The 57,671-nt window shown below is 60.6% G+C and carries 45 protein-coding genes and 1 pseudogene (1 of these 46 running past the window's edge); 31 read left to right on the top strand and 15 right to left on the bottom strand.

Annotated elements, in window-relative coordinates; genetic code table 11:
* Window positions 1-233: the 3' portion of a hypothetical protein gene (locus AB4O22_RS10555; protein ID WP_003202132.1), read on the top strand. 148 nt of this gene lie to the left of the window's left edge; only the last 233 of its 381 coding nucleotides appear in the window; its start codon lies off the left edge, out of view; it ends in the stop codon at window positions 231-233.
* A gap of 9 nt (window positions 234-242) precedes the next feature.
* Here AB4O22_RS10555 and AB4O22_RS10550 read toward each other — a convergent pair whose 3' ends face one another.
* Window positions 243-431: a hypothetical protein gene (locus AB4O22_RS10550; protein WP_223472223.1), complete on the bottom strand. Its 189-nt coding sequence runs from the start codon at window positions 429-431 to the stop codon at window positions 243-245.
* A gap of 330 nt (window positions 432-761) precedes the next feature.
* On the opposite strand from AB4O22_RS10550, the gene AB4O22_RS10545 reads away from it, so the two are divergent.
* From AB4O22_RS10545 to AB4O22_RS10445, 21 genes are all read left to right on the top strand, one after another.
* Window positions 762-1,997, top strand: coding sequence for an MFS transporter (locus tag AB4O22_RS10545; RefSeq protein WP_013693429.1), 1,236 nt, complete (start codon window positions 762-764; stop codon window positions 1,995-1,997).
* Window positions 1,998-2,022: 25 nt separating this feature from the next.
* Entirely contained in the window at window positions 2,023-3,150 is a 1,128-nt protein-coding gene (locus tag AB4O22_RS10540) for a LuxE/PaaK family acyltransferase (protein ID WP_043042917.1), read from the top strand.
* Between the two features lies 1 nt (window position 3,151).
* Window positions 3,152-5,566 carry an acyl-CoA reductase gene (locus AB4O22_RS10535; protein WP_460096274.1) on the top strand — a complete coding sequence of 805 codons (2,415 nt, stop codon included), beginning with the start codon at window positions 3,152-3,154 and terminating at the stop codon, window positions 5,564-5,566.
* A 48-nt stretch (window positions 5,567-5,614) separates the two neighbouring features.
* On the top strand, window positions 5,615-6,889 hold the full coding sequence (locus AB4O22_RS10530; protein ID WP_460096273.1) for a phenylacetate--CoA ligase family protein: 1,275 nt from the start codon (window positions 5,615-5,617) through the stop codon (window positions 6,887-6,889).
* The gene (locus AB4O22_RS10525) at window positions 6,886-7,830 is read left to right on the top strand and encodes a GNAT family N-acetyltransferase (RefSeq protein ID WP_460096272.1); all 945 of its coding nucleotides are present in this window, start codon (window positions 6,886-6,888) and stop codon (window positions 7,828-7,830) included. Before AB4O22_RS10530 ends, AB4O22_RS10525 begins: the two co-directional genes overlap by 4 nt.
* 109 nt (window positions 7,831-7,939) lie before the next feature.
* A complete protein-coding gene (locus AB4O22_RS10520; RefSeq protein ID WP_460096271.1) occupies window positions 7,940-9,934 on the top strand; it encodes a methyl-accepting chemotaxis protein in 1,995 nt (664 codons plus the stop codon).
* A 312-nt stretch (window positions 9,935-10,246) separates the two neighbouring features.
* The gene (locus AB4O22_RS10515; protein ID WP_013693435.1) at window positions 10,247-10,693 is read left to right on the top strand and encodes a DUF411 domain-containing protein; all 447 of its coding nucleotides are present in this window, start codon (window positions 10,247-10,249) and stop codon (window positions 10,691-10,693) included.
* Window positions 10,693-11,127: a YqaA family protein gene (locus AB4O22_RS10510; RefSeq protein WP_057450667.1), complete on the top strand. Its 435-nt coding sequence runs from the start codon at window positions 10,693-10,695 to the stop codon at window positions 11,125-11,127. Before AB4O22_RS10515 ends, AB4O22_RS10510 begins: the two co-directional genes overlap by 1 nt.
* An 85-nt stretch (window positions 11,128-11,212) precedes the next feature.
* A complete protein-coding gene (locus tag AB4O22_RS10505; protein WP_027911539.1) occupies window positions 11,213-12,244 on the top strand; it encodes an alpha/beta fold hydrolase in 1,032 nt (343 codons plus the stop codon).
* An 11-nt stretch (window positions 12,245-12,255) separates the two neighbouring features.
* Window positions 12,256-13,218, top strand: a complete 963-nt coding sequence (locus AB4O22_RS10500) for a D-2-hydroxyacid dehydrogenase family protein (protein WP_013693437.1) — start codon at window positions 12,256-12,258, stop codon at window positions 13,216-13,218.
* Between the two features lie 633 nt (window positions 13,219-13,851).
* Entirely contained in the window at window positions 13,852-15,423 is a 1,572-nt protein-coding gene (gene glgA / locus AB4O22_RS10495; RefSeq protein WP_003202154.1) for a glycogen synthase GlgA, read from the top strand.
* Between the two features lie 7 nt (window positions 15,424-15,430).
* The gene (gene treZ / locus AB4O22_RS10490; protein ID WP_460096270.1) at window positions 15,431-17,233 is read left to right on the top strand and encodes a malto-oligosyltrehalose trehalohydrolase; all 1,803 of its coding nucleotides are present in this window, start codon (window positions 15,431-15,433) and stop codon (window positions 17,231-17,233) included.
* The gene (gene malQ / locus AB4O22_RS10485) at window positions 17,230-19,308 is read left to right on the top strand and encodes a 4-alpha-glucanotransferase (RefSeq protein WP_460096269.1); all 2,079 of its coding nucleotides are present in this window, start codon (window positions 17,230-17,232) and stop codon (window positions 19,306-19,308) included. Before treZ ends, malQ begins: the two co-directional genes overlap by 4 nt.
* The gene (locus AB4O22_RS10480; protein ID WP_460096268.1) at window positions 19,305-22,091 is read left to right on the top strand and encodes a malto-oligosyltrehalose synthase; all 2,787 of its coding nucleotides are present in this window, start codon (window positions 19,305-19,307) and stop codon (window positions 22,089-22,091) included. The genes malQ and AB4O22_RS10480 overlap by 4 nt, the downstream gene beginning before the upstream one ends.
* Before the next feature lie 20 nt (window positions 22,092-22,111).
* Window positions 22,112-22,435, top strand: coding sequence for a DUF2934 domain-containing protein (locus AB4O22_RS10475; protein ID WP_013693441.1), 324 nt, complete (start codon window positions 22,112-22,114; stop codon window positions 22,433-22,435).
* Between the two features lie 243 nt (window positions 22,436-22,678).
* Window positions 22,679-24,838, top strand: coding sequence for a glycogen debranching protein GlgX (gene glgX / locus AB4O22_RS10470; protein ID WP_003202162.1), 2,160 nt, complete (start codon window positions 22,679-22,681; stop codon window positions 24,836-24,838).
* 252 nt (window positions 24,839-25,090) lie between these two features.
* A complete protein-coding gene (locus AB4O22_RS10465) occupies window positions 25,091-25,855 on the top strand; it encodes a PIG-L deacetylase family protein (RefSeq protein ID WP_003202164.1) in 765 nt (254 codons plus the stop codon).
* A gap of 237 nt (window positions 25,856-26,092) precedes the next feature.
* The gene (locus tag AB4O22_RS10460; RefSeq protein WP_263292988.1) at window positions 26,093-26,857 is read left to right on the top strand and encodes an endonuclease/exonuclease/phosphatase family protein; all 765 of its coding nucleotides are present in this window, start codon (window positions 26,093-26,095) and stop codon (window positions 26,855-26,857) included.
* A gap of 179 nt (window positions 26,858-27,036) precedes the next feature.
* Window positions 27,037-29,460, top strand: a complete 2,424-nt coding sequence (locus tag AB4O22_RS10455) for an autotransporter family protein (protein ID WP_460096267.1) — start codon at window positions 27,037-27,039, stop codon at window positions 29,458-29,460.
* Between the two features lie 294 nt (window positions 29,461-29,754).
* Window positions 29,755-30,669 carry an autotransporter domain-containing protein gene (locus AB4O22_RS10450; protein ID WP_460096266.1) on the top strand — a complete coding sequence of 305 codons (915 nt, stop codon included), beginning with the start codon at window positions 29,755-29,757 and terminating at the stop codon, window positions 30,667-30,669.
* Between the two features lie 268 nt (window positions 30,670-30,937).
* Window positions 30,938-32,563, top strand: a complete 1,626-nt coding sequence (locus tag AB4O22_RS10445; protein ID WP_460105628.1) for an NADP-dependent glyceraldehyde-3-phosphate dehydrogenase — start codon at window positions 30,938-30,940, stop codon at window positions 32,561-32,563.
* Window positions 32,564-32,582: 19 nt separating this feature from the next.
* On the opposite strand, the gene AB4O22_RS10440 is transcribed toward AB4O22_RS10445, so the two are convergent.
* Window positions 32,583-33,476 carry a DMT family transporter gene (locus AB4O22_RS10440; RefSeq protein WP_460096265.1) on the bottom strand — a complete coding sequence of 298 codons (894 nt, stop codon included), beginning with the start codon at window positions 33,474-33,476 and terminating at the stop codon, window positions 32,583-32,585.
* 133 nt (window positions 33,477-33,609) lie between these two features.
* Between AB4O22_RS10440 and AB4O22_RS10435 the strand changes: the two genes are divergently transcribed.
* Complete coding sequence (locus tag AB4O22_RS10435; protein ID WP_003202176.1) at window positions 33,610-34,047, top strand: Lrp/AsnC family transcriptional regulator; 438 nt, start codon at window positions 33,610-33,612, stop codon at window positions 34,045-34,047.
* 136 nt (window positions 34,048-34,183) lie between these two features.
* On the opposite strand, the gene AB4O22_RS10430 is transcribed toward AB4O22_RS10435, so the two are convergent.
* Complete coding sequence (locus AB4O22_RS10430; RefSeq protein ID WP_460096264.1) at window positions 34,184-36,655, bottom strand: UvrD-helicase domain-containing protein; 2,472 nt, start codon at window positions 36,653-36,655, stop codon at window positions 34,184-34,186.
* Window positions 36,656-36,893: 238 nt separating this feature from the next.
* Here AB4O22_RS10430 and AB4O22_RS10425 point away from each other — a divergent pair, with 238 nt between their 5' ends.
* The gene (locus AB4O22_RS10425; protein ID WP_460096263.1) at window positions 36,894-37,589 is read left to right on the top strand and encodes a pirin family protein; all 696 of its coding nucleotides are present in this window, start codon (window positions 36,894-36,896) and stop codon (window positions 37,587-37,589) included.
* Window positions 37,590-37,723: 134 nt separating this feature from the next.
* Here AB4O22_RS10425 and pgm read toward each other — a convergent pair whose 3' ends face one another.
* The 4 genes from pgm to AB4O22_RS10405 all read right to left on the bottom strand — a co-directional run bounded on the left by pgm (window position 37,724) and on the right by AB4O22_RS10405 (window position 44,152).
* Window positions 37,724-39,370, bottom strand: a complete 1,647-nt coding sequence (gene pgm, locus AB4O22_RS10420) for a phosphoglucomutase (alpha-D-glucose-1,6-bisphosphate-dependent) (protein WP_460096261.1) — start codon at window positions 39,368-39,370, stop codon at window positions 37,724-37,726.
* A 91-nt stretch (window positions 39,371-39,461) separates the two neighbouring features.
* Window positions 39,462-40,859 carry an aminotransferase-like domain-containing protein gene (locus AB4O22_RS10415; protein ID WP_460096260.1) on the bottom strand — a complete coding sequence of 466 codons (1,398 nt, stop codon included), beginning with the start codon at window positions 40,857-40,859 and terminating at the stop codon, window positions 39,462-39,464.
* 96 nt (window positions 40,860-40,955) lie between these two features.
* Window positions 40,956-42,446 (bottom strand): hypothetical protein, encoded by a 1,491-nt coding sequence (locus AB4O22_RS10410; RefSeq protein ID WP_460096259.1) that lies wholly within the window; start codon window positions 42,444-42,446, stop codon window positions 40,956-40,958.
* A 680-nt stretch (window positions 42,447-43,126) separates the two neighbouring features.
* Window positions 43,127-44,152, bottom strand: a complete 1,026-nt coding sequence (locus AB4O22_RS10405) for a zinc-dependent alcohol dehydrogenase family protein (RefSeq protein WP_003202189.1) — start codon at window positions 44,150-44,152, stop codon at window positions 43,127-43,129.
* Between the two features lie 257 nt (window positions 44,153-44,409).
* On the opposite strand from AB4O22_RS10405, the gene AB4O22_RS10400 reads away from it, so the two are divergent.
* On the top strand, window positions 44,410-45,324 hold the full coding sequence (locus tag AB4O22_RS10400) for a LysR family transcriptional regulator (protein WP_027911545.1): 915 nt from the start codon (window positions 44,410-44,412) through the stop codon (window positions 45,322-45,324).
* Window positions 45,325-45,405: 81 nt separating this feature from the next.
* On the opposite strand, the gene AB4O22_RS10395 is transcribed toward AB4O22_RS10400, so the two are convergent.
* The 3 genes from AB4O22_RS10395 to AB4O22_RS10385 all read right to left on the bottom strand — a co-directional run bounded on the left by AB4O22_RS10395 (window position 45,406) and on the right by AB4O22_RS10385 (window position 48,189).
* On the bottom strand, window positions 45,406-46,692 hold the full coding sequence (locus AB4O22_RS10395) for a type II toxin-antitoxin system HipA family toxin (RefSeq protein ID WP_223473305.1): 1,287 nt from the start codon (window positions 46,690-46,692) through the stop codon (window positions 45,406-45,408).
* Window positions 46,685-47,002, bottom strand: a complete 318-nt coding sequence (locus tag AB4O22_RS10390; RefSeq protein ID WP_223473282.1) for a helix-turn-helix transcriptional regulator — start codon at window positions 47,000-47,002, stop codon at window positions 46,685-46,687. The genes AB4O22_RS10395 and AB4O22_RS10390 overlap by 8 nt, the downstream gene beginning before the upstream one ends.
* Window positions 47,003-47,271: 269 nt before the next feature.
* On the bottom strand, window positions 47,272-48,189 hold the full coding sequence (locus AB4O22_RS10385; RefSeq protein WP_223473281.1) for a LysR substrate-binding domain-containing protein: 918 nt from the start codon (window positions 48,187-48,189) through the stop codon (window positions 47,272-47,274).
* Window positions 48,190-48,378: 189 nt separating this feature from the next.
* On the opposite strand from AB4O22_RS10385, the gene AB4O22_RS10380 reads away from it, so the two are divergent.
* The 4 genes from AB4O22_RS10380 to AB4O22_RS10365 all read left to right on the top strand — a co-directional run bounded on the left by AB4O22_RS10380 (window position 48,379) and on the right by AB4O22_RS10365 (window position 52,409).
* A complete protein-coding gene (locus AB4O22_RS10380; protein ID WP_223473280.1) occupies window positions 48,379-49,128 on the top strand; it encodes an SDR family NAD(P)-dependent oxidoreductase in 750 nt (249 codons plus the stop codon).
* Window positions 49,129-49,223: 95 nt separating this feature from the next.
* Window positions 49,224-50,525, top strand: a complete 1,302-nt coding sequence (locus tag AB4O22_RS10375; protein WP_223473279.1) for an MFS transporter — start codon at window positions 49,224-49,226, stop codon at window positions 50,523-50,525.
* Between the two features lie 16 nt (window positions 50,526-50,541).
* A complete protein-coding gene (locus AB4O22_RS10370) occupies window positions 50,542-51,390 on the top strand; it encodes a transketolase (protein WP_460096207.1) in 849 nt (282 codons plus the stop codon).
* Window positions 51,387-52,409, top strand: coding sequence for a transketolase family protein (locus tag AB4O22_RS10365; protein WP_460096206.1), 1,023 nt, complete (start codon window positions 51,387-51,389; stop codon window positions 52,407-52,409). The genes AB4O22_RS10370 and AB4O22_RS10365 overlap by 4 nt, the downstream gene beginning before the upstream one ends.
* On the opposite strand, the gene AB4O22_RS10360 is transcribed toward AB4O22_RS10365, so the two are convergent.
* Both AB4O22_RS10360 and AB4O22_RS10355 read right to left on the bottom strand, forming a co-directional pair.
* Window positions 52,393-52,617 (bottom strand): dihydrodipicolinate synthase family protein, encoded by a 225-nt coding sequence (locus AB4O22_RS10360; RefSeq protein WP_460158244.1) that lies wholly within the window; start codon window positions 52,615-52,617, stop codon window positions 52,393-52,395. The genes AB4O22_RS10365 and AB4O22_RS10360 overlap by 17 nt on opposite strands.
* Window positions 52,618-52,646: 29 nt before the next feature.
* Window positions 52,647-53,341, bottom strand: a pseudogene (locus AB4O22_RS10355) (B3/B4 domain-containing protein).
* Window positions 53,342-53,502: 161 nt separating this feature from the next.
* Between AB4O22_RS10355 and AB4O22_RS10350 the strand changes: the two are divergent.
* Window positions 53,503-54,105, top strand: a complete 603-nt coding sequence (locus AB4O22_RS10350) for a helix-turn-helix domain-containing protein (protein WP_223473275.1) — start codon at window positions 53,503-53,505, stop codon at window positions 54,103-54,105.
* A gap of 208 nt (window positions 54,106-54,313) precedes the next feature.
* Here AB4O22_RS10350 and AB4O22_RS10345 read toward each other — a convergent pair whose 3' ends face one another.
* Window positions 54,314-55,432: an NADH:flavin oxidoreductase gene (locus tag AB4O22_RS10345; RefSeq protein WP_223473274.1), complete on the bottom strand. Its 1,119-nt coding sequence runs from the start codon at window positions 55,430-55,432 to the stop codon at window positions 54,314-54,316.
* 102 nt (window positions 55,433-55,534) lie between these two features.
* Here AB4O22_RS10345 and AB4O22_RS10340 point away from each other — a divergent pair, with 102 nt between their 5' ends.
* On the top strand, window positions 55,535-55,909 hold the full coding sequence (locus AB4O22_RS10340) for a winged helix-turn-helix transcriptional regulator (RefSeq protein ID WP_223473273.1): 375 nt from the start codon (window positions 55,535-55,537) through the stop codon (window positions 55,907-55,909).
* A gap of 81 nt (window positions 55,910-55,990) precedes the next feature.
* Here the strand turns inward: AB4O22_RS10340 and AB4O22_RS10335 are convergent, their stop codons facing one another.
* Together AB4O22_RS10335 and AB4O22_RS10330 are read right to left on the bottom strand one after the other, a co-directional pair.
* A complete protein-coding gene (locus AB4O22_RS10335; protein WP_223473272.1) occupies window positions 55,991-56,815 on the bottom strand; it encodes an NmrA/HSCARG family protein in 825 nt (274 codons plus the stop codon).
* A 112-nt stretch (window positions 56,816-56,927) separates the two neighbouring features.
* On the bottom strand, window positions 56,928-57,671 hold the full coding sequence (locus tag AB4O22_RS10330; RefSeq protein WP_460096205.1) for an SDR family oxidoreductase: 744 nt from the start codon (window positions 57,669-57,671) through the stop codon (window positions 56,928-56,930).

Genomic DNA, 57,671 nt, shown 5'->3' with positions numbered 1-57,671 from the left:
GCCTGATTCGTCTCAAAGTCATCGACGCGCTGCTCAAGGCCGCCCACGAAAACCGCAGCCTGGGCGTGCGCGGGGTGCACAGCCAGTTGTTGGGGCTGGACATTCCATTGTCCTTTCTCAGCGTGCGCGAGGTGTTGAAGCGCCTGTGCAGCGAGGGCGTCGTCACCCTCAATCCGGATAAAAGCTACTGCCTGCACCCCAGTGCGATGGCCGTGCTCCAGGCCGAGGATTGAAGCCGTCGCTCAGGACTTGACCTTGCGCCGCATCATGCCGTTGATCACCACCACGATGACCGCCACGGCAATGGCGATGTATTGAAACAGCTGCTCGCTGATCATGCCCTTGCCCTGCATCCACGACAGTCCAAGCATGATTGCCAGGACGACGAGGACGATCAGAATCGAGTATTTCAAACGTTGCGAATGAGTCATTTGCCAGCTTCCTGAAGTGATTCCCCTCTGCATCGCATTTGCATCTCGGCACTGCTTCACCTTTTTCGTTGCGCGATGCAAGCAGGACCCTATGGTACAGCCCTCGCGCATTTTCGCGCGACTGTAGTCGTAGGCATTGATGACCTGCTTTCATCGGGCACCGGATTATTAAGCAGCCGCCGTAAATACCTTCTGAAGGATTCATCCTACAAAAAAAGTTCCGTTTTCCCTCGCTCATACAGGGGAAGTCGCCTTACGACCGTGGACGTCACCAACGTAATCTCGAAAAAGAAGTGATTTCTTCTTTCCGAAAGCCAGCGTTGGAAACCCATGCAAAATCAGCCGATCATTTTTTCGTCCACTCGCCTGGCAGGCTTCTGCCTGGCAATCGCCGTTTTTGAACTCCTTACCTATATGGCCAGCGACCTGGTCATGCCCGCCATGCTCATGGTGACCCGGGATCTGGATGCATCCGCCGATCAAATTCCCTACGCATTCAACTTGTACCTGTTGGGCGGCATCCTGTTGCCATGGCTGATCGGCCCGCTGTCGGATCGCCATGGACGGCGCCCATTCATGCTGGTCGGGTGCGCCGGATTCGTGCTGGCTTGCGCGGCGATCACCCAGGTCACCAGCATGCAAGGTTTCAATGGGCTGCGCTTGATCCAGGGGATGGGGTTGGGTTTTGTGATCGCGGTCAGCTATCCGGCCATTCAAGAGGTCTTTTGCGAGTCTACTGCGGTGAAAGTCATGGCGTTGTTGGGCAACCTGGCCCTTCTCTCGCCCCTTTTGGGACCGTTGGCTGGGGGGATGCTGCTGCAATGGCTGTCCTGGCGTGAGCTGTTCATGTTGCTGACCGGCCTCGGGATATTGAGCTGGCTAGCCTTGTGGTGGTTCATGCCGAGAAATAGCGACGCGGCTCGACTCCCCGATAACACTCCGACTACCCAACCACTCGACATGCGTTCGCTGGTCCGGCGATACGGCGCGCTACTGGGCCATGTGGGGTTCATGTCGGCCAGCGTCGCGCTAGGGTTGATGAGCCTGCCGCTGATTGCCTGGATCGGCCTGTCTCCGCTGCTGTTGATCCAGGGCCAGGGCCTTTCTCCATTGCTCTACGGTATCTGGCAGATTCCGGTTTTCTCGGCAGTCATCCTCGGCAATCTGCTGCTCAACGCCCTGGTGGAGCGAGTCGGCGTGCGTCGGGTGGTCGGCTACAGCCTGCTGCCCTTCTGTACCGGCCTGATCGCTTTGGTCGTTGCCAGTCAATTCGATCTATCGCTTGCCGTACTGGTCAGTGCCCTGTCGCTGTACGCGATCGGGCTCGGCATGGGCAACGCCGCGCTTTACCGACTGGCGCTGTTCACCAGCGACGACAGTAAAGGGCTGGTCTCGGCCATGGTCGGAATGATTTCGATCGCGGTGATGAGCGCGGCGAGCTCGCTGCTGGCGCTGCTGGGCGCCGGGGCGAGCCTGGAATCCTTCGCGTTGATGGTCGGCATCGCCGGCCTCGGTTGCTTGATTGCATTGCGCCTGTTTTCGGCACAACCCGCCGCTCACGTCTGAATTTGCCTGCCCTGAGGACTACCTGATGACTCACTTTCCCCATGCCGATGCGCTGTGCGCATTGCCCCAGCCCTATGGCTACGATTCGGTGCCGCCGGGACTGTTCGATAAAGCCATGGCTGAAATCAGCCGGTTTCATTGTCAGCACACGCCCGGTTATGAACATTGGCTCAACGCCAACGGGTTATGCGTCAATGACTTGGAGCATCTGACTGACTGGGCGCGACTGCCGCCCATCTACGCCAGCTATTTCAAGCAGAGATTGCTGCTCAGCCCTACCGCTGAAAACGCACTCGAACTCACCTCCTCCGGCACCAGCGGCCAGAAAAGTCGTATGCGCTATGACGAGCGCAGCATGATGGCGGCCCAAGGCATGGTGGCGAAAATCTTCGAACACTACGGCTGGTCCACGCCTGATTCGCCCTGCAATTATCTTCTCTTCAGCCACGAGCCCGAAGCGGCCAACCAACTCGGCACGGCATACACCGATCAATTCCTGTGTCGCTTCGCGCCGGCCAATCGCGTTGCCTACGCCTTGCGTCGCACCGGAAAAGGTCATGAATTCGATGTGTTCGGCGTGATCAGCGCCCTGCAATCCTTCGCCGAAGAAGGCCTGCCGGTGCGGATCTTCGGTTTTCCGGCATTGTTATGGCACGTACTTGAACGCATGCAGCAAACCGCTGTACAGGACCTGAAGCTTGCCCAAGGATCACTCGTCTTCCTGGGGGGCGGTTGGAAGAAGCAGGCTGCCCAGGAAATCCCTCGCCATCAGGTCTACGCACGCATCACCCGGCAGTTGGGCATCGAGGCCCATCGGTGCCGCGACGGCTACGGCGCGGTCGAGCACGCGGTGCCTTACATCGAATGTGAACAGCATCGGTTCCACGTACCGGTCTACTCGAAAATCTTCGTGCGCCACCCCAAGGACTTCAGTGTCCAGCCGCTGGGCGAGCCAGGGTTGCTGTCGTTCGTCTCGCCCTACATCTCATCCAGTCCGGCGCACGCCGTGGTGATGAGCGACCTGGCGACGCTGCATCCGGCCGATTGCGAGTGCGGCCTGCCAACCGAGTGGTTCGAATTGCACGGGCGCGCCGGCACCAGTGCCAGCCGAAGCTGCGCCATGGCCGCCGCCGAATTGATCAAGGAAAACTGATATGTATCTCATCAACGGTCAACTGAGCGCCGAATTGACGCTCGATGCAGCACTTGAACGCCTGCAGGCGCAACTGCCCGCCCTCCTGGACTGCCCGCCCCGCATCGAAGAGGTGCTCGATTGCGCAGACGCGTTCGTACAAATGCTGCAGATGTCCGACCAAAACCCAATGCTCGACGAGGAACAGCGTCAGGCGCTGATTGCCTTCTGTGGCCGCACCCACCTGGGCCTCAAGCTTGAGCGGGAACTGGGTTCGGCCCCACGCTCGTTGCGGCGGATCGATTACGGCGATGGCCCGTTCGAAAGTTGGCAGCCCCTGGGGCTTGTGGTGCATGTGACGCCGGGCAACTCACCCTTGTTGGGATTCTGCGCGGCGCTTGAAGGCCTGTTGGCGGGTAACGTGAACTGGCTGCGCCCCAGTACTCGTGACGGCGACCTCACGGCGCGGCTGCTGGCTGCGTTCCTGGGGTGCGACTCAAGTGGCCGGTTGCGCGACTACTTGGCTGTATTGCCCGTGCCCTCCCACGAAACCGGTCGCCTTTTCGCTCTGGCACAGGGCATCAGCGCCTGGGGCGGCGAAACAGCCTTGACAGCGTTACGCGAACAGGTTCCAAGTGGCTGTCGCTGGATTGATTGGGGACATCGCATCAGCTTCGCCTATATCACGCCTCTTGCGGCAAGCGCGCAGGCGCTGGACAACCTGGTGGACGAAATCTGCCGCCTCGATCAGCAGGCATGCTCCAGCCCGCAATGGCTGCTGGTGGACAACGACGAGCCTGCCCGGATACAAGCATTGGGCGACGCTCTGGCCGCCGCTTTCGAACGGCGCGCCGGACACTGGCCCGCCCTGGAAACCACCGCGGCCGAAGCATGTGAAATCACCACCCGAACGGCACTGGCCCGCCTGGATTACAGTTTCGCAGGTCAACCCGGTCAGGTCTGGGCAGGTAACGGCTGGCGCATCCTCTGGGAACATCACCGCGAACTCCAACCTTCACCACTGTTTCGCACGCTGTTGCTACGGCCAGTGCCTGAAGGAATGCTCGCTGAAACTTTACTGCCATGGCGCAATGTGCTGCAGAGCTGTGCCCTCATCTGCGAACCGGAACGAGTACCCGCACTGGCGCGCCGCCTGATAACCGCCGGCGTAACTCGCGTGACCTCCACCGCGCAGATCCAGCAGGGCTATGACGGTGAGCCCCACGATGGCGTCTATGCGTTACAACGATTGAGTCGCCGGGTATCGGTCGGCCTCGAAGCGGAAGTTGCCAGTCACCGCGTGACGCTGGATGCTTCCCCTGGCGCGTTATCGCTTTGCCCCTCGACGCCGATCCTGGACAAGACCGCGTTCATGGCCTTGCCTGCGGCCCCTCAAGCGCAACTGTTCTTCCGCTCCGGCGGCAGCAGCGGCGCCCCCGTGCTGTCCCCCTACAGTTACCGGGATTTCGAACACCACATGCGCGCCGCCGCCGACGGACTGCGCGCGGCGGGCCTGGACCCTGCGCAGGATCGGGTCATCAATCTTTTTTATGGCGGCAGCCTGTACGGCGGATTCCTCAGTTTCACGAAAATCCTGGAACAGATGAAGGTCGTGCATTACCCCATGAGCGCACCATCGGATGACACCTTCGACGAGATTGCAAAGCTGATTGTCGATCAGCGAATCAACACGGTGGTCGGCATGCCGAGTACCTTGCATCGCCTGTTCTCCAGCCAGCAGCCGGTGCTGCAAGCGTACGGCGGCGTCCGCAAAGTCATGCTGGGTGGCGAGCACCTTGGGCAAGACAGCCACAGGTTATTGCAGCAGTGTGGCGTCGCACGCATTTGCTCAGCCATCTACGGCACCGTCGACGCCGGCCCCCTCGGTCATGCCTGCATCGCCAGCGACAATGGCGCGTTCCACCTCATGGACGGCATTCAGTCCTTGGAAATCGTCCATCTTGAACAGGATAAGCCGGTCGCTCCCGGGGAAACCGGACGCATGCTGTTCACCTCTCGCATACGCCAGGCGCGCCCCCTCCTGCGATATGAAGTCGGCGATCTGGGACGCTGGTTACCCGGCCCCTGCGCTTGTGGCCTGGAGTCGCCGAGATTCGAGTTACGCGAGCGCCACGGTCGCCTGGTACGCATCGCCACGGAGCTCATCAATACCCAGGAACTGGCCGAACGGGCGCAAGCAGCCATTCAAATCGTGCTCGACCATGGGAGTGGCGGCTGTGAACGCTTGCTGATTCGCACCGATGGCGACGCCGAAACGGTTCGACGCCAAGTGCTCGAGCTAGCACCGCTGCGCCTATCCGTCGATGCCACGCTGCTGGTCCTGGAAGTCCATTGCTGTCCGGTGGAGCACTTCGAACGTAATAAACACAGCGGCAAAGTCCCGCTGGTGATTGACCGTCGAATCCTGGCCAGTTGATCTCGCCCATTTTCGATAAGCAAACCTTCAAGCCTTGAGAAAATCCTGATGAGCGCTTCATTAGCCTATGAGCAATGGTTCAACCATATCCGCACGCACTCAGCGTTCTATAACACTCAGCTAAGCCACTTGCCCGTCCAGGGATGCGACTTCGGACAATGGCCGATTGTCGATGTAAATGAATACTGGAAAGGCAGCCATGACCTGGATACCTGGCGAGTACTGACCGATAAAGTCAGGGATGCGCTGGTTTTCAAAACCGGCGGCACGACCAGCCAAGGCAAAATGTCGGTGTATACCCACGCTGAATGGCAGATGATGCTCGACTGCTTCGGTCGCGGCCTGTCAGCCCAACTGGTTGCAGGGGATCGAATCGCCAATCTGTTTTTTTCCGGCGACCTGTACGCCAGTTTCCTGTTTATTCACGGCGCCCTTTGCAGCTTGAATGTACCTATCACCGAGTTCCCCTTCACCGGGTCGGTAAAACTTGATCCCTTGGCCGAGGCCATCGCCGACCACCGCATCAATGTGCTGGTCGGCGTGCCTGCCCACTTGTTGGCATTCGCCAGCCATGTCAATGGACAGGGGCGAACGCTGCCACAGATCACCACCGTCCTGTTCGGCGGCGAGAACCTGTTCGAAAGCCAGATGCCGACCTTGAAGCGGGCATTTCCGCGGGCACGCTTTGCGTCGATCGGATACGCCAGCGTGGATGCCGGCCTGGTTGGCGCCAGCACAACCGATTGCGACTTGGGCGAGCATCGCGTGTTCGACGAACAGACACGGGTGGAGATTATCGACGACCTGAGCGGTGAGGTCATCGATGCCTGCGGTCAAACCGGAAACCTGGTGGTGACCAATTTCACCCGGACCCTGATGCCCATCGTCAGGTACCCGGTGGGAGACCGGGCCAGTTGGTGCGAACCTGTCGGTACGCCACAGCGCAAGTTCGCCCTCCAAGGGCGCAGCGCACAAAGCCGTCGAGTACGGGTTGGCGTGTTATCGCTATTCCCCGAAGAAATCAGCGGCATCGTCCGGCGCGTGGGCGGCAATCTTCAATGGCAGCTGATTATCGAGCACGTCCAGGATAATGATCGCCTGCTACTCAAGTGGCTGCCCGATGCACAGGCTGACGCTGACCAAACACACTCGCGAGCGCTGAAGGACGCCTTGATCGAGCAATACCCAGGCATCGATAAACTCGACCTGAGTGTCCAGGCTTGTGCTGCGCAGGACCTGGAACGTCATCCCCGCTCCGGCAAGCATCTGTCGATCATTGATCGTCGGGTCTACGGTGCGCTGCCAGCAAGGAGCATCGGATGAGCCACTTGGTCATCAGGCCGTTCAGGCCCTCGGACAGTGCCGACACCTGCGAGCTGTTCCGCCGAGTCTATGGCGATCACTACGTCTCGCCGGACGTCTACATGCCGCAGATGATCTGCCAACATAATCTGCAGGGGCGGTGGCACTCGTTGGTCGCCATGATCGACGACCGCGTGGTCGGTCATGCTGCGCTGTGCCGCCAACAGTTGGCGACCCAAGATGCCGAGCTGGCGCTGGTGGCGGTGGATCCCGACTCGCAGGGCGGACAGATTGCCACGCGGCTGGGACAGCAACTCCTGGACCGTTGTCAGGCGCTCGGGCTTGCCAGGCTGTCGATCAAACAGGTTACGAGCCATCCCTACAGCCAACGACTGTCCCAACGGCTTGGTTTTCATGATGTCGGCCTGCTGCCCGACTTCGTGCCCTCGCCGTTCGCCACGGACCAGGCCGAAACCATCGTGATCGGCTGTCAGGCCATCGGTGGGGACTTTCGACCGCTGCCGCCTGTCCAGTGGCCCGCACCCTGCCAATGGCTAATGACTCCACTGGCTTCGCAGTTCGGGACCCTCCACGACGACACGCCACCGGGGATTCAACCGTTACGGATAAATCATTTGCCCGGACGAGTCGACATCTTTGCCGAACGCATGGATGTCGGCCTCGTCGGGCAGCTGCGACAGCTGCCAGCCCATTGGCCGCTTTCAATCCGACTCGGACTCGGTCGGCACTTTTGCACTGACTACCACCTGCTGCGCTCCGCTGGCTTCTTCTTCACAGGAATAATGCCCTGCGACACTGCGCAAGGTTGGCAGGCGTTGTTCCACCGTGTGTCACAGCCGCGCAAGCTCAATCTGGAGTCCGCCTTCATGCAACGTCTCCACGATGAATGGCAGGTCCACGCCCAAGCCTCGAAAGACACGCAAGCCAGCTCGGCCGCCTGACGCGACGTCCCCCCGCTTCGCTCAAGCTATCGGCATGGACGCCGATACAACTTGGTACGCCCATCCCAACTGTTTCTGAACGTCGCCCTCGCGCAAGGAACACACCACCATGCCATCACTGCGCACCATTCAGGCCCGCTACACGCTGTTCCTGGTTCTGTTCATCCTGGTGTTATCTATCCTGACCGTTGTCGGCATCAGCTACTTGGTCGCACCGAAATTGCGTCACACCGAGGAGCAAGTGGCGCTGAACCGCATTGCCGAGGTCGCCGAGCAGATCCAGGGCGAACTGAACAAAGTCCAGGCCCAGCAACGCAGCATCACCCAGACCATCCCGCTGCTCGACAGCGATGCCATCGACAAAGTGTTGCCGGGGCTGGTGGATCAGTATGGCGAGCTGAAAGTCTTCGGCGGCGGGATCTGGCCGTTGCCCAACCAGCGGGCCGAGGGGCGCAACAAATTCAGCACGTTCTGGCACCGCGACGCGTCCGGCAAGCTGGCGGTCAATACCTTCTGGAACAGTGACGCCGCGCCCAACTATTACGAACAACCCTGGCACAAAGGCGGCATGGCCACCCCTCCTGGCAAATGCGCCTGGGCCGCGGCCTATAAAGATGACGCCAGCGCCGAACCACGCACCAACTGCGCCATGGCCATCCAGAAAAACGGCGTGCCTTACGGTGTTTCCACCATTGACGTGACCCTGGGCTTCTTCAATGACCTGGTAGCGCGCAAGGAAGCCGACCTGGGCGCCGAGATGCTGATCGTCGAGGGCGACGGCAAAATCATCAGCAACAGTTCGCGCATCAGCGGGCCGATCGTACTGAAGAACATCAGCGAACTGGCGGCCACTTCGCCATTCGCCGCCCAGGTCAAGGCGGGCCTGGCCAAGCGCGACCAACCTCTGCAACGGGTCGAGTTCGACAACAAGGGCGAGGCCAGCACGTTCTTCATGCGCCCTATCGAAGGTTCGCCGTGGTTCCTGGCGACCGCCTTGCCAACCCGCCTGATCACCGCCCAGCGCGACGATGTACTGAACACGCTGAGCCTGCTGCAGATCCCGATGGTGATCCTGCTGGTGTTGATACAGCTTTACGCTATCCGTCAGTTGACCAATCGCATGAAGGTCCTCAAAGGCAACATCGACGCCTTGTCCACTGGCGATGCCGACCTGACCCGACGCATCACCATCCGGGCCGAGGACGAGCTGGGAGCGATCGGTCACTCGGTCAACCGCTTCATCGCTTACCTGCAAAGCATGATCGGCGAAGTCACCCAGGCTACGGGCGCCATGGCGTCGAGCCTGGGCGATCTGCAGCGGACCTCGGCCCACACCAGCGAAATCCTGATGCGCCACGCCTCGGAAACCGACCAGACCGTGACTGCCATTACCCAGATGAGCTCCACGGCTGAAAGCGTCGCGCAAAACGCGGCCGAGACCGCGGCGTTCACCCAACGCGCCAATGAGCATGCCGATCGCTCCCGCGTGGTGGTTGGTGAGGCGTCCAACAGTGTGGTGGCTCTGATCGATGAAGTGGCCAGCGCCACCCGCAAGGTCGAAAGCATGCAACAGGATGCCCAGCGCATCACCGAGATCCTCGGCGTCATCGGCGCCATCGCCGGGCAGACCAATCTGCTGGCCCTCAACGCGGCCATTGAAGCCGCCCGGGCCGGTGAGCAAGGCCGTGGTTTTGCCGTGGTGGCCGACGAAGTACGCGCCCTCGCTGCCCGCACCCAGGCCAGCACATCGGAAATCAACGAAATGCTGGCCCGCCTGACTCAAGGCGTGAGTTCGTCGGTCGCAGCCATGGAAAATACCCAGGCCAGTTGCCAGTCAGCCGCCGATGCCACCTCTCGAGTCAACTCGGGCCTGGACGAAATGGCCGGCTCCGTCAGTCAGATCAACAGCCTGAGCACCCAGATCGCCACCGCCGCCGAGCAACAGAGCGCGGTGACCGAGGAGATCAATCGCAGCATGGTGCAAATCCGTCACATGGTGGAGGAACTGGTGGAAGGCGGCCTGGCCAGCGAGGCCAATACCCGGCAACTGCTGGAGGCCAACACGCGGGTGAATGCGATCATGGGGCGGTTCAAGGTGCGCTGAGGCGTCTCCATTCTCCTGTGGGAGCGGGCTTGCTCGCGATGGCGGCCTGACAGCCGGCCTGGCTCTCCCGGTCGTACACCCATCAGACCTGTTTGAGCAGGACCTGTGGGAGCAAAGCTTGCTCGCGATGGCGGTGGGTCAGCCTCCATGGGTGTCGAATGGGCTGATGCCTTCGCGAGCAAGCTCGCGCCCACAGGACTTTATTCACCCCTGCAACCTGACAATTCTGTAATCCCCGCCTCAGCCCCCCGTCAGCTCGCGCTCGCTACTCTGTTATCCTCCCTCCAAACCGTTCGATACGAGACCACCGCCATGGCCCATCCCCTGCACCTGCTCGCCTTGAGCGCCCTGTTCATGACCACCCTGGCCCAGGCGGCCGAATCGGTCACCATTGATGTACACCGCGATGCCAATTGCGGCTGTTGCAAAAAGTGGATCTCGCATCTGCAAGCAAACGGCTTCAAGGTCAACGACCATGTCGAGGCCGACATGAGTTCGGTCAAGCAACGCCTGGGCGTGGCGCCGAACCTGCGTTCCTGTCACACCGCCGAGATCAACGGCAAATTCGTCGAAGGCCATGTCCCGGCCGACCAGGTGCTGGCGCTGAGCAAGCGCGATGACCTGCTCGGTGTCGCCGCGCCGGGCATGCCCATGGGCTCGCCCGGCATGGAAATGGACGGCATGAGCGATGCCTACCAGGTCATCGGCTTGAAGAAAGACGGGACCCAAACCGTAGTGGCGGATTACCCGGCGCACTGATGGGCGAAGCCTATATCGGCTTGTTCCTGGCGGCTTTCGGCGCGGCGACCCTGTTACCGTTGCAATCGGAGGCCGTGTTGGTTGGCTTGTTGCTCAGCGAGCGCCATCTGGTCTGGCTGTTGCTGGCGGTTGCCACGCTCGGCAATGTCCTCGGCTCGCTGGTGAACTGGTGGCTGGGCACGCGGCTGGAGCACTTCAAGGATCGGCGCTGGTTTCCGGTCAGCCCGGCCCACCTGGACAAGGCTCGCGTGCATTACCAACGCTTCGGTCACTGGTCGCTGCTGCTCAGCTGGCTGCCGATCATCGGTGATCCGTTGACCCTGGTGGCCGGGGTGATGGGCGAACCGTGGCGGCGTTTCCTGTTGCTCGTAAGCCTTGCCAAGGGTTTGCGCTATGGCGTTCTCGCCCTGGCGACCCTGGGCTGGATGGACTGAACGTTCTGGCTGTTGGGTTGCCTGTGGTTAATGTCGCCATAATCGGGCCGCGCCAGGATCGGCGGCGGCCACAAGGAGATTAACCATGCCCCGCACCACCGCGCGCTGGTTGCCCAGCCTGTTCCTCACCGCCGCCCTGCCCCTGTTCGCCCAGGCCGCCAACCCGCCCGAAGGCCCGGCCTACGGAGCGCAGTTGGAGGGTTTCGAATACCCCTACACCCTCAAGCACTTCGCCTTCCAGTCCCAGGGCCAGTCGTTGCAGATGGGTTATATGGATGTGCCAGCCCAAGGCAAGGTCAATGGCCGCACGGTGGTGCTGATGCACGGCAAGAATTTCTGCGCCGCCACCTGGGGCGATTCGATCAAGGTGCTCAGCGAAGCCGGATACCGGGTCATCGCGGCGGATCAGGTCGGCTTCTGCACATCGAGCAAACCCGAGCATTACCAGTACAGCTTCCAGCAACTGGCGAGCAACACCCAGGCCTTGCTCAAGGCCCTCGGCGTACAGAAAGCCGTCCTCCTCGGCCATTCCACCGGCGGAATGCTCGCCACCCGCTACGCCTTGCAGTTTGCCGACGAGGTCGAACGCCTGGCCATGGTCAACCCCATCGGCCTGGAAGACTGGAAAGCCTTGGGCGTACCCTATCGCACCGTGGACCAATGGTACGCGCGGGAGCTGAAAGTCAACGCCGAGGGTATCCGCAACTATGAGCGCACGACCTATTACGCAGGCCGCTGGAAACCTGAGTTCGAGCGCTGGGTAGACATGCTCGCCGGCTTGAACAAGGGCCCCGGTCATACGCAAGTGGCGTGGAACTCGGCGCTGATCTACGACATGATCTTCACCCAGCCGGTCTATTACGAGTTCAAGGACCTGACGGTACCCACCCTGCTGCTGATCGGCACCTCGGACACCACCGCCATCGGCAGCGACATCGCGCCGCCGGCGGTCAAGGCCACGCTGGGTCATTACGAGGTATTGGGCAAGCAGGCCGCCCGGCTGATTCCCCGCTCGACCCTGGTGGAGTTCCCCAATCTGGGGCATGCCCCGCAGATGGAAGAGCCGGATCGGTTCCACAAGGCCCTGTTGAGCTGGCTGGACAAACCCATTCCCTGACGAGGTGTTCCATGGCGGTGCAAATAGCAGTCATAGACGATTGGCAAGATGTGGCACGTGGCGTGGTGGACTGGTCGGTGCTGGACAGCGTCGGCCAGGTGACGTTTCTCCATGACTATCCCGCTGACCGCGACACCCTCGCCGAGCGCTTGCAGCGCTTCGAGGTGATCTGCGTGATGCGTGAACGCACGTTGTTCGACGAAGGCCTGCTGCGTCGCCTGCCCAATCTCAAGCTGTTGCTCACTGGCGGCATGCGCAATGCCGCCCTGGACCTGAAGGCTGCCGCCGAGCTGGGCATCCAGGTGTGCGGCACCGACAGCTACAAGCACGCCACGCCCGAACTGACCTGGGCACTGATCATGGCCCTGACCCGCAACCTGGTGCAGGAAGCCAACGCCCTGCGCGCCGGCCTCTGGCAGCAAGGCTTGGGCGGCGACCTGCACGGCAAGACGCTGGCGATCCTCGGCCTGGGCAGCATCGGTACGCGGGTGGCGCAGTTCGGCCAGGTGTTTGGCATGCGGGTCATCGCCTGGAGCCAGAACCTCAGCGCCGAGCGCGCCGCCGAAGTGGGCGTGACCTACGTGAGCAAACAGGCATTGTTCGAGCAGGCCGACATTCTGTCGATTCACCTGGTGCTCGGCGAACGCACCCGCGGCCTGGTGGATGCCCAAGCCCTGGACTGGATGAAACCCGAGGCACTGCTGGTCAACACCTCCCGCGGGCCGATCGTCGATGAAACCGCCCTGATCGACGCGCTGCAGCACAAGCGCCTGGCCGGCGCCGCCCTGGACGTATTCGCCCAGGAACCTTTGCCCGCCACCCATCCGTTCCGAACCCTGGATAACGTACTGGCCACACCACATGTGGGCTACGTCAGCCGGCAGAATTACCAGCGGTTCTATTCGCTGATGATCGAAGACCTGCTGGCCTGGGCGGCGGGCCAGCCGATTCGGTTGCTGACGCCAGCAGCCTGAACCTGGAGCATCAACACATCTTCCCTTGTGGGAGCGAGCTTGCTCGCGATAGCGGCGGATCAGTTGCAAGGTTTGTGACTGGCACACCGCTATCGCGAGCAAGCTCGCTCCCACAGGAGACATTGTGTTTTATTGGCCATCAAAACGCCTCCACTCCACCCGCCCTCCAATGGTGCGTCACGCCATTCCATCGCGCACGCCGATGAAACAACGCCGTTCCCTTACACCCTTTTGGTTTCAGAGAACTGCACTTCGTCGGTGCGTATCCCCCTTTGTCATGTAAGAGATTGCCGACAAAAACCGTGATTGTCGGACAATGCGACGAACCGAGCCGCACCGCTCTACGTTCTGACCTAGACTGCCTAACCGGGGGGAAAACCAACCGGTCATCCAGACGAAAAAAAGTCGAAACTTTTCGCAACGGCGACAGGTCAGGTTAGAGGTAGGGCAACCGCGACTGGTGCAGTCCTTGCACTAGTCATTGCAACAGCTCCTTCAGCTGATTCGCTTCGCCGCATTGGGTAGCCGTTCGGTTTCCTTGCGTTGCGCTTGTGCGCCTGGCCGCAGGATTTGGCCAATGAAACAACAGCTCTGGCGCTTGCCGGAAACAGATCGAGAAAATGGGAGATATTTATGATCAGTGCTGCCTTGGAACCACAACAAGTCCGTTCTCAACTACCGCCCGCGGCCGAATCGCCAACGGCACCGGTGCTGGCCACCGGCGGCAAGGCACTGCTCCCCGTCGTTCGACAGAATCCCAACCGCAAGAAAGTATTGTTCGTCACCTCGGAAATCGCCGACCTGGTAAAGACCGGCGGCCTGGGCGATGTCTCCTCCGCACTGCCCCGGGCCATGGCCGGGCTGCATGATGTCCGGGTGCTGATCCCCGGTTATCCGCAAGTGATGAACAGCGGCAATCCGATCCACATCATCGGCGAACTGGGCGGCCACGCAGCGCTGCCGCCCTGCAAGATCGGGCGCATGGACATGGCCGACGGCCTGGTGATCTACGTCCTGATCTGCCCGGAACTCTTTGCCCGCGAAGGCTCCCCCTACGGTGCCAACAACGGTCGCGACTGGCCCGACAACCACATTCGCTTCGCCCGCCTGGGCCTGGCCGCGGCCGACATCGCCGCCAACCTTGCGCAGATCCACTGGTGCCCGGACCTGGTCCATGCCCACGACTGGCCAGCCGGGTTGGCGCCGGCCTATATGCACTGGCGCGGGCAACGCACCCCGACCCTGTTTACCATTCACAACCTGGCGTACCAGGGCGTCGTCAGCCTGGCCTCCTGCCCGGAGCTGGGCATCCCCGAACACGCCCTGCAACAGGAAGGCATGGAGTTCTACGGCAAACTGTCGTTTCTCAAAGCCGGGATGGCTTACTCCAGCCATATCACCACCGTCAGTGCCACCTACGCCCAGGAGATCACCACCCCGGCGTTTGGTTGCGGGCTCGACGGTTTCCTCGCGGCCAAGACCCAGCAAGGCTTGCTCAGCGGCATCCCCAACGGCATCGATGAAAGCTGGGATGCAGCCACCGACACGCACCTGTTCCGTCAGTTCGCCATGGGCGACTGGGAAGGCAAGGCGGTCAACGCGTCCCATGTGCGTGAGCTGTTTGGTCTCGACGACTCCACTGGCCCGCTGTTCGCCGTGGTTTCGCGTCTGGTCTACCAGAAAGGCCTGGACCTGACCGAAGCGGTCGCCGAGTTCATCGTCGAGTCTGGCGGCCAGATCGCCATCATCGGCCGTGGCGAACCGGAGGAAGAACAGGCCATGCGTGAACTGGCACTGCGCTTCCCCGGACGCATCGGTGTGCGTATCGGCTTCAACGAAACCGACGCGCGGCGGATGTTCGCCGGCAGCGACTTCCTGCTGATGCCGTCGCGCTACGAGCCCTGCGGCTTGAGCCAGATGTACGCCCAGCGCTTCGGCTCGCTGCCGGTGGCGCGCAATACCGGAGGGTTGGCGGACACCATCGAAGATGGCATCACCGGCTTCCTGTTCGATGAGTCCACCGTGGAAAGCTACAAACAGGCCTTGAGCCGGGCCTTCAAGGTCTTCGAGTTCCCCGACCTGCTCAACGCCATGCGCTGCCGGGCCATGTCGGCGCCGTTCAACTGGTGCAAGGCCGTGGAACCCTACGCCGAACTCTACGAACAACTGGTGGCTAAGTCACTGGGAAAATCGGCCAGACAATGAGGTAACAATGACGTCAAGGACGCCTGATACATGGACCCACGGGGCGGTCATGCTGGATGACGAGCACACCCGCTTCGCCCTCTGGGCCCCGGATGCATTTTTTGTCAGTGTCGAGCTCGACACTGGAGATTCAATACCGCTACTGCCCCAAGCCGACGGCTGGTTCATGATCCAGACCCGTTGCCCCGCCGGCACCCGCTACCGCTACAACATCGATGGCGAGCTGGAGGTGCCGGACCCGGCCTCTCGCGCCCAGGCCGGCGACATCGACCGCCACAGCGTGGTGGTCGACCCGCATGCCTACCCATGGCGACACACCCAATGGTCCGGTCGCCCCTGGCACGAAGCCGTAATCTACGAGTTGCACGTGGGTGCCCTGGGTGGTTTCGACGGCGTCGAGCTACATCTGGCACACCTGGCCGGATTGGGCATCACCGCCATCGAGCTGATGCCATTGGCGCAGTTTCCCGGTGATCGCAACTGGGGCTACGATGGCGTCCTGCCCTACGCCCCCCAGGCTTCCTACGGGACGCCCGAACAGCTCAAGCATCTGATCGACAGTGCCCACGGTCATGGGCTCTGCGTCATCCTCGATGTGGTCTACAACCACTTCGGCCCCGATGGCAACTATCTGCACCGTTATGCCAAGGGCTTCTTCCGTGAAGACAAGCACACGCCCTGGGGCGCGGCGATTGATTTCCGCCGCCGCGAAGTGCGGGACTTCTTCATCGACAATGCGCTCATGTGGCTGCTGGAGTACCGTTTCGACGGCCTGCGCCTGGACGCGGTACACGCCATTGAAGACCCGGACTTTCTCCAGGAACTGGCGACCAGGGTGCGCGAGCAGGTGGACCCGATCCGGCATGTCTGGCTGACCGTGGAAAACGAACACAACCAGGCCCACCTGCTGGAGCACGGCTACGACGCCCAGTGGAACGACGACGGGCACAATGCCTTGCACGTGCTGCTGACCGGTGAGACCGACGCCTACTACGCCGACTATGCCGAGCAGCCGACCGAACAACTGGCCCGTTGCCTGAGCCAGGGTTTCGTCTTCCAGGGCCATCTCAATCGCCATGGCGAAGCCCGGGGCGAGCCCAGCGGCCATCTGCCGCCGAGCGCGTTCGTGCTGTTCCTGCAGAACCATGACCAGATCGGCAACCGTGCCCTGGGCGAACGCCTGCATCAGCTCGCCGCGCCCCAGGCCCTGCAAGCAGCGACAGTCTTGTTGCTGTTATCACCGATGATCCCGCTGCTGTTCATGGGCGATGAGGTGGCGGCCGAACAACCGTTCCTGTTCTTTACCAGCCACCACGGCGAGCTGGCAGAGCTGGTGCGCGAAGGCCGACGCAACGAGTTCAAGGCCTTCAGTGCCTTTGCCGATCCGCAGAAGCGCGAACGAATTCCCGACCCCAACGCCGCCAGCACCTTCGAGGCTTCACGCCCAAGCCTGGAATCGCAAGGTCCGGAGCAGCAGGCCAACGAGGCGCTGTATCGGCAACTGCTGAAAATCCGCCGTGAAGAGATCGTCCCGCGCCTGCCCGGTGCCCAGGCCCTGGGCACCGATGTGCTGGGCCATGGCGCCATCAGCGCACGCTGGCGGTTGGGCGATGGCAGCGTGTTGCGCATCGATTTCAACCTCGGCGCTCAGCCCGTCGAACACAACGCCCCGGAAGAGGCACGCATTCTTTTCGAACATCCGCAGCAGGTCATGGGTCTGTTGCAACAGGGCGTCCTTGCGCCCTACAGCGCGCTGGTCAGTCTGACGCAGGCGACAACCTTGCCCAACATCACTGGAGAGCGCCTATGAGCGACGCGCAACTGGAAATCCTCGCCAGCCGAGCGGGCCTGGCGGTGGATTGGATCGATGCCAATGGCCGGGCCCAGAAAGTCTCGCCGGCCGTCTTGCGTTCGGTCCTCACCGGCCTGGGCCATCCGGCCGGCAGCGCCCAGGAGATCGACGCCAGCCTGCTGCAGTTGCAGGAAGCTCAACAGAACCATCAATTGCCACCGCTGATCACCGCCGACGTCGGGGTCAGCCTGGACTTGAGCCGCTACTTCGAGGCCGGGACACCCTGCGAAATCAAACTCGAAGATGGCGCGACACTGAACCTGAACCTCGATGCCGATGCCAAGCTGCCGGGGATGGTCCCGGTGGGTTATCAGCACATCAGCATCCAGGACCAGCATTTCACCCTGGCCGTCGCGCCGGCCCGTTGCTACAGCGTGGCCGATGCGGTGGACGACCCGACGCCACGGGCCTGGGGACTGAGCGCGCAACTGTATGCCCTGCGCCGTCCCGGTAACGGTGGCTTCGGTGACACCCAGGCTTTGGAGGAGCTGGCGCGGGTGGCCGGCGAGCGCGGCGCCGAGGCCGTTGCCATCAGCCCGATGCACGCGATGTTCAGCAGCGACACCGGGCGCTACAGCCCCTACTCACCGTCGAGCCGACTGTTTTTCAACAGCCTGTACGCCGCGCCGGGCACCATCCTCGGTGAACGCGCGCTGCGCACCGCCATCGACGCCACCGGCCTGACCAATCAACTGCGCACCCTGGAGGAGCAACCGCTGATCGACTGGCCGGTCGCCGCCCAGGCCAAGCAGAAAATCCTGCGTGCCCTGTACGACGGCTTCAGCCAGGGTGAGCATCCGCTGCATGAAGACTTCAGCAGTTTCCGCCACACCAGCGGCGAAGCCCTGGAAAATCATTGCCGCTTCGAGGCCTTGCAGGCCGAACGCGCCGCCCGGGGAGAAAGCCTCGACTGGCGCCACTGGCCGGAAGAATGGCGTGACCCGCGCAGCCCCGCCCTGGCCCATTTCGCCGAGGAAAATGCCGATGAGATCGGCTTCTACGCTTTTTGCCAATGGTTGATCGCCCGCTGCCTGGAGCGCGCCCAGAGCGCAGCCAGATCCAGCGGCATGGGTATCGGCCTGATCGCCGACCTGGCGGTGGGTGCCGATGGCGGTGGCAGCCAGGCCTGGAGCCGGCAGGACGAACTGCTCGCCTCGCTGACCGTGGGCGCCCCGCCGGACATTCTCAACCGCTCCGGCCAAGGCTGGGGGATCTCGGCATTTTCCCCGGAAGGCCTGGTGCGCAACGGCTTTCGCGCCTTCATTGAAATGCTGCGGGCCAACTTCGCCCACGCCGGTGGCTTGCGCATCGATCATGTCATGGGCTTGCAACGGCTCTGGGTGATCCCTAACGACGCCCCACCTTGCGATGGCGCCTACCTGTATTACCCGGTAGACGACCTGCTGCGCCTATTGGCGCTCGAATCCCATCGGCACCAGGCCATCGTGCTCGGCGAAGACCTCGGTACCGTGCCCGACGGCCTGCGGGACAAACTCATTGCCCGCTCGATCCTGGGCATGCGCGTGCTGTTGTTCGAACAGGACAACACCCACTTCAAGCCCATTCTCGACTGGCCGGACAATGCCCTGGCCACCACCAGCACCCATGACTTGCCGACGCTCAATGGCTGGTGGCACGGTCACGACATCGACTGGAACGCCCGGCTGGACCTGATCGATTCCCATACCGAAATGGACTGGCGCAAACACCGCGAGCGCGAACGCGAAGGCCTGCGCCACGTGCTGAACCAGGACCCACAGAACTTTCGCGAAGAACACCGCGAGACCGACCAGGTGCTCGATGCCAGCGTGCGCTTTCTCGGTCACACCCGCGCGCCGCTGGTGTTGTTGCCGCTCGAAGACGCCCTGGGCATCGAGGAACAGGCCAACCTGCCGGGCACCATCGACACCCACCCCAATTGGCGCCGCCGCCTGGCCGGGCAAAGCCAGGCGTTGCTGGATCACCCGGACGCTGCCCGGCGTCTGGAAATACTCGCCTGTGCGAGACTTCAGGCGAACGAGCGTGACCGATGAAACAGACGTTGATCCAACCCCTGCGGGCAACATTGCGCCTGCAGTTTCATAAAGGCTTCACCCTGGACGATGCCATCCCCCAGGTGCCGTACTTCGCCTCGCTGGGCATCAGCCACATTTATGCCTCGCCGCTGCTCAAGGCCCGGGCCGGGTCCATGCACGGCTACGATGTCGTCGACCCCACCCTGGTCAACCCCGAACTGGGCGGCGAAGTCGCGCTCAAGCGCCTGGTCGCGACCTTGCGCGAGCATCAGATGGGCTTGATCCTCGACATCGTGTCCAATCACATGGCCGTCGGCGGCAATGACAACCCCTGGTGGCTGGACTTGCTGGAATGGGGGCGCCTGAGCCCCTACGGTGAGTTCTTCGACATCCAGTGGCACTCCCCCGACCCACTGATGGAAGGCCAATTGCTGCTGCCGTTCCTCGGCAGCGACTACGGCGTGGCGTTGCAGGAAGGCACCTTGCAACTGCACTTCGATGCCAGCCAAGGCAGCTTCTACGTCGAGCACTACGAACACCGCTTCCCGATTTGCCCGATGCACTACGGCGAACTGCTCAAACCCACCGAAACCTTGCCTGCCGAGCAAACCGAATCACTCAAGACCCTGGCCGAGCGCTTTACCACGCTGAATTACCAGACCGATGCCCATACCCTCGCCCGCCCGCTGCAGAAAGAGTTGCAGGACCTGGCAGCACAAGCGGACATCCTCACCGCCATCCAGGACAACCTGGCTGGCTACGACTCTACCCAACCCGAAGGCTTCGAACGCCTGCATCAATTACTCGAGCGCCAGAGTTACCGCCTCGCCAGCTGGCGCACGGCGGCGGACGACATCAACTGGCGGCGCTTTTTCGATGTCAACGAACTGGGTGGGCTGCGGGTCGAGCGTCCGGCGGTCTTCGAGGCGACCCATGCCAAGATTTTCCAATTGATCGGCGAAGGCCTGGTGGACGGTTTGCGGATCGATCACATCGACGGCCTTGCCGACCCTCGCGGTTACTGCCGCAAATTGCGCAGACGCGTCGATTCACTGTCGCCGACCCGACACCTGCCGATTTTCGTCGAGAAGATCCTTGGTGATGGCGAGACGTTGCGGCGGGACTGGAACATCGACGGCAGCACCGGTTACGAATTCATGAACCAGGTCTCGCTGCTCCAGCATGACCCGGCCGGTGCCGCCCCCCTCGCCGAATTCTGGAGCCGGCACAGCGAGCGACCAGCGCACTTCATCGAAGAAGCCCGCCTGGCCCGCCAGCAGATTCTCAACGGATCCCTGGCCGGAGACTTCGAAAGCGTCGCCCAGGCCCTGCTGCAAGTGGCCCGGGACGACGTGATGACCCGCGACCTGACCCTGGGCGCGATTCGGCGAGCCTTGCAGGAACTGATCGTGCATTTCCCGGTGTATCGCACCTACATCACGCCCCTGGGGCGCTCGGCCGAAGACGAGGTGTTTTTCAACCAGGCCCTGGAAGGCGCCCGGCAAACCCTCAGCGAAGCCGACTGGCCGGTGCTCGACTGCCTGGCCGGCTGGCTCGGTGGGATGCCCTGGCGGCAACGTCCGCGCGGCAACCAGCGTAAACGCCTGCGCCATGCCTGCGTGCGCTTCCAGCAACTGACCTCGCCGGCCGCCGCCAAAGCGGTGGAGGACACCGCGCTCTATCGCTCGGCGGTGCTGTTGTCACGCAATGACGTGGGCTATGACACCGAGCGCTTCAGCGCCCCGCCTCAGGTGTTCCACCACGCCTGCCTCGAGCGGCTCGAGCATTTTCCCGACAACCTGATCACCACCGCCACCCACGACCACAAGCGCGGCGAAGACACCCGCGCCAGGCTGGCGGTGCTCAGCGAACGCGCCGATTGGTACACCGCCTGCGTGGAGCAATGGCGCATCCTCTCGCCTTCGCTGCACAGTGACCCGGCGGCGCCCTCGGCCGGTGATGAACTGATTCTGTACCAGGCACTGCTCGGCAGTTGGCCGCTGGATCTCGACCTCCAGGACCACAAGGCCCTGGCCGAGTACAACGAGCGCCTATGGCAATGGCAACGCAAGGCCCTGCGCGAAGCCAAGCTGCAAAGCAGCTGGGCGGCGGTCAACGACGCCTATGAGCAAGCCACCCAGATGTTCCTCGAACGGCTACTGCTGGGAGATGAGGGGTTGCCCTTGCGCAGCGCCATCGCCGAGGCGGTCCAGGCCATCGCTCCGGCGGGCGCCCTCAACAGTCTGGCGCAAACTTTGCTGCGCATGACCGTACCCGGCGTACCGGACCTGTACCAAGGCAACGAGTTCTGGGATTTCAGCCTGGTGGATCCGGATAACCGTCGTCCGGTGGATTTCCAGGCACGCCGCGAGGCGTTAGGGGCCGACAGCACGCCAGCCGCGTTGATACGCGATTGGCGTGACGGCCGAGTCAAACAGGCATTGATCGCCAGGACACTGGCCGTGCGAGCCGAGTATCCGCAGCTATGGCGCCAGGGACGCTACCAGCCGCTGGAAGTGCTCGGCGAGCAAGCCGAAAGAGTATTGGCCTTCATGCGCGAAGACTCGCAACAACGGGCGATCATTGTTGTACCTGTCCATGCGGCGCCGTTGCTGGAAAACAGTGCCGTGCCGCTGGTGGCTGCGTCGGATTGGGGCGATACCCGTGTGTCGTTACCGTTCGCCGCCAAGGATGAAAAACTGAAGGGACTTTTTTCAAGCGCAACAGTCACACCCCAAGGGGAGCTGCTGATCAGCACCGCGCTGGGGAATTTCCCGGTCAATGTCTTTATCCAACCTTGAGTTGAATCAGGAGCACTGCGATGAGTACCGACGATAAACGCATTCGCGAATTCGCCTATCAGATCTGGGAGTCCGAGGGTAAGCCCGCCGGGCAGGAGAACCGCCACTGGGAGATGGCGCGCAAACTGGCCGAAGCCGAAGCGCTGGCACCCAGCAAACCACCCAAGGCGGCGAGCAAATCAGCGGCCAGCAAAACCGATGGCGCCAAGCCTGCTGCCGCCAAGAGCACCACGGCCAAGACAGCGGCAAAAACCACCACGCCCAAGGCCAAGCCTGCGGCCAAAGCTGCTGCGACCACCGCAGACAAGAAGCCGCGGGCCACACGCAAGCCGCCGGCGGTTTGATTCATCCTATCGGTCTCCTCGTCAGGTGGGAGCAACGCCTGCTCGCGAAACAGGTGCCTCGATTTCGGCAGGCGCGCATCGCTTCATCGCGGGCAAGCCTTGCTCCCACAGAGAAGCAACTTTGTCCCACATAGCCGGGTGGTGCGACGCTTCGCTAAATCCCCTCGCCACAAGTGAAGGGTGGAGCCACCCACCCCAAGTGAACCGCATCGCTGAATCTGTCTGTCTTTTGCAGGAGCAACTATGACCCGTCCAAAAAAAAACACGCCGCCGCCCGTGATCGAGGCTTCGCGGATTCGTGAAGGGCTGCCTTTTCCACTGGGTGCAACCTGGGATGGCCTCGGGGTCAATTTCGCGCTGTTTTCAGCCAATGCCACCAAGGTCGAACTGTGCATCTTCGATGATGCCGGCGAAGTCGAACTCGAACGCATCGAGCTGCCGGAGTACACCGACGAGATTTACCACGGCTATCTGCCGGATGCCCACCCGGGCTTGATCTATGGCTACCGGGTCTACGGTGCATACGACCCGGCGAACGGCCACCGTTTCAACCCGAACAAGCTGCTGATCGACCCGTATGCCAAGCAACTGGTCGGCCAGTTGAAGTGGTCCGAAGCCCTCTTTGGCTACACCATTGGCCATCCCGATGGCGACCTCAGTTTCGATGAGCGCGACAGCGCCCCGTTCGTCCCCAAGTGCAAGGTCATCGACCCTGCGCACACCTGGGGTCACGACCATCGCGTCAGCGTCCCCTGGGACAAGACCATCCTGTATGAGACCCATGTGCGCGGCCTCACCATGCGTCACCCTTCGGTGCCCGAGAACCTGCGCGGTACGTTCGCCGGGCTGATGGTCGACGATGTGCTGGAGCATATCCGCAAGCTGGGTGTCTCGTCGGTGGAACTGCTGCCCATCCATGCCTTCGTCAATGACCAGCACTTGCTGCACAAAGGCATGACCAACTACTGGGGTTACAACAGCATCGCCTTCTTTGCCCCGGACCCACGCTACCTGGCCAGCGGCAAGATCGCCGAGTTCAAGGAGATGGTTGCCCACCTGCACGAGGCCAACCTGGAAGTCATCCTCGACGTGGTCTACAACCACACCGCCGAAGGCAACGAACAGGGCCCCACCCTGTCCATGCGCGGCATCGATAACGCCTCGTACTACCGGCTGATGCCCGACGACAAACGCTATTACATCAACGATTCCGGCACCGGTAATACCCTGGACCTGAGCCATCCTTGCGTGCTGCAAATGGTCACCGACTCCCTGCGCTATTGGGCCACGGAGATGCACGTCGACGGCTTCCGCTTCGACCTGGCGACCATTCTGGGCCGTTACCATGACGGCTTCGACGAGCGCCACAGCTTCCTCGTGGCCTGTCGCCAGGACCCGGTGCTGCGCCAGGTAAAAATGATCGCCGAGCCCTGGGACTGCGGCCCCGGGGGCTACCAGGTGGGACGCTTCCCGCCGGGCTGGGTCGAGTGGAACGACAAATTCCGCGACACGGTGCGGGCCTTCTGGAAGGGCGACGACGGCCAGCTTGCCGATTTCGCCAGCCGAATGACGGCCTCGGGCGAGATGTTCAACCAGCGTGGCCGGCGTCCGTACGCCTCGGTGAACTTCGTCACCGCCCATGACGGTTTCACCTTGCATGACCTGGTGTCGTACAACGACAAGCACAACGAGGCCAACGACGAGAACAACCAGGACGGCAGCAATAACAACCTGTCCTGGAACCATGGCGTCGAAGGGCCTACGGACGATCCAGAGATCAACGCGCTGCGTCATCGGCAGATGCGCAACTTCTTCGCCACCCTGCTGCTGGCCCAAGGCACGCCGATGATCGTCGCCGGCGACGAATTCGCCCGTACCCAGCACGGCAATAACAACGCCTATTGCCAGGACAGCGAGATCGGTTGGGTCAATTGGGACCTGAGCGAGGATGGCGCGGCGCTGCTCAAGTTCGTCAAGCGCCTGATCAAGTTGCGCCTGACCTATCCGATCCTGCGGCGCGGGCGGTTCCTGGTGGGTAACTACAACGAGGACATTGGCGTCAAGGACGTCACCTGGCTGGCCCCGGACGGCAGCGAAATGACCATTGAGCAATGGCAGGACAGCCATGGTCGCTGCCTCGGCATGCTGATGGACGGCCGCGCACAGGAGACCGGCATTCGACGCAAGGCCGGCGATGCGACGCTGCTGCTGGTGGTCAACGCCCACCATGACATCGTCAACTTCCGCTTGCCGGAAGTCCCCGAGGGCAGCTTCTGGACCTGCATGGTCGACACCAACCAGCCGACCGTTCGTGGACAAGAGCGCTTCGATTTCGATTCCGAATATTCCGTCACCGGGCGCTCGCTGCTGCTGTTCGAGCTGCAACGCGAAGAAGAGGAATGAAGTACCGTTTGTAAACAGCCAGAGAGACCGCAAGGACGCGGTTTTTTTCGATGTACACAGCCCAGTTTGAAGAAAAAAATGCAGTTCAGACACACATCTCGCAAGACGAATCGACCGACATGGTCAATACTTCACATGCGGTAGTCTCCAGGATTCGGAGCGCTGTGAATCGCAGCCATACCCACGCGGGCGTCATCGGACAGTAGGCCCGGTAGATGGCTGGAAGGTTGAACACACACAAGGACGTCTCTCATGAAGCCCGCCTCTCGCTTGCCCGGCCGACAGCATCCGCAAATCTGGAACAGTGCTGCGCAACTGGCCGATATCCCGATCATCAGTACCCAGACGCTCATTCCAGCCGGCGCCCGCGCCGTCGTTCTCTCCCCGCATCCGGGCGATGAGATCGGCGCCTGTGGCGGATTGCTGCAGTTGCTGAACAACCTGGATCAACCCATGTTGCTGATCTCGGTCTCCGATGGAGCCTTGGTCCACCCCGGTTCACCGTTGTGGACCGATGAGCGCCTGCGTACACACCGCCCTCACCCGCAGGAAAGCGTGGACGCCCTGCATCGCCTGGGCATAGCCGCCCATGGCCTGCAATGGGTGCGCGGCGGCTTCCCGGAAAAGGCCCTGGCCGAACACGAGGCCGAGCTCACCGACTTTATTGCGCGTCACCTGCGCCCCGGTGACGTGGTGTTCAGCACCTGGCGCCAGGATGGTGACAGCGACCACGAGACCGTCGGGCGCGCCGGTGCCCTGGCCGCCGACAGGATCGGGGTGGCGTTCAACGAACTGCCGGTATGGGCCTGGCACTGGCCGGTCCGCGAGCAAAATAAAATCCCCTGGCACCGGGCCCGCAAACTGCGCCTGGATGTCTGGACTACCGCACGCAAGCGTCACGCCATGCATGCTTACGTCAGCCAACTCAACGGCGAACCGGCGAGCGGCATCGCCCCGCTGGTGCCCAGGGTCATCCTGGATCGGATGGGCATGCCGTATGAGATTGTCTTCATCTGAACACGTGCCTGTGATGGCGGTGGTTCAGATACACCGCTATCGCGAGCAAGCTCGCTCCCACAGGAGATGTTGCATCCCCCCGCAAATCCAATGTGGGAGCGAGCTTGCTCGCGAAAGCGATCGGCAAGGACATGAAAAATCCGGAACTGCCGACCCCTCGGGTCAGTCGCATGAACAGGTACGTCTGATTCAGGAGCGAACGTGACTCAAGATCCCGATTGGCGGCCCGTCGAACCAATGCCATCGGAACTGCCAGCGGCGGTTCATCGGCTGCGGATCCTGACGGTCAATACCCATAAGGGTTTCACCGCCCTCAACCGTCGCTTCATCCTGCCCGAATTGCGCGAAGCGGTGCGCAGTACCGGTGCCGACCTGGTGTTCCTGCAAGAGGTACTCGGCGAACATGACCGCCACGCATCACGCTACGACAACTGGCCCCAGACCTCCCAATACGAATTCCTCGCCGACAGCATGTGGAGCGACTTCGCCTACGGCCGCAATGCGGTCTATCCCGATGGCCACCATGGCAACGCCTTGCTCTCCAAATACCCGATCCGCCAGTTCCGCAATCTCGATGTGTCCATCACCGGCCCGGAGCGGCGCGGGTTATTGCACTGTGTGCTGGATGTGCCCGGGCACGCCGCTGTCCATGCGATCTGCGTGCACCTGAGTCTTCTGGAAAGCCATCGCCAATTACAGCTCAAACTGCTCTGCCAACTGCTCGATTCGCTGCCCGAGGATGCCCCGGTGATCATCGCCGGCGACTTCAACGACTGGCAACTGCGTGGCAACCTCGCCCTCGCCCGTCGTGGTTATCTGCATGAAGCTTTCGAGCACCACCACGGTCGCCCCGCCAGGACCTATCCGGCCCGCTTCCCACTGTTGCGCCTGGACCGTATTTACCTGCGCAACGCCAGCAGCCACGCCCCGCAAATCCTGGGCAACAAACCCTGGACGCACCTGAGCGACCACCTGCCGCTTTCGGTGGAAGTGCATTTGTAGGGCGGGTCTTTTCTGTTCGTTCTGCGCACGGACCTGTAAGTTCTGACAGTAGCGACGCTGGCTTTTCATTGCTAGGGTGCCATCCCATACAGCGAGCGTTGCCAGGCCCTGTGTGCCATCTGTCGTGCAACCGATGCTGAAACCGGCATTTGCGAAATGCCGATGCAGAGGGATAGCACATGATTCGGCACGATAAAGGATTCAATCGGCTGTTCAACGCTGTGTGGATATCAGCCCCCTTCCTGTTACCCGTCCCGGCCGCCATGGCCGCTTGTACGCTGACGCCAACCGCAGGCGATGACGCTTATGTCTGCAACAGCGGCACCAGCCCCGGGCTGACGGACCTTTCGGGTAACAACAGCTTGACAATGCCCGCCAACGGCAGTGGTCTCATTAGCGGCGACGTCACATTCGGTACCGGCGTCGACCGCATCGTGATCAATGCCAACGGCGTGATTGACGGTGATGTCGAGCAAGGCTCGGCAGCCGACGATTTCGTCATGAATGGCGGCCGGATCTTGTCCCTGGCCCAGGGGGACGGCCTCGATACGTTCCTGATGACCGACGGGACCATCGTCGACGCGTTCGAAGATGGCGACATTGCGAAGATGACCGGCGGCACTATCGGCCGGGTCGACATGAAACTCGATGACAACGTCTTCGATATGTCCGGTGGAAATATCATCGGCAACCTGGTGACCGGTTTCGGCCAGGACACCATCATCCTCTCCGCAGGCCGCATCGGCGGCAATGTCAGTGTCAGCGGCGGCAATGACAGCATCACCGTCAGCGGTGGTGAAATTCTCGGCGAGGTCCGGGTCAGCGCGGGCGATGACCAGTTTCGGTGGAGCGGCGGACTCATTCATTCGGCCGTCCTGATGGGCGACGGTAGCGACACTGCGTTATTGAGCAACCTCGATGAAACCCTCCTCGCCACTACACCCAGCGTGGACGGTGGATTGGGCCAGGACGCGTTGACGTTCAGTGGCAGCACCTCCAGCACCGGCGCTCGCTACCTCAACTGGGAAACAGTCAACCTCACCCAAGGCTCGCGACTGGACCTTGACGACACCCTGACCTTGGGTGACAGCGCCACCGCCACCGGGACGCTCAACATAGACTCCGGCAGCACGCTAACGTCGACCCAAGGCGTCATTGCCCCTTTTACTGCCGGTCAGTTGACGACGCTCAACAACGCTGGCGTGGTGGACCTCGCACAGGGCAACACCCGCACCAACGACACCCTCACTGTCCAGGGCAACTACGTTGGCAACAACGGCCAGTTGCACCTGCAAACGGTACTCGGCGCCGACGACTCCCCCAGTGACAAGCTGGTGGTCAATGGCGGGACACTCACAGGCAGTACCGCCATTACGGTCACGAACCTGGGCGGCACGGGCGCACAGACGGCTCAGGATGGCATCGAAGTGGTCCAGGCCCAGGGCGGCGCGATCAGTGATAGCGGCGCCTTTTCGCTGGCACAATCGGTCTCGGCCGGGGCATTCGATTATCGCTTGTTCAAGGGCGGCGTAACCGGCAATGAAAACAACTGGTACCTGCGTTCCACTGTGGTCGCCGGACCGATAGCGGCGCCCAGCCCGACGTTGCCCGTGCTGCCGGCTGCAATACCCGGCGCGGCGCCCATCCCTCTGTACCGGCCGGAAGTGCCGACCTGGTCGGTATTGCCCCCGGCGGCGGCACAACTGACCCTGATGGCCCTGGGCACGTTCCATGACCGCCAGGGCGACCAGCGCCTGCTCACGGAAAACGGTGCGTTCGGCGCAGGTTGGGGCCGGGTCTATGGCAAGGACCTGGATCAAACCTTGGCCGGCACGGTTACGCCGCGGTTCGACGGGTCGATCAAGGGTTTCCAGGTGGGCAATGACCTGTACAGCTCGCCGCTGTCCAGTGGACAGACCCAACGCATCGGTTTCTTCGTCGGCCATACCGAATTGAACGGCGACGTCGATGGTTTCAACCTGGGTTTCAAAAGCCGACGCGCCGGCAAGATAGAACTCGACGGCGACAGCTACGGGCTCTACTGGTCGCTCACCGATCCCTCTGGCGGCTACGTCGACGCCGTGGTGATGGGCACGCGACTGGACGGCGACAACCGCTCCGAACGCGGGCTGAAAATTGACAATCGCGGGCACGCCCTGACCCTGTCGGCGGAAGCCGGTTACCCCTTCGCGGTGGTCACCGACTGGGTCCTGGAACCCCAGGTGCAGATCATCCACCAGAAGGTCTCCCTGGACACGCAAGACGACGGGGTCTCAAAGGTAGAGTTCGACTCCGACAGTGCCTGGACCGGTCGCCTCGGCGCTCGCCTAAAGGGCCGCTACCAGGTCAGCGGCATGCCCGTGGAGCCATACCTGCGCGCCAACCTCTGGCACACGTTTTCCGGTACCGATACGGTGACGTTCGACGACACTGAACGGGTCAAGACCCAACAACGCGCGTCCACTGGCGACCTGGGCGTAGGCGTCATCGTGAGCCTGGCGCCCACGGTCAGCGTGTACGCCGGCGCGGACTACAGCGCCAACCTCGACAGCAGCCAGCAACGCAGTGTGGCGGGCAATCTCGGTGTACGGATCAGTTGGTAGCCAGCCTCTGCGACGATGATTTGACGCCCAAACGCAGCCCTTAATAAGCATTTTAAATCAGTGTCTTATTACCTCTGATTTCATCCTGCCATTCATCGTTCATTTTCTTGACGCGGCGCCATCGGTCTTCTTGACTACATCGTACTACCCCCGGAAATACAGTCAGGGGCAGGCCTCTGGAACCCGCCAAGACGGGCCGCCAGAGGCTTGCCTCAATCCATTCGGTCGCCCCTCATTCGGGGTAGGAGAGACGCCAAAAAGCGAGAAATGCATGCGATTGCAAGGCAGACCCCCATGAAAACTTCCCTCCGTCCGCAAGAGATCTCCATCACCTTCCACACCCTTTCTACTTCGTTGTTGCTGCTTTCCTCCATGGAGGTACAGGCCTGGCCTGACGAAGAAACAACACAGCCCTGGTATGGCCGAGCCCAGTCCAGCAACCGCAATACCGCAACCATCGGCAGCGACCCCGCCTCCGACAAGAGCTCTGCCCTGTTCACATTGCGAAACGACAGCGGTCATACCCAGCGCATGGGCCTGATCAGCGGGCAAAACCAGATCATTTCAACGGGCAGTGGCCTGCTGGTGACGCCCGCGATGGCCGAACCGGGCAAAGACGCCCTGAACCTGAAAGGCTCGAGTCTCGGCGCCTATTGGAGCCTGACCAGCCCCGCAGGCTGGCACGTGGACCTGAGCGCCAGCGGCGGCCGGGTCAATGGCTACAGCCGCACCGAACAAGGCCAGCGCCAGGCCACCGAAGGCAATGCGGTGACGCTGTCCGTCGAAGGGGGCTTTGCGATTGGCATCGGGACCCACTGGGTCGTCGAACCCCAGGCCCAACTGATCAACCAACGCATCACCCTCGACACACCGAATGCCGAGAGCGGCACCGGCAATGAACTGAGCAGCTGGAGCGGCCGCGTCGGTGCGCGACTCAAAGGCAATTACCGAGTCAACAGCCTCGGCATGGAGCCCTATGTGCGAACCAACTTGTGGCACACCGTCCAGAGCGCCGATACCTTGTCCCTGGATAAGGTCGACAAGATCAGCAGCAGCCGAAAATCCTCCACCGTCGAAGTCGGCCTGGGCCTGGTGGCACGGGTCACGCCGACGGTAAGCCTGTATGTCAGCGCCGACTTCAGCAGTGACATCGACGACAACGACCTCAACGGTATCATTACCAGCATGGGGGTGCGGATGCGCTGGTAATGCCAATTCTGTAATCGATAGCCCCGCGTGCAGGAACTGTGTAGGGGCTGTCGAGTGCAACGAGGCTGCGATCTTTCCCCAGACATTTGAGTCCCAAGCGAAAGATCGAAAGATCGAAAGATCGCAGCCTTCGGCAGCTCCTACATAAACACGGCGCAAGCAATCTGCCGCCACTTAAAAAACACCTCCATTAAGGCGTATAACGCTAAGAGCGATTCATACCTGCAAGCCGTCTGCCCCTGGCTCATTTCATTGATGGAGTAACGACATGACCACCGACCCCTTCCTCGCCAACCTTTTTCCCAGCGCCGCCGAAATCCCGGAGGCCTATCGCCTCGAAGGCCGGATCGAACAGCGCGAATACCTGGTCGACGGCGTCCTGGAAACCTGGCAAGGGCCGCTGGCTGTCGTCCGCAGCCCCGTTTACGTGACGGGTGAGCTGGGCGATGGGCAAGTGATTCTCGGCAGCACACCGCTGCTGGACGCCGAAACCGCCCTCACCGCTCTGGACGCTGCCGTGCGGGCTTACGATCGCGGCCAGGGCCAGTGGCCCACGATGCGCGTCGCCGAGCGCATCCGCCACGTGGAAACCTTCCTGGCACGCATGCGCGAGCAACGCGAGGCCGTGGTCAAGTTGCTGATGTGGGAAATCGGCAAGAACCTCAAGGACTCCCAGAAGGAATTCGACCGCACCTGCGACTACATCGTCGACACCATCAACGCCCTCAAGGAGCTGGACCGGCGCTCCAGCCGTTTCGAGCTGGAACAGGACACCCTCGGGCAGATCCGACGCGTGCCCTTGGGCGTGGCCTTGTGCATGGGCCCCTACAACTATCCGCTGAACGAAACCTTCACCACGCTGATCCCGGCCTTGATCATGGGCAACACCGTGGTGTTCAAACCGGCCAAGCTCGGCGTCCTGCTGGTGCGGCCGTTGCTCGAAGCCTTCCGCGACAGCTTCCCGGCAGGCGTGATCAACGTAATCTACGGCAGCGGCCGGGAAACTGTCAGCGCGCTGATGGCCAGCGGCAAGATCGACATCTTCGCCTTTATCGGCACCAACAAGGCGGCTAGTGACCTGAAGAAGCTTCACCCGCGGCCACACCGCTTGCGTGCCGCCCTGGGGCTGGATGCGAAGAACCCTGGCCTGGTGCTGCCAGACGTCGACCTGGACAACGCAGTCAACGAGGCACTGACCGGCTCGCTGTCATTCAACGGCCAGCGCTGCACGGCGCTGAAAATCCTGTTTGTCCATGAAGATGTGGCGCCGGCGTTCATCGAGAAGTTCAACGCCAGGCTCGCCACCCTGAAACCCGGCATGCCCTGGGAGGACGGTGTGGCGCTGACGCCGTTGCCCGAAGCGAGCAAAGTCGATTACTTGCATTCGCTGGTCGCCGATGCGCTGGCCAAGGGTGCAGAAGTGAAGAATGCCCACGGCGGCGAATCGCGAAGCTCGTTTTTCTACCCGGCGGTGCTGTACCCGGTGAACACGGCGATGCGGGTCTACCATGAGGAACAGTTCGGCCCGGTCGTGCCCATCGTGCCGTACCGCGACCTCAATACCGTAATCGACTACGTACTGGAGTCCGACTTCGGCCAGCAGCTCAGCATTTTCGGCACCAACCCGGCACAAGTCGGCAAGCTGGTGGACACCTTCGCCAACCAGGTCGGACGCATCAACATCAACGCCCAGTGCCAACGGGGCCCGGACACGTTCCCGTTCAATGGCCGGAAGAATTCGGCCGAGGGCACCTTGTCGGTCCACGATGCGCTGCGCACCTTTTCCATCCGCACGCTGGTGGCAACCAAGTTCCAGGACAACAACAAGGCGTTGATCAGCGACATTATCCGTGAGCGGGATTCCAACTTCCTGACCACTGACTACATCTTCTGATCCACGCCCGAACGGTGGGCTACGACAGGGCTGGGCGCCGCGACTTGATGCCCCAGCCCTGTTGCATGCCGGCAGCCGCCAGCAGGATCGCAGCCACGCCCAACCATTGCAGCGGCTCCAGGCGATGGCCGAAGGCGAACCAGTCGACGAAGATCGCTGCGATCGGATAGATGAACGACAGCGCACCGGTCAATGCAGTCGGCAAACGTTGTATGGCGCTGTACAGCAACACGTACATCACGCCGGTGTGCACCACGCCCAGGGTCAACAGACTGACCCAGGCCTGGGGGTGTTGCGGCAATGCCGAGAAGTTCGCCCAGGGCGCCAGCAGCAACACGCCGGTGCTGACCTGGATCAGCGCGATCAGATGAGGTGGCGTGCCGGTCAGGCGCTTGATGATCAACGCCGCGATGGCGTACAGCAATGCGGCCCCCAGCGCCAAGGCAATGCCCAGCAGATAGTCGCCGCCACCCTGCCCTTGCTCACCATGGGCACTGACGATGGCCAGCATCCCGAGAAACGACACCGCCAGCCAGAACAGTTTCTGCGCGGTGATTTTTTCCCCCAGGAACAACGCCGCCAACCCCACCAACATGAACGGCTGGACGTTGTACACCGCCGTGCCGATGGCGATCGAGGCACGGGAATAGGAGGCAAACAACAATACCCAGTTGCCGACGATCGCTACACCGCTGAGGACCGCCAGCAGGAACGTGGTACGGGTGAGGATGCCGGGGCGCAAAAAGCCGAAACCGGCGCAGATCAGCAGCAAGGTCACGGCGCCGAACACGCAGCGCCAGAACACCACATCCAGCACCGGCAGGCCGGAAACCAGCACGAACCAACCAATGGTTCCGGAGATCAGCATGGCGGCAGTCATTTCCAGCGAACCGCGGCGTAAGGTCTTGTCCATCTTCAGGCTCCTTCAGCAAGTGGGCACAGTATGCCGAGCCGACGGGGGGCTTCTCCATGGTTTGAAAAAGGCTAAACTTCGATTTGACCTTTTTTATCAAGGCAACTTCACACATTCGCCTAATGGAGTTGAAATGACTGACGATATTGACCAGATCCTCATCAGTGCCCTGATGGAAGATTCCCGACGTTCCCTCAAGGCCTTGGCAAACCTCAGTGGCCTGTCCTCCCCCAGTGTCGCCGAGCGCCTTCGCCGGCTCGAAGAACGTGGCGTGCTCAGGGGCTACACCGTTGAGGTGGACCCCAAGTGCTTCGGCTATCAACTCCAGGCCATCGTGCGTATCCGCCCGCTGCCGGGGCAGTTGCAGGAAGTGGAGCGGCAGATCCAGGCCATCGCCGAATTCACCGAATGCGACAAGGTAACCGGCGACGACTGCTTCATCGCCCGCCTGCACGTGCGCTCGATGGAACAGCTGGATACCTTGCTGGACAAACTCAATGTCCACGCCGAGACCAATACGGCCATCGTCAAGAAAACACCCGTCAAGCGACGGTTGCCGCCGATGGCGTAAGAACGTACCCCCCCGTGGAGCGAGCTTGCTCGCGAAGAGGCCAGCATATTCAACACCCTCGTCGACTGTGACATCGCCTTCGCGAGCAAGCTCGCTCCCACAGGGTTACGCTTGCAACGGATAGACACACCAAGCCTTATCCTTTACGAACACGGCGATGGTCAGCGAAAAAGGGCTTATCCGTGGCAATACGATCCGAGGCCTTGGGCCCATTGGCCGCCTGGCCGTCCTGGCCATCGACGTACCAGTAACAGTGCTGCACCGCACGCGTGATGCCCACATACGCCAGGCGCAGGATTTCGTCCTTTTGCGCCGAGTCGTAAGGTTCGGCGTCACCGTCCTGGCCTAGCCCGGCCATTCGATAGACCTGGTTCTTGTAGGGTGAACTGCTCAGGTGCTGGCAGTCGCCCAGCAGGAACACCGCATCGGCCTGGAGCCCCTTGGCACTGTGGTAAGTCATTTGCCTGAGCCGTCGCGCGTCGTACGGCAAGCTAGAATCAACATTAACTGTTGGCTGAATATACTTTTCTATCAATACCTTATCGCTACTTTTTCGATACAACATCAAGATCGAATCGCCGTTGCGATAGTGCTCATCCAGTCGCCGCGCCAACCCTTCGTCGTCGCGATCCAACACATTCACCGGGCTCAACAAGCGAGACACGCCACTGGCCTTGGCCTTCTTGCCTGGGATAGCCGCAGCGGCGCGAACAATATGCTCGGCCGCATCGATGATGTGTTGGTGGCTGCGGTAGTTGTCAGTGAGCATGACCCGGGTCGTCGTCGGCGACGGGAATTGCTTGTTGAATGCCATGAAATAGCTCGGCGAGCTGCCGCGCCAGCCATAGATTGATTGCCAATCGTCCCCTACACACAACAATGAAGAGCGTTGGGCGCCGCGCCCCACGTGCATCGCGGGACCACGGCTGCGTATTTCCCGAAGACTGGCGCGCAGCCAGGAGACGATCTGCGGCGACACGTCCTGGAACTCGTCGACCATCAGGTGCGAAAGCGGCCTGAGCAACGCATCCCCCAGCAACTTGAAATTCTCCGGCGAATGTTCGCTGAACAGCGCAAACATGCGGTTGTAGGTCATGACCGGCGGCGATTGGTCGAGCAGATGGTCTTCGAATGCCCGCCAGTAGCGACTCAGCGCTTCGAAGAAATACCGATCGGGATCATCCTGGGCAAAGGACATCCGCCCCACGGCATCCGGGACGTCGAGGCCCAGGTTCTCGATAAAGCCTGCCGCCGCAACAAAGCAGTCCAGCAATGGCGCTGAACCCAGCTCGCCCTTGACCTTGTAGTCGAACCCAGGCCCGGCGCTGGCATCGCCGGCCATTGACGCTAATACACGTTTTGACGCCTCATAACTTTCCAGCCAGATCAGTGGCTTACGGCAAAAAGCTTGAAACAAGGTGCGCTTTACCGCCCATTCCGCGCGGATGCTCAACTTGGCGCCCGGACGATTGAGCCGGGCATCTTCCCGTGGATCGAACCCCAGTATCACCCAGGCATCCAGGGAAGGCGCGTAGCCATGACAGTGGAACGTCGAACCATTGATTTCGAACGTTTGTCGCTTCGGCTCGATACCCTTGATCGGCCAGGCACCGGCGCGGAACCACAGGTCTTCGACGGCATCGCACAACTCTTCGTCGCGCTGGGCTGCCAGTTCGGTCACGGCGACGCGCTTTTGCACATCCGGGTGATCGCGTTCCAGCTCCTTGAGTTGCAGCGCGTGGCGGGACAACGGCAGGATCAGCTCACGGAAACGCGCGTCACGCTGGTAAAGGTTGTAATAACAGGCGTTGAGTTGCTGGCGCTGGGCGTCGTTGATGCGCAAATCAAAGGGATTGCCCTGGGCATCATCGTCACCCGCTTCGGCGCGATGACTCAGGGTCTCGAACGCCTGGAGCCGTTCGAACCCGGGCAGGCTGCGAACCATGGGCAAGATGCGCGAATGGAATGTCCGCACCAGGTCACGGGCTTCCTTGAGGCTGACGGTTCGCCCCCACAGGGCAAACACTTCGATCAGTTTCTGGATGAAATCCTTGCGCGATTCCCGGGTAAACGTCACCACGGTCATCGAGTCCAGTTCGAAACCCAGGTAATGGGACAACAGCACAATGCGCAGTACCAGGGTGGTGGATTTGCCCGCCCCGGCCCCGGCGACCACCGAGGTCGAGGGCGTGTCGCTGAAAATCATCTTCCATTGCGCGGCGCTCGGTTGTGCATGCGCCGGCAGCAATCGGGTGACATCTGTCTTGATGCGTTTCTTCAGCTCGGCGGTCAGCGGCAGGCGCCAGTCATCGAACAGCAGATCATCGACCTGCGGTGCCGGATGCTCCGTGCTGCGCGAATCACGGATCAACAGGACCTGACGACCCTCCTCAAGCCCTTCGGCCCGGCCTTCCTTGTAGCCATAGTCAAAACCAGCGGTATGACCGCTGCGGAAACCGTCGGCCTGGCCATGCAACCAGGAAGCGCGATGTTGGGCTCGCAGGCGTGTCAGGCCATGGCCGAAGAACCGGGCTGCCAGGCGCTTGAACAGCGGCATCTGGGCCAGGGATAAAAGCTCGGGGGGAAGATCGGGAGTGTGTTGCGCCACGCTGATGACTCCGGGTGTTCATGAACCATGACGGCTATGGTGTCTGTATTTGCCGCCGGGTTCCACCCAAAAGCTTTTAAGTCATGGGTTTAGGCGATGAAGTGAAAGTTGGCTCGCGATTTTATATCTAAATACACGATAACTTTGACGCGTTTTTTACGCTTTTTATCGATGTGTTCCTTGGCGAAAATAGCCCCATCAACCATCGCTTTCGCTGCTCAGCGAAAAGGACACGAACATGCTCGAACTCAGGCCCTTCGCCACCTTGGGCGCCGCCAACCACGGTTGGCTGGATGCCCACCATCATTTTTCGTTCGCCGAATATTACGACCCACGGCGCATGAACTGGGGCACCTTGCGGGTCTGGAACGATGATGTTATCGCCCCTGGCAGCGGTTTTCCCCAACACCCGCACCGGGACATGGAAATCATCACCTATGTGCGCGAAGGCGCGATCAGCCACCAGGACAATCTGGGTAACAAGGGCCGCACGGAGGCCGGTGATGTACAGGTCATGAGCGCGGGCACCGGGATTGCCCATAGCGAGTACAACCTGGAATCGACGGCCACCCGCATTTTCCAGATCTGGATCATCCCCAACGAAGAAGGCCTGGCACCGTCATGGGGCGCCAAACCGTTTCCCAAGGACTCGCGCGAAGGCTTCGTGACCTTGGCCAGCGGCAAGGCCGGCGATGACCAAAGCCTGCGCATTCGCGCCGACGCACGACTGGTAGCGGCCAATCTCAAGGCGGGTGAAAGTGCGGAGTATCGGCTGGACGCCGCACGTCGAGCTTATCTTGTGCCGGCAACTGGATTGATAGAAATCAATGGTTTGCGCGTACAAGCTCGAGACGGTGTTGCGATTGAAGATGAGCGGATATTGCGGGTGACCGCCATTGAAGACAGCGAAATCGTGCTCGTCGACCTCGCTTGATTGGTCTTGTGGTGAGAGGAATTTGTGTGGGAGCAAAGCTTGCTCGCGAAACGGGCCTCGCGTTAAAGACCGCATCGCCTGGATCGCGGGCAAGCCTTGCTCCCACATAGTTGGGACAAGGCTTGCCGACGGTGTCACTTGCTGGTGATAGCCCCATCCACCAACGTTTGCGCCTCAGCCACCAATTGCTTGAGGTGCGCGTCGCCAATGAAGCTTTCGGCGTAGATCTTGTAGATATCTTCGGTCCCGGACGGGCGTGCCGCAAACCAGCCGTTTTCGGTCATGACCTTCAGGCCGCCAATGGCCTGATCATTGCCCGGCGCGTGACTGAGGACGTGCTGGATCTTCTCCCCGGCCAATTCGGTAGACGTCACCTGGTCCGGCGACAACTTGCTCAATAGCGCCTTCTGTTGCGGGCTGGCCTTGGCATCGACGCGTACCGAGAACGGTTCGCCCAGCTCGTCAGTCAACGCGCGGTAGGCCTGGCTCGGGTCGCGACCGGTGCGCGCCGTCATTTCAGCTGCCAACAGCGCCGGGATCAGGCCGTCCTTGTCGGTACTCCAGACGCCGCCGTCCTTGCGCAGGAACGAAGCACCGGCACTTTCTTCACCGCCAAAGCCCAGGGAACCATCGAACAGGCCGTCGGCAAACCACTTGAAGCCCACCGGCACTTCATAGAGGCGGCGACCCAGGCGCTTGGCCACGCGATCGATCAGGCCGCTGCTGACCACGGTCTTGCCCACCGCAGCATCGGCGCGCCATTGCGGGCGATTCTGGAACAGGTAGTCGATGGAGACCGCCAGGTAGTTGTTCGGCGCCAACAGGCCGCCAGACGGAGTCACGATGCCATGACGGTCATGGTCCGGGTCGCAGGCAAAGGCCACGTCGAAGCGGTCCTTCAGACCAATCAACCCTTGCATCGCATGACTGGAAGACGGGTCCATGCGGATTTGCCCGTCCCAGTCGACGGTCATGAAACGGAAGGTGGAATCCACGTGAGTGTTCACCACTTCCAGGTCCAGGCGGTAATGCTCGGCAATGGCCGGCCAGTAGCGCACGCCTGCGCCACCCAACGGATCGACGCCCAAATGCAGCCCGGCGGTGCGGATGGCATCGAAATCGATGACATTGATCAGGTCCGCCACGTAGGTGTTGACGTAGTCGTGACGATGGGTGGTGTCGGCCTTCAGGGCTTGCTCGTAGCTGACGCGCTTGACACCGGCGAGCTGGTTGGCCAGCAGTTCGTTGGCCTTGGCTTCGATCCATTTGGTGATGTGGGTATCGGCCGGGCCACCGTTGGTAGGGTTGTACTTGTAGCCGCCGCTTTGCGGTGGGTTGTGGGACGGCGTGATGACGATGCCGTCCGCCAGGCCCGAGGTGCGGCCACGGTTGTAGCAGAGAATGGCGTGGGAAACCGCTGGTGTCGGGGTGTATTCATCGCCCTCGGCGATCATGACGGTGACGCCGTTGGCCGCGAATACTTCCAGCGCGCTGGCTCCCGCCGGGGTCGACAGCGCGTGGGTGTCGATCCCAACGAACAGTGGCCCGTTGATGCCCTGGGCTTCGCGGTACAGGCAGATCGCCTGGCTGATGGCCAACACGTGCCACTCGTTGAAGCCCAGGTCGAAGGAGCTGCCACGGTGCCCGGAGGTGCCAAAAGCCACGCGCTGGGTTGCAACCGAGGCATCGGGTCGGCCGGTGTAGTAGGCCGTCACCAGTCGCGGGATATCGATCAACAACTCTGCCGGTGCCGGCTTGCCCGCAAATGGACTGACTGTCATGCAAAACCTCTGAGTGGAGTGGCTCGGTAAATGGAGTGCAGTTTACTGACAGTTCGACCATGGCGCGATGGGTTCGATCCATTGCCGCCGATTACGCTTGTTCGAGCCTCAAGGCGTCGGCCAGCGCGCAGAGCGCAGCGTCCATGTCCTGCGGCCCGTTCAGGGCGTGGGTCAGGCGCATATGTTGTGCATACAGGCCCTGGAGGCTGAACAACTCCCCCGGCGCGATGACGATTCGCTGGGCAAGCAGCCGATGGAAAACCCGTCGCAAGTCGACCCGTCGCGTCGACTGCATCCAGATCGTCGCACCACCTTGAGGTTCTGCCCATTGCAGGCTATCCCCTAGCCGCTCGCGCAACAATTGCGTAGTCGAAACCGCGCTTTCACGCAGCAGGCGCCGCAACACCAGCAAGTGCTGGTCAATCCGACCGCTGCTGTACAGCCGGGCGATGGCTTTCTGGCGGATCGGCGACAAGCGAAACGCTCGCAACAGGAAATGTCGCTGCAGGTGCAGGGTCAACTGGCGCGACAGCACGTAGCCATACGGCGCCTCTGGCCCGATGGTTTTCTCGAACGTCGAATAGACGATCAGCCGGTCCGGGTCGAGCAAGTCTCGAAAAGGCGTCATTCTTGCCTCGAACGCCAGGTCTGTATGGCTGTCGTTCTCCAGCACCCAAGTCCCGTGCCGCTCCAGCAAATGCGCGATGGTACGACGGTTCTCTTCAGGAACCAGTGTCCCCCTCGGCATATTCAAGACCGACGACAGCACCACCAGGCGTACCGTTTCGTTCACCAGCAGCTGTTCCAGTTGCTCGACATTGATTTCCCCGTCGGCCAGCAGTGGCAGCTCGATGACGTTGACCTCCGCCGCCTGCAGCAGGCGCAACACCGCCCAATCGCAGGGCGATTCGATCAGCACGGTGGCCCCCCTGAGTGCCAGTACCGCGATAAGAATTTCCAGGACGCCCCGCAGGTCGGCGCCAATGTAGACGTCATCGGCATTCCAGCAACGGGCCGGCGAAGACGTGTAGCGGGCAGCCAGCGCGGTGCGAAGCTCCAGCTCGCCCCAGGGTTGCGAGGGTGTCTGCGAGGAGCGCGGGTACTGGCGCAGCAGTTCGCGCTCGAGCAGCAACAGCGGGCTGTCCAATGGCTGCATCGACGCCGGTTCATCTGCGCTGAGCACCTGCATACCTGGTCGTCGGGCATTGACGTACAGGGTCTCGAGTAAATCGTCACCGCCGTCCAGGGTGGCCATACTGGGCACGGGCAGCGCGTAGTAACCGGACTTGGCGATCGAATAGACCCGCCCTTCCTTTTCCAGCAGCGAATACGCGTACTGAATGGTCGATATCGACACGTTCAGACGCTCGGCCAGTTGCCGCAGCGACGGCAGGCGAACCCGCGCATCAACCTCCAGCTCGTTGATCAGCGTGGTCAGGTAGCGATAAACCGCCTGATAGGCGAAGTCTGTCTCCCGGCAATTTTTCATCGGCTCAGGCCAGGACAGCGGGTCGCAGCCAGCTCAGTCGCAACGCCGGGTACAAGGACTGGGGACGAGGTAGATGAGTCCGTCAAACCTCGTTCCTCAATGCCTTGCCGAGCGTTCGTGCAACCCATCGGCAGCCGATCCGCCTTCTGCAGCGTCAACGCCGTCATTGGCCTGCTGCGGATCGGCGCCCGGGGCGCTTTCCGCTTGTTCCGGCAGCGAGACACTCGCCCGGTACAGCTTGCCAAGGATATCGATGGGCAAGCCGCTGACATCGACCATCCACTGCGCTACCTGATCGGCGACGGTCGCACCCTGCATGGCCTTGTGCAGGTCCGGCATCGCCACCAGCATGCCAGGGTGGCAGCAACGCAGGAAATGCTCCAGGCCAGCGCCCTGCCCCACGAAGGGCGCGAACAGCATGCACACCAGTTGTGTTTCGCTGAGCCCCAGGATCTTTTGCGCTTCAAGGGCGGCGTAGGCACGACGCTCGGGAATCGACGACGGCGAGGCGAACAGCGCCCGAGCCTGTTCGCAGACGTGTTCCGGCAATTGCTTGCGGTGCATGATCATGATCGCCCGCTGCGCGTAGTCGCCGTAGCCGGTTTCATAGCTGCGTCCGTGCAGGTAGCAGGCCTGCAGGCCGTGCAGATGGGCCGACAGCAGCGGGCTGATGTATTCGTTTTCAGGCGCCGATGGCACAAGCCCCTCGGTCTGCACCCGCAGGAACTCGTTGAAGAGCGGCCAGTTGGTTCCCTCCGAACGATCGACGATCAGGTCGTCGATGCCGACGTGGCCCACTCGCCGGCAGGCCTCGAAGTGACCCTCGGGCTTCCAGGCATCGAGGCGCTCCGGCCCATAGAAATGCCGGTAGACATCACCGCCCAGGGCGTCGAGATGGGCAAAGAGGTTGTCGAAACCGCAGGCGTGCTCGGTCAGCAGGCCGATCTTGCGAGTCGCGCGGCGCAGGCCCGATATGAATTGTTTTTGCTGGCGCGGTGTATCGCTGCTGACCAACGAATCCACGCCCGACTCCCAGCGGGCCATGTGCCGATAGAATTCGGCCATCGCCAGGTAGCCGTCGTCCCCAATCTCCAAGGGGCTGTCGACCGCGCGAAGGTGCCCCAGGACCAGCAGGTCCATGCGATTGGCTTCGTGCCCCGCCATCGACAGGGGCTGCCGGTGATTGAACGGCAACACCTCGCGGTTATCGGCCATCAGCAATTCGACCCGGGGATCATCGTAGACAAACAGCGCGCTGTAGCAGCGGTGGATGTTTTCCAGCGTCGCCTGGGTAGTTTCGCTCAGGCGTGGCGTGGCGACGCGCAAGGTGAAGGTCACCGGATGTCGCCCCGCGATGCTCAGTTGTGCGGCCCGCAAGGCGGTCAGCACATAAAAACTTTCCCTGCTCCCATTCTGGACCGTCAACACGCGGTAATCGCCAATCCGCTCGATGCCTCCGGCGGCGACAATTAAACGCTGGATCAAAAGCTGCAACGCGGTACGTTCTGCCCGGGAATAAAAACCTGACAGTCGTTGCAGTATCTGTTGATACACGTGAGTCATTGCCTGCTCATGAATTGCACTCATAGCCATTTACCTGGAAATTCAACTATCGGCGTCGCACCCGCACCAACGTGACTGCGCGACGTGTTGATCTAGATGGTTGTTCTAGCACTCAAAGAGTATTAGCAATACGCTTGAGCATTGCTTGTCGTAATTATTTGATACATATACCGAGAGTAGGCTCACGCCCCTTCACACCCCTGCCTAAAGCCCCGTAAATACTGGGCAAAACGGACCTGTCGGCACGTCCTAGGAGAATTCCGACAACGTCCCACAGACAATGAGTACAAGAAACAAAGAACTTGCCGAACTTTAACTGGCGCTCTACCCCGCCCTGCCTTCCCCAGGGTCGATAGATATATCTGCAACTGTTAATGCTCGTTACCCTTTGAATGCATCTTGAAGGATGAAGACCTTCGGAAAAGTTATACCGCACCACGACTTCTTCCTTGATATGGAAATCAGCGTTCAATTATCAAGACTTAAACAATGATTAGAAGATACAGATTGAGGGCAAAAACCAGTTCAGATGTTGGCCGACAGACCGTTTCAGTCTTGAGCGAACCGGGACAGGCCATTCAAGGCGCGAGATGGTGAGGTGCGAACGCAGCACCGCCAGGCAGGAGGTGCCGTAAGAAAGGATGGGGTGTCAGGGCGAAGGCAGCGCAAGAGCCCGGGGCGATGACTCTTGCGCAAGACAGGGTTCAGGCCGGGTCGACGACCTGAAGGGCAACACGTTCACGGCAAGGGCATTCGCCCATGTAACGGTGAGCCTCGACGAACTCGGAGAATGGGAAGACCCGAGTCTTGAGTGGCAACAGCACGCGGTCGGCGGTCAGTTGATTGATATCGCGCAGTGCTCGTTGCAAGGCCACCTGGTCCTGGAGAATGCCCAGTTCCGGCTTGCCAGTGAAATTGCCGATGCAGTGCACAAAGAACTGAATGTTCTTCTGGAACGCCGCGCAGGCTGGAAACGGCGTCTGGTTGCCACCCTGCAAGCCATACAGCACCAGGCTGCCACGCGGTGCCAACACGTCACCCAGCAGCGACATCTGGGGCCCGCCGAGGCCGTCGAAGACCACATCGACGCCACGGTTGTCGGTGAGCTTGTTGATTTGCATCAGCAAGTCCTGCTCTTCGGTGACGATGACCTTCTCGGCGCCCAGCGACAACAGGTACTCACGCTCGTCAGCCGTCTTGGTGGCCGCGATCACCCGCACACCCAGGGCCTTGCCCAGTTGCACGAAGGAAGGGCCTGCGCAATGACTGGCATCGGTGACCAGGGCGAATTGCCCCGGCTTGACCCGCGCCAGGTCCATGTAGGCGAAATACGCGATCAGCAGCGGCGTGTAATGCACGGCGGCTTCGATCGGGCTGAGCACGTCGGGATAACGGGTCAGCGCGGTGCGTGGCAGCACGATGACCTCACCGTACACCGGATAATCGTTCGGGCTCTCGGCCGGGAAACTGGCGACCTTGTCGCCCACGGCCAAGTCATCGACGCCGTCGCCGACGGCCGTTACCACGCCGGCCATTTCATGGCCCAGGCCCGAAGGCAGACGTGCCTGGGACGACGCCAGGTTCTGGCGCCACAAGGTGTCGTACCAACTGATGCCGATCGCTTCGACACGGACCTGCACTTCTCCTGGCGCAGGAAGAGCCGCCGCATGCTCTTCGCATTTGAGCACCTCGGCACCACCAAACTTGTGAAAACGGATCGTGCGGGACATCGCAAACCTCGTCAAAGTAACCTCTAATGCCATGAACTCTATCCGGGCTTTGTACCCAAGACCATCAGTGGCTATTAATAGTCGACATGCCTGTCATTGATTCCGCAGTAAGAAAAACCAACCAATCCTGTAGGACTTAACCTAAGAAAACTCAATTAGCCGGTGCAGAGTACCAGCCTTTCCCCGTAAGATTCATGCCGGCCATTGTTCCCATATGGCCGCTCACGTCAAGCTTGCCGAATCTGCCAGGACCCCAGATGAATCGTAATGACCTGCGGCGTGTCGATCTGAACCTGTTGATCGTGTTCGAAACATTGATGCATGAACGCAGTGTGACTCGCGCGGCCGAGAAACTGTTCCTAGGCCAACCGGCCATCAGCGCCGCGCTGTCGCGCCTGCGCAGCCTGTTCGATGACCCGTTGTTCGTACGTACCGGCCGCAGCATGGAGCCTTCGGCCCGGGCGGTCGAGATCTTCGCCCTGCTCTCCCCGGCCCTGGATTCGATTTCCACGGCGGTCAGCCGTGCAGCGGAATTCGACCCGGCCACCAGCACCTCGGTGTTTCGCATCGGCCTGTCGGACGACGCCGAATTCGCCCTGCTGCCGATGCTGCTCAAGCGCCTGCGCGCCGAAGCGCCCGGCATCGTGCTGGTGGTGCGCCGGGTCAACTACATTCTGATGCCCGGTTTGCTGGCATCCGGTGAAATCTCCATTGGCGTCAGCTACACCGAGGACTTGCCAGCCAACGCCAAGCGCAAGGTCTTGCGGCGTAGCATGCCCAAAGTACTACGGGCTGACACCGCCCCAGGACGACTGACCCTGGACGAATTCTGCGCTCGCCCCCATGCCCTGGTGTCTTTCGCGGGTGATTTGAGCGGCTTCATCGATGAAGAGCTGGCGAAACTCGACCGCAAGCGCCATGTGGTGCTGGCCGTGCCGCAATTCAACGGCCTGAGCACGCTATTATCGGGCACCGACATCATCGCCATCGTGCCCGACTACACCGCCGACGCGCTGACCGCCGCCGGCGGCGTACGCGCCGAAGACCCACCCATACCAGTGCGAAGTTTCGAGCTGCACATGGCCTGGCGCGGTTCCCAGGACAACGACCCTGGGGAGCGGTGGTTGCGGTCGCGGATTCAGATGTTTTTTGGCGACCCTGAGAGTCTTTAGGCGTCCTCCGCGGCACAGTGCCCTACGTGCTCGAAGCACACGACAGCATCAATGATGAGAATCGCCCGCTCCTCCCGATATTCAACGGCGACTGCTGCCCGCGTGACCGTGTTGCAGCAGAGCTACGTTCTGATCGATGCTGCCTTGGATCGTGCGCAAGGTGTCTTGGGTAATAGCCTGTGGGTACAGGTCCTCGGCGATGGTTGCAAACCGGCTCGCCACATCACAAATGCCGTCAATCATTCTGCCTGCAACGTCCGGGGGCACTTCGGCTTCCTCGGCAAGCCGAAGCATTTGCGTGCGGGAAATCGACAGGGCTTCCCCCATCACATCCATCTGGTGATATCCACCTGGCCCCTCGCAGAAGGTCACATCGTAAGCAGGCGACAGCCTCCACTGACCGTCTTGCGACATGATGTAGGCAAAGTTCTTGGGATGATCGTCTCTGTTGTTGAACGCAACATTGAAGACGGCACGTTCGAAGGCCACCGCCATCTCTCGCACATCGTTGGTACACATCTGTGTTGCCCGCAAGAAGTTGACGTAGTCCAACACCCCAGGAGACCGGTAATTTGCCCCCGTAAAGGCCGCGAGGCTTTGCATGGGTACGCGCAGATCATCCCGGCGGTCAAAGCGCTTACTGGCAAACGCTGCCAACCCATCAGGCAGACTGAAGTACTGCGTGTCAGCGGTCTCGATACCGCACATGCGCAAGCATTCGGCATAGACCATTTCGATAGCGCACACCTCGGCATGTTCTTCTTTGGCCGGGAATTTAATCAACCATGCTTCAAAGCCCGGCGTGACGGCAGTGGTAAACCCGCCAGTTTCGGGATTGCGATAGACGAGGGCCTTAGGCCTTGCACCTTGAGGCGAGCCGCCCACCAGCAGCAACGTCTGCAGGAACTCGCCACCGTCGCCGTGGAGCACTTCCCGCACTTCGGCGGCAAGCTGTTCCAGCGGGATGTGGACTTCAAATTCCTGCCCTTCGGGTGCCACGGGCTCAAACGTCATGGCCCCCATCGCATTGCTACCGATGTAGGCCAGCCGTTCCAGTGGACCGATGCGCGCCGTGGTGAGCCCGCGCCGCCTGAACATACGGTCCATCAGCATCATGCCCCACCCATCCGGCAACGAGTCGTAAACAGGCCCTGGCAAGTACAGTTGGTGGTCTGGAAAATCCCGGCGCAACTGAGTCCCCTCCAACGGCAGCGTGTAGGAGGACAATTCCAAGCCCTTTTGCCTGGCTTCATTGCTGTACTCGAACACGATCAGCGGGCGACCGGTCAGGGCGGTCGTGGAAACCAGCATGCCCCATTGCCATCGCTCACCCCAGCCTTCGTAGAAGACGTTCACCTGCTCAAGCATTGCCGGGTTTCCTCTTTGTACGGAGACGATTGGCGCTGTTTTCATAGCGCCGAATGTCCTCGATACTTTCCAGCTTTGGCAGGAACAGGCCTTCGAGTTCCTTGGTTCGGCCAAGGGCCATCGCCACCCGAACCACGTTCTCGAACCCGACATTGCGCCCAGCTTCAAGGTTGGACACGGTGTTGGTGCCGATGCCGGCACGTCCGGCCAAGTCGGCTTGTGTCATGTCCAGCGCCAAGCGCTCTGTGCGCAAGCGATTGCAGAGGCGCTTGACGACCTCGCTCGGCTTGCTGAAGCTTAAATCCAACATAGTGCGTACCTAGCCCTTTCTGTGCCAGTTAGTCCCCAAAACTATAGAATTAACCTATCACCCGATCAAGCAACTTAATTCCCTAATCCGGTGTTTTATGGCATAAATTCTAGCATTAGACACAATTTGCTGGATTTATCTACCATCCCAGAGCCATATCGAAATGTTCTTCGGCGATCCTGAGAGCCTTTAATGCGACATCGCACACGCCTCACCAATCGCATTCAATTGCTGAAATCACAGCGGCCGCCCTTCGGACAGCCATAACGTTAAAACACAAAGCCATGCCCCAACTCCCCTTCCATCCAACCCAAAAATCGCCTGACTCTGGGAAAACTGGAGTGGGCCTTCGGGAACACTAAATGGTGGGCGGCTACCGGAGAGCTCAAAGCTTCGGGGGCGACTTCAACGAGCGAACCGCTGGCGAGGTATTTTTGCGCCAGCAGCGTGCTTTCCAGGGCAAATCCCAACCCGTGGCTCGCCGCTTCCAGGCTCATGTAGGATCGGTCAAAACTCAAGGCGTAGGGTTTTTCGGGGCGCGCCAGGCCATGCTGAGCGAACCACTCAGGCCATCTGAGCAAGGTCGCTTCGGAAAGAATCAGATCCTCAGCCAGAAGATCGGCTGCGCTTTTTACCGCACAGCGTGCGAGGAGCTTGGGCGAGGCCAGTACAGCGAAGCTTTCGTTACGCACGGTGCGCACTTCATAGCTGGGCCAATTCGGCCGGCCGTGGCGAATATCGACATCGATCTTGTCCTGGCTGAAATGCAGCGATTCATAGGAACAAGACAAATTGATTTGGATGTCCGGGTTGGTCAAGCGAAATGACTCCAGCCGGGGCATCAGCCAGAGCAAGCCAAAGCTGGGGGAGGAATGCAGCCGCAGGCAATCCAGGCTCACGTCACTCGCCGCCCGCTCGGTAGCGACCTCAAGGCTTTGCAACAAACCGGAAATGTCCTTCAAGTACTGCTCACCCACCGGTGTCAGCGTCACCCCACGCGCTGCCCGCACAAACAACTGTCGACCAATCATGACCTCCAGTTTGGCCAGTTGGTGGCTGATCGCCGACGGCGTGAGGTCCAGCACTTCGGCGGCTCTTGCCAGGTTGCCAAAACGCGCGGTTTGCTCGAAGGCTTGAATGGCTCTCAGCGGTGGCAGCTTGGATGAAGGGATATCGTCCTGGCGCATCATTATCCAGCCTATTGTTTTGGGCTCGAACGCGGGAGTGCCATTCAAGCATCTGCGGTCTGCATTGACGAGTGCTGAATTTTATTCATGTAGCAGTGACGTTTGCGTTATTGCTCGGCATGTCCACGGGGACCACTCTGAGCCATCGATCGCTGAATCGAACCATAAAAACAATCAGAGGTACCCCTTATGCTTCTTCAAGGCAAAGTCGCGATTATTACCGGTGCTGCATCCGAACGAGGTATCGGCCGTGCAACGGCTGTCACCTTCGCCAAACACGGCGCACGCGTGGTCATTCTGGATCTCGACGAATCCGCCGCCCGTGACGCAGCGGCCACCCTCGGCGAAGGCCATCTGGGTCTGGCTGCCAACGTCGCCGACGAGGTGCAAGTCAAAGCAGCCGTCGCCAAGGTTATCAAGCTCTACGGCCGTATCGACATACTCATCAACAATGCCGGTATCACGCAGCCGATCAAGACGCTGGACATTCGCCCGAGCGATTACGACAAGGTCCTGGATGTAAGCCTGCGCGGCACACTGTTGATGTCGCAGGCGGTCATCCCAGTGATGCGCACCCAGGCTTCGGGCAGCATCGTCTGCATGTCATCCGTATCGGCCCAACGTGGCGGCGGCATTTTCGGTGGCCCGCACTACAGTGCAGCGAAAGCCGGTGTGCTCGGGCTGGGCAAGGCCATGGCACGCGAATTTGGCGCGGACAACATTCGCGTCAACTCCATCACCCCAGGTTTGATCCACACCGACATCACCGGCGGCCTGATGCAGGATGAGCGTCGCCACGCAATCATCGAAAGCATCCCGTTGGGCCGGCTTGGCGCAACGCAGGATGTTGCCAATGCGGCGCTGTTTCTGGCCAGCGACTTGTCCTCCTACCTCACCGGAATCACGCTCGATGTAAACGGCGGCATGTTGATCCACTGACAACAGGTGTCACCACCGCTGTCCATTCAGTTCTGGATCGACGATACGTCGGGCTTCAGGCCCGGCGTTCTATAAAAACAAGAGATCAGACCCTCATGATGACCACCATGACGCTCGACGCTGTGTCCACAGTACGCTCCAGCGCGTATCGCAAAACTGCCTGGCGATTGATGCCTTTCCTGATGCTGTGCTACCTGTGCGCTTACCTGGACCGGGTAAATGTCGGGTTTGCAAAGCTGCAGATGATGAACGACCTGTCCCTGAGCGAAACCGTATACGGGCTCGGCGCGGGCATGTTCTTTCTTGGTTATTTTCTCTGCGAAGTGCCAAGCAACCTCATCCTCCACAAGGTCGGTGCCCGTCGCTGGATCGCGCGCATCATGATCTCGTGGGGCATCATCTCCGCCCTCTTCGCCTTCGTAGAAACGGCCTGGCAGTTCTATACGCTGCGCTTCCTGCTTGGTATTGCTGAAGCGGGTCTCGCGCCCGGCCTGCTGCTCTACCTCACTTACTGGTTCCCCTCCTACCGCCGCGCAAAAATGACCGTGCTGTGGTTCATCGCCATCCCGCTCTCAGGAATGATCGGCGGGCCGCTCTCAGGCTACATCATGACCCAGTTCGCAGGCTTTCAAGGCTGGGCGGGCTGGCAGTGGATGTTCGTGATCGAAGCCATTCCGACCGTCGTCGTTGGCCTGATGGTGCTGGCCTACCTCAAAGATGGCGTCCACCAGGCGACATGGCTCACCGATGAAGAAAAAACGCTGATCAGCAAAGAACTGGCCGAGGACAACAGCCGCAAAGTCACCCATGCATCGGTCAGGGCGTTCCTGCGGGACCGTCGCCTGTGGATTCTCGCCTGCATCTACTTTTGCGTGGTCATGGGCCAGTACGCGATCACCTTTTGGCTGCCGACGCTTATCCGTAACGCAGGCGTAGCCGATCCGATGCACATCGGCTTGCTCACCAGTCTCCCCTACCTGTGCGCCATCGTTGCGATGGTGCTGATGGGGCGTAGCGGCGACAAGCACCAGGAGCGCCGCTGGCACCTGGTCGGGCCAATGATTGCCGGCGCACTGGGCCTCACGTTGGCGGCGGTGTTCGGCACCAACCTGATGCTGTCGGTGTTGTGCCTGTGCCTTGCAGCAGCAGGCGTGCTGTCGGCGTCTTCACTGTTCTGGATGTTGCCTACCACATTACTCGGTGGCGTCTCCGCCGCTGCGGGGATCGCCGGCATCAACAGCTTTGCCAATCTTGCGGGGTTCTGCTCGCCCTACCTGATTGGTTGGATCACCACCACAACCGGTTCGAGCGCCATCGGCATGTACCTGATTACCGGTGTGCTGTGCATCGGTGCCTGTCTGGTGCTGCGCATTCCTGCCGCTTCGGTCAATCGTTGAGTTAACGGAGAATTCCATGACTGCCACATTATCTCGCGCCTCGTCCACCACTCTGGTGCAGCGCGCCCATAACATTCGCCGCCATGCCTTGCGCATGGGGCAAGTCCAGGGCCAGGGCTATGTTGGTCAGGCGCTGGGCGCAGCAGACTTGCTGGCCGTGTCGTACTTTCATGCCTTGAACTACAAGCCCGATAACCCCGAGTGGGAACAGCGTGATCGCTTTTACCTCTCCATCGGCCACTACGCGATCGCACTGTATGCCGCGCTAATCGAGGCTGAAATCATTCCACTGGATGAACTTGAAACCTACGGTTCGGATGACAGCCGCCTGCCCATGTCCGGCATGGCCGCGTACACCCCCGGCATGGAAATCACCGGTGGCTCGCTGGGCCAGGGACTGGGCATCGCGGTAGGCGCCTGCCTGGGTTTGAAGCGCAAGCAATCCGCCTCATTCGTTTACAACCTGCTATCGGATGGCGAGCTGAATGAGGGCTCCACCTGGGAGGCGGTGATGTCCGCTTCGCACTGGAAACTCGACAACCTGATCGCCATCGTCGACGTCAATAACCAGCAAGCCGACGGACACTCCAGCGAGGTGCTGGCATTTGAACCCATCGTTGACCGATGGCAAGCCTTTGGCTGGTTCACCCAGCGGGTAGACGGCAACGACCTGGACGCCTTGGTCAAGGCGTTCGACGCGGCCCGCAGCCATCCCGCCGCACAACCGCGCGTCATCATCTGCGATACCAAGATGGGCAAAGGCGTGCCGTTCCTGGAAAACCGTGAAAAGACTCACTTCATCCGCGTGGACGAGCATGAATGGGATGTGGCCCTGAACAACCTCGAAGAAGGCAAGACCCTATGAGCAACGCAACCAACACGACGGCTCAGGCGCCCGAGGCGCCAAAGAAAAAGCTGACAACCTCCGCGATGATTGCCTCGATTGCCGCTGAAGGTCAGGCCACCAAATCGGCGCCCTTTGGCCACGCATTGGCCGCCCTCGCAGACCAGCGCCAGGATATCGTGGGCTTATCGGCTGACTTGTCCAAATACACTGACCTGCACATTTTTGCGAAAGCACATCCGGCGCGTTTCTACCAGATGGGCATGGCTGAGCAACTGTTGATGAGCGCGGCAGCGGGCATGGCTCGGGAGGGGTTCGTGCCCTTCGCGACCACTTACGCGGTGTTTGCCTCGCGCCGGGCCTATGACTTCATCTGCATGGCGATTGCCGAGGAAAACCTCAACGTCAAAATCGTCTGCGGCCTGCCTGGACTGACCACCGGGTACGGCCCCAGTCACCAGGCAACGGATGATTTGGCAATCTTCCGGGCCATGCCGAACCTGATGATCGTCGACCCCTGCGATGCCCTGGAAATCGAACAGGCAGTACCCGCCATTGCCGCGCATCAAGGGCCAGTCTACATGCGGTTACTGCGCGGCAACGTACCGCTGGTGCTCGATGAATATGGCTATAAATTCGAGATCGGCAAAGCCAAGACCCTGCGTACGGGCAATGAGGTTTTAATCATTTCCACCGGCTTGATGACAATGCGCGCCCTGGAAGCCGCCAAGGAACTTCAGGCTGATGGCGTGGATGTCGCGGTGCTTCACGTTCCCACCATCAAGCCCCTGGATGAGCAGACTATTCTGGCTGAGGCCAGGAAGCCGGGGCGATTGGTAGTGACTGCCGAAAACCACTCCATCATTGGCGGACTGGGCGAAGCGGTGGCAACCGTGCTGTTGCGCAATGGGGTCACGCCGACGTTCAGGCAAATAGCGCTGCCGGACGCGTTTCTCGATGCTGGCGCGCTGCCGACGTTGCATGATCGCTACGGTATTTCCACCCAGGCTTTGCGCGCGCAGATCAAGGGTTGGTTATAGGGTTTAACCTGCAGGGGGCTGACTCAGCCCCCTGCAAGGGGGCATCCCCTTTTCGAGAAAGATACACATAACTTCCGGTGGACCCGAGAGCCCCAATGGAATCTACTTTCGCCGTCACCAGTTGCTGCACAAGACGGGTAAACGCATTTTCGTCCACACCCTGCTCATTCATAGGTGTCAGGGGAAATGCACTAAGGCCGGTAAACATCGTCATCACTCCATACAGTTGTCTGTCGACTATTTGGCCCCAGGACCAATCAGTGAACTCTCGATGCGGACGCCTGGCATCATTTGCCGCAAACCTTCGATCAGCTTGTCCCCCGCTTCCGTCAAGGCTTCAAGCGGCATCGTCGGCAAACTCTCCAGAATGAACCACATGCACTTCGCATCAGCACCGAGACGGGTTCTGACACCTTGCCGCCAATTCCAGCGACGGCAGGTCACGCCTTTGTCATCGCGCCAGACCACTTCGCCTGCGTCTGGATACTCGAAAGCAGGAGCGCCCTCTTTCATCGTGTCAAAGGGCTCGGTGCCATCGGCGACTACCAGCCGTGGGGAGCCCACATAGGCTTCAATGTTCTCCCCGCCGACGGGGATGGCGTACTCGATACTGATGGCGTTGTAGAGATCAACGATGGGATCCAGGCTCGGCAAGCTACCGTCACGTAAAACCCGTTTACGCAACGCCTCGGCTGAGCAAGGCGTGCGCTGCGGCTTGGCCCCGAACTTTCGGAATGTCTCGGCCCACGCTGCCAGATGAGCTTCTCCCCAACTTGGCCCCCCTCCCGCACCGCCTTGCAAGCCCGGTCCAGAGCAGCCTGAGCAACCTCAGGGTGGGTCAGCGACGCGGCTTCCACGACAATGCTCAGAGCCCGGAACTCCGGAGCCAGTTCTGCAACGGCTTTATCGATTAACGGCAGTACGGACAGCATCAAAAACCTCCAGGAATCCAAATGTCATTTCATGCTATCCAGCGCCGACGAACAAAGTCAATATAATGACCAATATCATCTACTATAACGAACGAGCCGATTGACGGGCCTATTGGTAAAGACCGAGAATCCCAGCACATTTTTTCTCATGACCCTCATCAATGACCACCAATACCAGCCTGTCGACGACCCCAGGTGCTGATGCTCAAGCCGTCAGCCTGGCTGTCGCACGCACACTCAAACAGGCACGCAAGGCACAGAAGATCACGCTGGATGAGCTTTCCCGTCGCTCTGGAGTGAGCAAAGGAATGGTCGTCGAAATAGAAAAATGTACGGCGAATCCCAGCATCGGCATCCTTTGCAAAATCGCAGCCGCACTGGGCCTGTCCGTTGCAGACATCGTCAATGTGACCGAAGCCCCATCTGCCCATATCATCGACAGTCAAGACATCCCCACTCTCTGGACCGGGGACCTGGGAGGGACGGCGCGACTTCTGGCGGGCACTTCCGGCCCCAATATGATCGAACTGTGGCGCTGGGAAATGCATCCTGGCGAATCCTTCGCGTCACCTGGGCACCCTCAAGGCACGCTTGAGCTGTTTCATGTGGAAAAAGGCACGCTGAAATGCGTGGTAGGGGAAACAGAGCTAGTCATCCCGGCGGGAAGCTCAGCAGTGGCTAAGACCGACGTACCTCATTCCTATTCCAACGCAGGCAGATCCAAGTTGGTATTCACCATGTCCGTGACGGAGATGCATCAGTAGATACTCGGTGGACTGGCAGTCAGCGAACATTCTGTATGGTGGGCGAACCAGTGGGTGGGACGCTGTGTGGCCTGCGCATAAATGCCCGGGCCACACTGCAACACAATCCTATTTGCGCGGGTTACGATCTCGGCCTCGCAACACCCGAGGCCAGACCTCTGATCCCTTCAGATTAGAACCTTTGTGGCATCACACTCTCCACTCAGACTCAAACCAATTCAGCTAAAGATGCCGGATTGAAGCCCTTCAGATCCGCGTAATCGCCTTTTTCCACTTTGGCGACCCAGTCCTTGTCACTCAGCAGAACACGCCCTACAGCAATCAGATCAAACTCTTCGCGCTCCATACGCTCGACGAGCCGCTCCAGGCTCGCAGGGGTTGAGCCCTTGCCGGCGAATGCGTGAGTAACATCGTTATCCAGCCCGACCGAACCGACGCTAATGGTTGTGGCCCCAGTGACTTTCTTCGCCCAGCCTGCGCAGTTCAGTCCGTTCTCACCATCAATTTCGGGAAACTCAGGGTCCCAGAAGCGTCGCTGCGAACAATGCAGAACATCAACACCCGCTTCGACCAACGGCAGCAGCCAGTCCTCCATCAGTGCAGGGGTCTCGGCGAGGCGCACCCCAAAGTCCTGCTGCTTCCATTGGCTGACGCGCATGATGATAGGAAATTCGGGGCCAACCGCATGACGAACGGCAGACACGATCTCAGCGGCAAAACGCGAGCGCTCTTTGATCGTCGGTCCGCCATAACGATCGGTGCGCTGATTGGTGCCGGCCCAGAAGAACTGATCGATCAGATACCCATGAGCCCCATGGATCTCAACGGTGTCGAAACCCAGGCGCTTGGCATCCGCCGCTGCCTTGGCAAAAGCAGCAACTGTGTCAGCAATATCCTCTTCGCTCATTGCCACACCGCGCGGCTCGTTTGGCGAATCGAGGCCAGATGGGCTTTCAACTGGCGCATCAGGCTCCCAGCCGCTGACGTCACGCACTGCACCGGTGTGCCAGAGTTGCGGCCCCATACGACCACCAGCACTGTGAACAGAATCGATCACGTTCTTCCATCCGGCCAGCGCCGCCTCACCGTGGAAATAAGGAATGCCGGAACCGTTACGTGAAGCAGGACGATCGATGACGGTCCCTTCTGACAAAATCAATCCGGCCCGACCTTCAGCCCGCCGCCGGTAGTACGCAGCACTCCCTTCTCCGGGAATGCCCTGCGGCGAAAATTGCCGTGTCATCGGCGCCATGACAATCCGGTTTTTCAGCTCAAGCGACCCGACGGAAAAAGGACGAAATAAAATGCTGGTATCAGGGTTTGACATCGGATGGACTCCATTTGCTTTGGGAGGCCATATAAGTATATTTTGTAAACCAAATGTCAATTAGACACCTAGAGTCGCCTAGGTATACACGAGGAAACTTCGATGCTGGAATTAAAGCCACAATGTTTTTCGTCGGAGTGCCCAAGCCGGGCGCTGTTCGACCAGATCGCAGATAAGTGGTCCATGATGGTTCTGGCGGTGCTGGATGACGGGCCGCATCGCTTTAACGCCATCAGGCGTCGTCTGGAAGGCGTCACTCAGAAGGCGCTTACACAGTGCCTGCGGCGGCTGGAACGAAATGGCCTCGTCTCGCGCAAGGTCATCTCGTTCTCGCCTGTGGCAGTCCAGTATGAGATCACCCCACTTGGTCGAACACTGCAACAACCATTTCGCGAATTGCATAAATGGACGCTCGACAAATTGCCTGAGGTTGAAGCGGCCCGGTTGAAGTTTGACGAGGCTGCGGAGGTAAGCTGACTCATCAAGGAGTGCGAGCGAAAGTCACTTTATAGCAGCGAGGTGGGGTAATTAATGAAATCCGGCTTTCGCAGGAATGTACTATTGGCGGGCCAGTTCTTCAAAGTACGCCCGCAACGTGCGCGGCTCACGACCGAGGATCGTCCGCAGGGGCAATGCGCTGCCGAGCAGACCTGCATGATCATAGTGCGCGAACATGCTGATCATATCTCTCGGCGAATCAGTGAGCATTGCGCGGTCGATCGTACCCACCCCGATATTTTGTCCAAGGACCTCACTCAGTATCGCGGCGACTTCGGAGCGAGACTGGATGCCTGGCGCGCACAGTTCGAAGGTACCGTATGCCAGTCGATCCTCAGTCAACGCAATGGCCGCCACTTCGGCAACGTCGCGATAGTCCACACGGCTGAAGCGAGTTTTGGGGGCCCAAGGTTCAGCAAGAATCCCCCCCTCCAGAATTTTCCCCCAAGACTGGGCGTAGTTCTGAAACAGCATGGTCGGATGCAAGATCGTGTACTTCATCTTGGAACTCACCAGCGCGCGTTCCACTGGCGCCTTGGCGGCATGGTTGGGCAGGTCGAGGATGGGGTGAATCACCGACGAAAACACGAACGTCTCCACTCCAGCGCGCTGCGCGGCTTGAATCATGTTCAGACCCATTTGTACCTCGTGCGGCGCGAATACGGGACCTATGTGGAACACGCCCTCAATACCAACCAGGGCAGCATCGAGGCTTTCGGGATCTGTGAGATCCCCGATCATGACTTCAGCTGCGCCCCGGGCCTTTGCCCGCGGGATCTGTTCAGGCTTACGGACAAGCCCGCGGACGACGGTCCCGCGCTCAATAAGGGCTGGAATGACCAAGCCTGCGGTTTCGCCCGCTGCACCGACGACAAGAATTGTCATGAGCATACTCTCCAAGTTCGTATTCGATTTTGTTGTCGGGGCCAGCATGAGCCTGGCCGCGACCTGGAGTCGACAAGCAGCCGCGATCGCTCACAGCTGTCTTCGGTGCGAATCAGCCATGGCTGTTCATTCTTTCGAACATGGCTTCTCCAAGCTCGCGTGTCTTGGCCGAAACACCTATCAACACTTCATCCTTGCCTTCGGCTAGCTGTTCAAGCGCCTGCTTGGCAAAGTCGTCAGGGGTGACCATCATCGCGTGATTGACAGTGCCTTCACTGCGGGTGCCACCGCCAAGACCGGTATCGACAATCGGTGGGGCGATCTCGATCACTCGGATGCCTGTCGTCTTCAGTTGGTGCCGCAGGCTGAGCGTAAAGGAATGGATCGCAGCCTTGGTCGCGCAGTAGACCGGTACGTCGGCCATGGGTGAGAAGGCCAATCCCGAGCTGACGTTGATGACATAGGCTTGGGCCTGTTGCTTGAGCACAGGCAGCAAGTCAGCGATCAGATGGATCGGCGCGGTGAAATTGATAGCCACCTCCTGATCCAGGCTTTCCATTGCAGGATCGGTGGTGAAATCGCGACGCGCCTGAATGCCGGCATTGTTGATCAGGACATTCAGCGCCGGATGGTGGGTCTTCAACCACTGAACCATTGTACGGCGGCTGATCGCGTCGGCCACGTCGCAGGTGTGAGTGATCAGCGTCGGCACTTCGGCCTTCGCCTGCTGCAAACTGGCCTCGTTGCGGCCGCAGATAATGACCTGATTGCCTTCGCTGGAAAAGCGCTTCGCAAGCGCCAAGCCTATGCCTGTTGCGCCGCCAGTAATCAGAATGGTATTGCAGGTGAGTTTCAT

It is taken from the genome of Pseudomonas sp. S3_B11, assembly GCF_054667715.1.
The sequence above is the reverse complement of the archived record's forward strand: the minus strand, read 5'-3'. Positions and strand labels throughout refer to the sequence as shown.

Coding starts and splice junctions, on each gene's coding strand:
- glgX (WP_003202162.1), top strand. CDS start 22,679: ATGACCCGTCCAAAAAAAAACACGCCGCCGCCCGTGATCGAGGCTTCG.
- AB4O22_RS10400 (WP_027911545.1), top strand. CDS start 44,410: ATGAATCGTAATGACCTGCGGCGTGTCGATCTGAACCTGTTGATCGTG.
- AB4O22_RS10340 (WP_223473273.1), top strand. CDS start 55,535: ATGCTGGAATTAAAGCCACAATGTTTTTCGTCGGAGTGCCCAAGCCGG.
- AB4O22_RS10425 (WP_460096263.1), top strand. CDS start 36,894: ATGCTCGAACTCAGGCCCTTCGCCACCTTGGGCGCCGCCAACCACGGT.
- AB4O22_RS10415 (WP_460096260.1), bottom strand. CDS start 40,859: ATGAAAAATTGCCGGGAGACAGACTTCGCCTATCAGGCGGTTTATCGC.
- AB4O22_RS10475 (WP_013693441.1), top strand. CDS start 22,112: ATGAGTACCGACGATAAACGCATTCGCGAATTCGCCTATCAGATCTGG.
- AB4O22_RS10530 (WP_460096273.1), top strand. CDS start 5,615: ATGAGCGCTTCATTAGCCTATGAGCAATGGTTCAACCATATCCGCACG.
- AB4O22_RS10385 (WP_223473281.1), bottom strand. CDS start 48,189: ATGCGCCAGGACGATATCCCTTCATCCAAGCTGCCACCGCTGAGAGCC.
- AB4O22_RS10435 (WP_003202176.1), top strand. CDS start 33,610: ATGACTGACGATATTGACCAGATCCTCATCAGTGCCCTGATGGAAGAT.
- AB4O22_RS10465 (WP_003202164.1), top strand. CDS start 25,091: ATGAAGCCCGCCTCTCGCTTGCCCGGCCGACAGCATCCGCAAATCTGG.
- AB4O22_RS10335 (WP_223473272.1), bottom strand. CDS start 56,815: ATGACAATTCTTGTCGTCGGTGCAGCGGGCGAAACCGCAGGCTTGGTC.
- AB4O22_RS10455 (WP_460096267.1), top strand. CDS start 27,037: ATGATTCGGCACGATAAAGGATTCAATCGGCTGTTCAACGCTGTGTGG.
- AB4O22_RS10405 (WP_003202189.1), bottom strand. CDS start 44,152: ATGTCCCGCACGATCCGTTTTCACAAGTTTGGTGGTGCCGAGGTGCTC.
- AB4O22_RS10545 (WP_013693429.1), top strand. CDS start 762: ATGCAAAATCAGCCGATCATTTTTTCGTCCACTCGCCTGGCAGGCTTC.
- AB4O22_RS10520 (WP_460096271.1), top strand. CDS start 7,940: ATGCCATCACTGCGCACCATTCAGGCCCGCTACACGCTGTTCCTGGTT.
- AB4O22_RS10445 (WP_460105628.1), top strand. CDS start 30,938: ATGACCACCGACCCCTTCCTCGCCAACCTTTTTCCCAGCGCCGCCGAA.
- AB4O22_RS10360 (WP_460158244.1), bottom strand. CDS start 52,617: ATGTTTACCGGCCTTAGTGCATTTCCCCTGACACCTATGAATGAGCAG.
- AB4O22_RS10460 (WP_263292988.1), top strand. CDS start 26,093: ATGCCATCGGAACTGCCAGCGGCGGTTCATCGGCTGCGGATCCTGACG.
- AB4O22_RS10550 (WP_223472223.1), bottom strand. CDS start 431: ATGACTCATTCGCAACGTTTGAAATACTCGATTCTGATCGTCCTCGTC.
- glgA (WP_003202154.1), top strand. CDS start 13,852: ATGATCAGTGCTGCCTTGGAACCACAACAAGTCCGTTCTCAACTACCG.
- AB4O22_RS10370 (WP_460096207.1), top strand. CDS start 50,542: ATGACTGCCACATTATCTCGCGCCTCGTCCACCACTCTGGTGCAGCGC.
- malQ (WP_460096269.1), top strand. CDS start 17,230: ATGAGCGACGCGCAACTGGAAATCCTCGCCAGCCGAGCGGGCCTGGCG.
- AB4O22_RS10410 (WP_460096259.1), bottom strand. CDS start 42,446: ATGAGTGCAATTCATGAGCAGGCAATGACTCACGTGTATCAACAGATA.
- AB4O22_RS10480 (WP_460096268.1), top strand. CDS start 19,305: ATGAAACAGACGTTGATCCAACCCCTGCGGGCAACATTGCGCCTGCAG.
- AB4O22_RS10450 (WP_460096266.1), top strand. CDS start 29,755: ATGAAAACTTCCCTCCGTCCGCAAGAGATCTCCATCACCTTCCACACC.
- AB4O22_RS10535 (WP_460096274.1), top strand. CDS start 3,152: ATGTATCTCATCAACGGTCAACTGAGCGCCGAATTGACGCTCGATGCA.
- AB4O22_RS10500 (WP_013693437.1), top strand. CDS start 12,256: ATGGCGGTGCAAATAGCAGTCATAGACGATTGGCAAGATGTGGCACGT.
- treZ (WP_460096270.1), top strand. CDS start 15,431: ATGACGTCAAGGACGCCTGATACATGGACCCACGGGGCGGTCATGCTG.
- AB4O22_RS10515 (WP_013693435.1), top strand. CDS start 10,247: ATGGCCCATCCCCTGCACCTGCTCGCCTTGAGCGCCCTGTTCATGACC.
- AB4O22_RS10380 (WP_223473280.1), top strand. CDS start 48,379: ATGCTTCTTCAAGGCAAAGTCGCGATTATTACCGGTGCTGCATCCGAA.
- AB4O22_RS10510 (WP_057450667.1), top strand. CDS start 10,693: ATGGGCGAAGCCTATATCGGCTTGTTCCTGGCGGCTTTCGGCGCGGCG.
- AB4O22_RS10390 (WP_223473282.1), bottom strand. CDS start 47,002: ATGTTGGATTTAAGCTTCAGCAAGCCGAGCGAGGTCGTCAAGCGCCTC.
- AB4O22_RS10345 (WP_223473274.1), bottom strand. CDS start 55,432: ATGTCAAACCCTGATACCAGCATTTTATTTCGTCCTTTTTCCGTCGGG.
- pgm (WP_460096261.1), bottom strand. CDS start 39,370: ATGACAGTCAGTCCATTTGCGGGCAAGCCGGCACCGGCAGAGTTGTTG.
- AB4O22_RS10395 (WP_223473305.1), bottom strand. CDS start 46,692: ATGCTTGAGCAGGTGAACGTCTTCTACGAAGGCTGGGGTGAGCGATGG.
- AB4O22_RS10525 (WP_460096272.1), top strand. CDS start 6,886: ATGAGCCACTTGGTCATCAGGCCGTTCAGGCCCTCGGACAGTGCCGAC.
- AB4O22_RS10540 (WP_043042917.1), top strand. CDS start 2,023: ATGACTCACTTTCCCCATGCCGATGCGCTGTGCGCATTGCCCCAGCCC.
- AB4O22_RS10375 (WP_223473279.1), top strand. CDS start 49,224: ATGATGACCACCATGACGCTCGACGCTGTGTCCACAGTACGCTCCAGC.
- AB4O22_RS10330 (WP_460096205.1), bottom strand. CDS start 57,671: ATGAAACTCACCTGCAATACCATTCTGATTACTGGCGGCGCAACAGGC.
- AB4O22_RS10505 (WP_027911539.1), top strand. CDS start 11,213: ATGCCCCGCACCACCGCGCGCTGGTTGCCCAGCCTGTTCCTCACCGCC.
- AB4O22_RS10440 (WP_460096265.1), bottom strand. CDS start 33,476: ATGGACAAGACCTTACGCCGCGGTTCGCTGGAAATGACTGCCGCCATG.
- AB4O22_RS10365 (WP_460096206.1), top strand. CDS start 51,387: ATGAGCAACGCAACCAACACGACGGCTCAGGCGCCCGAGGCGCCAAAG.
- AB4O22_RS10350 (WP_223473275.1), top strand. CDS start 53,503: ATGACCACCAATACCAGCCTGTCGACGACCCCAGGTGCTGATGCTCAA.